This is a genomic window from Nocardioides sp. CCNWLW239, assembly GCF_037137035.1.
Classification (GTDB): domain Bacteria; phylum Actinomycetota; class Actinomycetes; order Propionibacteriales; family Nocardioidaceae; genus Nocardioides.
In genome coordinates this window covers 1-57,414 of record NZ_JBBBNW010000002.1, presented here as the reverse complement: position 1 = coordinate 57,414, position 57,414 = coordinate 1, and the positions used below count along the sequence as shown (strand labels likewise).

The window sequence follows — 57,414 nt, the reverse complement described above, 5'->3', positions numbered from 1 at the left end:
CCTTCAGACCCGAAGGTATGCGCGCGGTGTGGCCGATGCCCTCGGTCTCGCTGACAGTGACGCCATCGCGACGCGTCGTGTTGCTCGTCAAGATGCGTTCATCTCCGAGGGATCAGCACGCTACGAAGTGGTGCTTGATGCCCGCGCACTGATGCGTTGGCCGGGTGAGCCCGCCGTCATGGCGGAGCAACTGCAGCACCTGTCCGCCGTTGACCCTGAACGGGTGGACCTGAGGATTCTCCCGCCTGGCGGCGAGGCGGCAGCGTTCGCCGTTGCCGGGTTTCTCATCTACGACTTCACCGATGACAGGCCGTCGGTGGTGATGCTCGAATCGTTGACGGCGGACACGTACCTCTCTGATGAGGTCGACGTGTCGGCGTACGCCTCAACCTTCGAGCGGTTGCAGAAAGACGCCCTCGATGTCGAGGCGTCTCGGCAGTATCTGGAGACCACGCTTCGCAACCTGCGAGGCACAAAGGGATGAGGAGTGCTCGATGAATGACAAGTGGCAGAACGCGCGTTGGCGGAAGAGCACCGGCAGCGACTCGGGCGCGTGCGTCGAGGTGGCCGAGGTCGACGGCATCGTCGGCGTACGCGACACCAAGGCGAACGGCGCTGGCCCTGTCCTGGAGTTCAATCGCAAGGAGTGGGAGGCGTTCTTGCTGGGCGTCGGAAACGGTGAGTTCACGATGGAGGCACTGAGCAAGTGAGCGCACCAGTGGAGGTCAGACAGCCAGGAACCAGCCCGCGCGGGCTACGGCGTCTGCTGGCCTCCACTGGCGTCTCCATGATCGGGCAGGGGGCAGCGACGGCGGCCGTGCCACTGCTCGCCGCCTCTCTCACTCGGGACCCCCTTCTCGTGTCGCTCGTCGCGGCGGCGTCATACGCTGCATGGCTCGTCGTCGGTCTCCCGGCCGGCGCTCTGGTCGATCGGTGGCCACGGCGGCAGACGATGATCATCGCGGACCTGGTGCGCGTGGTTCTCCTGGCGCTCGTCGCGGTGGGTGTCCTCGTAGAATGGCTCCCGATCTGGGGCCTGATTGCCGTTGTCTTCACGATCGCGTGCGCCAGCTGCTTCTTCGATCCGGCCGCACAGGCCGCGATCCCGGTTCTCGCGACCCGTGAGCCTGCGGCACTTGCCAAGGCCAACGGGCATCTCTGGACGCTCGATATCTTCGGTCGCTCGCTGGTTGGTCCGCCACTGGGTGCGGCGCTCTTTGCATCGGCTGCGGTGCTTCCCTTCGCTCTGAACTCGGTGACGTTCCTCGTCTCCGCGCTCCTGTTGGTCGGCCTCTCGGGGCTCGGCCGCGCTGAACATCCTGATGGAGCCCAACCGGTCCATCACGCGGTGCGAGACGGCGTTCTCTACCTCGTGCGGCACCCGGGCCTGCGCTTGCTCACATTCGGAATAGGGACGTACAACTTCGGCTACAACATCGCCTTCGCAATCCTGGTGCTCTTTGCCCAAGACACTCTCGGCCTTCATGACCAAGGCTTCGGAATCTTGCTCGCGATGCTCGCGGTTGGCGGCGCGGTGGGTGGCTGGCTCGGACCCCGTGTGCATCGGGTCCTGTCGGCAGCCTCGACGTACTCGCTCGCCCTCGCGCTGCAAGGCATCGCCTGGCTGGTGATCGTCACCGCGCAGAACGTGTATGCATCGGGCGCTGCCCTGGTCGTTGTCGGCCTGGCGTCAACGGTAGTCAGCGTGGTCGGCGGGACGGCTCGTCAGACCCTGACCCCCGATCATCTGCTCGGTCGGATCACGGCAGGTACGCGAGTTGTGGGTGTCGGAGTTGCCGCACTTGGCGCGGTGGTCGGGGGAGCAGTGGCATCCGCTGTGAGCCTCGATGCCGCCCTCTTCCTGGCTTGCGCGGTCCTCGTAGCTGGTGCCGTGGCGTTCCTTCCCGCGGCACTCGCCCGCCGCGTCTGAGTCCCCTTCGAGCAAGTTCGGCGGAGCCGCTTGAGCTCATGCTATTCACTCGTGCATAGTCTTTGTTATGCAGTAGTGAATAGGTCGCTACGCAGAACCAAGGAGAACGAACAATGGCGATGAAGCAGCGTTTCGCAGTCCAGCACGGCGACGTGTTCCCGCAGGGAGCGTTCCTCAAGGGCGAGGTCGAGCCGGTCCTCGACTTCCAGGCCGGTAAGCGGGCCGATGGTTCGATGCCCCAGCAGACCGACAAGGAGACCGGCCTCCCGATCTGGCAGGTCATGGTCCTCGATGCTGACGACACGGCGGGGAAGAAGGACACCGCGATCACGGTCAAGTTCCTGGCCAAGCACCAGCCGGTGCCGCCGGCCAACGACACCCCGTTCCCGTGGACCCCTGTCGAGTTCGTCGGGCTCACCGCGCTTCCGTACGTGGAGTACACGAACGGCAAGAACCGTGAGGGTCAGGACCGGACCCGGATCACCTGGTCCTACCGCGCTGAGTCGATGGTGAAGCCCGGCGAGAACCCCGCTCGTAAGCCTGCTGCCGGTGGTGCTGCTGCTAGCTCGAAGGCGGCTGCGTGATGGAGGCCCCGGCGCTCCAGCGGGTCAAGGACGAGGCCGAGATGTGGGTCGACCTGATGACCTCGGAGCTGCACGCGAGGTCGGCGCAGCACAAGGTGACCAAGCGGGCTGACATGTACGTCCGGCTGGCTGGTCTTCCGGTCGAACGGGTCCTCGACGCGTTGAAGATCGACGCCGAGACCTGGGCCGCTCGTCTGGTCGACCTGGAGGCCTGGCACGACGAGAACCGACAGGCATACGACGAGACCCGAAGCGTCGCGTCGTGAGTCTCTATCTGGTGTGGATCGGCGATGGGTCCGACCCTGCGCACTTCGCCGGGCTCAACGCCGATCTCACCCTGTGCGGACAACCCAACGCCGGGTCTGCCTGGACGTGGGATTACCCCGACCTCTCCACCCCGGTGTGCTCGATCTGTCGCGGCAAGGCGGCGGGTCTGTGAGCACACCCCACATTCGCCCGCCGGTCGTCGCGGAAGGGAAGCCGTGGCGGTTGGCGGGTCTCCAACACTTCGGAACGGAGCACGTCATGAATGAAACTCTCGTCTACGCCGTGGGCGGCATCCTCGCCCTGGCGGTGGCGGTCCTGGTCGTGATCAAGCCGACCCGCCCCGCCACCTTGGCCGCCCTGGGATGGCTGGTCTCCCTCGGCCGCCGTGTCTGGTGGTGGCTGGTATTCCGGATCACCTGGAAGTCCATGGCCCGTGAGGCTGGTCTGTCGAAGCGCCGCACGAAGCGCGTCAAGAAGATGGGCGTAGGCGAAGAGTCCATCGAGAAGTGGCGCGACCCCCGCCTCAAGAGGGTCAAGACCTCCGCGCACTCGGTGACGCTGCGGGTCAAGACTCGCCGGGGGCAAGCCCTGGCCGACCTGGAGGCGTTCGCGCCGAAACTGGCCGCGACCTACTCCGCCGACGCCTACCGGGTCTACCCGCCAAAGCGCCGCACCGGCTCGACGGTGATGTTCGAGCTCGTGATGCGGGACCTGATCAACACACCTTCGGTCGCTGCGATGCCTGAGCCTCGGATGCAGACCGAATCGGTCCGGCTCGGCCGTCGCCAGTCCGGCAAGCCGTTCGACCTCCAGATCGAGCAGCGCCACACCCTCGTGGTGGGTGCTTCCGGGGCCGGTAAGGGCTCGTTCCTGTGGGGCATGGTCGGCTCCTTGGCTCCGGCTATCGCGGTCGATGCGGTGCGGGCTTACGGGATCGACCTCAAGGGCGGCATGGAGCTGACGATGGGCGCCCCGCTGTTCACCAAGATTGCCGTCAAGGGCGAGCAGGCCGTAGCGATGCTGGAGGAGTTCGTCTCCATCGCGGATGCACGCACCGAGGAAATGCGGGGCGTCTCACGCAACCACAAGCCCGGCCCGGGAGAACCGCTCTACCTGCTCGTCATCGATGAACTGGCCTCGCTCACGGCCTACGCCGATCAGAACGTGAAGAAGGAGGCCGAACGGCTGCTCAAGCGGCTTCTCTCCATCGGTCGCGCGGTCGGCGTCGTCGTCGTGGCCTTCGTGCAGGACCCCCGTAAGGAGGTCATCGACATGCGCGGTCTCTTCACCCAAACCATCGCGCTGCGGCTGCGCTCTGCGATGGAGACCAACATGGTCCTGGGTGACGGCATGGCCCCGTTCGCCCCGGCACACCGCATCCTCAAGGGAGCGCAGGGCACGGCCTGGATCATCGATGAGGACGGCTCCACCGATCGCGTCCGCGCTGACTACTGGCCCGATGAACTGATCCGCCGGATCGCCTCGCTCTACCCGGCGACCCCGGATCTGGTCACGATCTCGGATGCCGCACCTGGCGATCTGCCCGGGATGCAGCTCTCCCTGACCGATGGCGGTGCGCGATGACCCCGGCCTGGATGAATCACGCTGCGTGCACCCGCCCGGACGCTCGGGGGCTGCCCTGGACAACCGACGCGGTCGAGACCCCCACCGTCCTGGTTGACCTGATGCGGGAGACCTGCAACGGCTGCCCGGTCCGGCTCGCCTGCGAGTCCTACGCCCGTTCCTCCAAGGCCACGGGTGGATGGTGGGCTGGAGTCGACCGTGCTCCTGAGCCTGCTGACCTGCTCGACCTGATCGACACCCGCCCCGCGGTTTCCCTGCTGGACGGTGCGGCATGAAGACCACGGCCGGTGACCGCGTCGTCCTCGTACCTGGCCCCTACGACGAGGTTTGCAGCGCACGCTGTGAGGGTTGCGGCTGGATCGACCCGCCCGCTGGCTGGGTCGCGCTGGTGAGCGATGTTCGACGGGCCGCGCGACTGCACGCTGAGAGCTGCACGGGCAGCCAAGGAGCCCTGTGGTGACCACCTCGACCATGGATGCACCGGGCATCCACAGTGACGCATCGTCTCCGGCTCGGGGCTCGTTCCCTGGATTCGGGGAGGATGCGCCGCTGGATCTGTCCGGACTCACTTACGCCGGGTTCCAGGCTGTCACTGCTCGTCTGATCGACAAGACCTTCGACGCCTTCGCCGAGACTGCGGCAGCGGTGAAGAACTGCGCCCACCCCGTACGCCTGGTGGGCCGCTCCGAGACCTACGAGCTCGACCCCGCCACGGGTGAGGTTGGCGGGCTGCTGTCCTCGTTCGACTCCGGTGACGCACCGCTGGGGCTGCTGTACCGGGCCTGTGGCAACCGTCGCGCCGACGTCTGCCCCTCCTGCTCCCGGACCTACGCCCGGGACACGTTCGCGATGATCAACGCCGGTCTGGTCGGGGGAAAGACGGTGCCTGACACGGTGGTGGAGAACCCGCTGCTGTTCGCCACGTTCACGGCACCCTCGTTCGGCTACGTCCATGGATTCCGTGGAGGGAAGCCTTGTCGGCCACGGGCTCGTGACAAAGGCGAGCGCTGCCCCCATGGTCGACCGACGGCCTGTCACCAGCGCCACGACGAAGACGACGCGATGAACGGCGCACCGCTGTGCTTCGAGTGCTACGACTGGCAAAGCGCCATCATCTGGCAGTACTGCCTCCCAGAGCTGTGGCGCTACACCACCCAGGCGCTACGTCGTGCCCTTGCTCGACGCCTCGGAGTTCCGGACTCGCGCCTCGGCAAGACGGCGTCGCTGCAGTTCGTCAAGGTCGCCGAATACCAAGTGCGGGGTCTGGTCCACTTTCACGCCCTGATCCGGCTCGACGGCCCTGACGGCCCGGGATCTGCTGCGCCCCTGGATGGTCTCGACCTGGCCCAGATCCTCCAAGCCGCTGCCACTGAGATCTTCGTGGACGCTCTGCCGGCATACGCGGGTGATCCCTCGAGGCGGCTTCGCTGGGGCAAGCAACTCGATATCCGAGTCGTGCGTGAGGGTGACCGCCTCGAGGACCCGGACAGCGACCTAACCCCCGGCCAAGTCGCCGGATACCTGGCGAAGTACGCGACCAAAGACGCCAACTCGGTTCGAGGTGACGAGCCTCGGCCACACCTGGCCCGTATGGCTGCTGAATGTCGGGACCTGGGCGAGTCTGCTGCCGGTCACTATGGCTACGGGGTCGATGAGAAGGGCAAGCCCATCAACCCGTACCGCTACCTCGGCAAGTGGGCTCACATGCTCGGGTTCCGTGGCCACTTCTCGACCAAGTCCCGGCGCTACTCGATCACCCTGGGTCGCCTGCGTCGGGCTCGGGCGCGCTACCAAGCCCTGGTCGCTGCTTCTCACACCGACGAAGAAGCGCGTACGCAGCTCCTCGATCTCGGCCAACTGGAATCGCTCCTGCTGGCCGACGAAGAGGAAACAACCCTCGTGATCGGCGAATGGGCCTATCAGGGGTCCGGCTGGACGAACCCCGGCGACGAAGCCCTCGCCCTGGCGGCTGCTGCCCGTGCCCGGGAGTACGACCAGTGGAAGGCCCAGACCAAGAACACCAACCGATGAGAGGAACCGATGATGGTTGAGATCAAGGCCATTGAACCCCTGTGGTCCGTACACGACCTGAGTGACTACCTCGGGATTCCAGTGCACACGCTGTACGCCTGGCGGAGTGCTGGCACCGGTCCTCCAGGTCGTCGGCTGGGGAAGCGTCTCCGCTACCGGCCTGAGGATGTGCGTGCCTGGGTCGAGTCTCTTCCCACCGAGGTCGTGGCATGAAGCCGCTCGGCCTGGGGGAGCACGGCAAGGTGACCTATGGCACGGAACGGGGCAAGAAGTACGCCTATGTCCTCGTTCGGCTCTGGTCGGGTAAGACCGTTCAGCGGAAACGCTCCGGTGAGACCTACTCGAAGGCATCGCGCCGAGTTCTTGACGCGGTTGCTGAGGAACTGGAGCAGGGTTCTTCTGCCGTGATTACTAAGGCGGCGAGGTTCCGCGTCGCCTATGACGGGTGGCTGGAGTCCTTCAAGGCTCAAGTCGAGGCGGGCAAGCGTGCGGAGTCTTCGTTCGAGCTCTACACCGGCGAGGCCGAGCGGCTGGTCATTCCTCGGCTCGGTGACCTTCGGCTGGGTGAGATCAACACGCCTGTAGTCGAGCGCTTCGTCCAAGGTGTGCAGGCCGATAAGGGTCCGTCGACGGCGAAGGTGTGTAAGACGCTGGTTTCCAACGTCTGCTCCTGGGCGGTTCGACAGGGCGGGATGACGGCCAACCCGGTTCGTGAGCTGACGCCCATCGAGGCCAAACCTAAGCGGCAGCCTCGGGCGCTCGATGGTCACGAGATTCGTGCCTGGCTGGACGCGCTCGACGAGAGTGACTACGCCCGACGTCATGATCTGCCGGATCTGGCGCGCTTCATGCTGGCCACCGGAGTCCGGATCGGTGAAGCGCTCGGAGTGACTTGGGCAGATGTAGATCTGTCGGCGGGAGTGGTGAAGTTCGAGCGGACTGTCTACCGAGTCAAAGGCAAGGGCATGGTGGCTCGAAAGGTGAAGTCGGCAGCCTCAGATCGTCCGCTGCTGTTGCCGAGCTGGGCCGTCTCGCTGCTCAAGGATCGACGCGCGAAACTGCGGGCCTTCGATGGTCCGGTGTTTCCGAATGCTCGTGGTGGGTGGCGTGACCGGAACCTGGTGCAGCGCTCCATCCGTAAGGTTCGGGGTGGAACTGACTTCGAGTTCCTTTCGACCCACACCTACCGTAAGACGGTGGCAACGCTGCTCGATGAGAGCGGGATGACTGGACGTCAGATCGCGGACCAGCTCGGGCACTCGCGGGTGTCGATGACGCAGGACAAGTACCTGGGCCGTGGGGCCGTCAACACCGGGAACGTGCGGGCCCTGGAGGCGGTCAACCCGGACCGTGACCCGAACGCTGAGAACCCTGAAAGCGGCCAGATTGACGAGAACGAGGAGACGGGCTCGTGAACCGCATTCCTTACGCAATTCCTTACGCGCTCGGTATCGCGGGCTTGAAATGCAAGAAACTCCCGACCGTTTGTGCTGGTCAGGAGCCTTGTTTGGTACGCCATGTAGGACTTGAACCTACAACCCGCTGATTAAGAGTCAGCTGCTCTACCAATTGAGCTAATGGCGCATGTCCTCCGGCGCGTCAGGCGCGCTCGGCGACGAGAAGAACATTAGCAGCGGGCGCGGAGAGCGCCCAAATCGAGGATGAGGTCAGCGGAGCTCCAGGACGGCTTGGGCGGCGTTGTGGCCGCCGAGGCCGGATACGGCGCCGCCGCGCACGGCACCCGAGCCGCACAGCAGGACGCTGCCGACGTCGGTGGCGACGCCCCAGCGGGCGGCAGGGGTGGTCAGGTCGGCGGCGTCGGGGGCCCAGGGCCAGGCCAGGTCGCCGTGGAAGATGTGGCCGCCGGGCATGGCCAGGTCGGCCTCGATCTCCTGGGGGATCTTGGCCTCGATGCACGGCTCTCCGTCCGCCGACCGGGCGACGACGGAGGCGATCGGGTCGAGCAGGTGGCGGTCCAGGGAGGCGATCGCCCGCTCGACTGCCTGCGCCTTGCGTTCCTCCCGGGTTATCGGGTCCTCGAAGAGGGTGGCCGGGGTGTGCAGGCCGAAGTAGGTGAGGGTCTGGGTGCCCGGCGGTACGTCGCCGAGGATCGACGGGTCGGTGAGCGAGTGGCAGTAGACCTCGCCTGGCATCTCGGTCGGCACCGAACCGGCGGCTGCCTCGGCGTACGCCCTCTCGAGCTCGGAGTAGGACTCGCCGAGGTGGAGGGTGCCGGCGAAGGCGACCGTCGGGTCCTCGCCGGAGCGCAGCCGGGGAAGGCGTTGGAGGAGCATGTTGATCTTGAGCTGGGCACCCACCGGCTTGGCTGCGGTCGAGGGGGTGCGGCCGAGGAGGTCGTCGAGGACGTACGGGGCCAGGCCGGAGAGCACGTAGTCGGCGGCCACCGTGTGGGACCCGGAGGCGTCCGTCCAAGCGACCTCGGCTCCCTCGCCGACGGCGCCGCCACGGATCGAGGTGACGGTCGCACCGGTGAGGACTTCGGCCCCGCCTGCGTACGCGGCCTTGGCGATCGCCCCGGTGACGGCGCCCATGCCACCGACCGGGACCCGCCACTCGCCGGTCCCGTTGCCGATCAGGTGGTAGAGGAAGCAGCGGTTCTGGATCAAGCTCTCCTCGCCGAGGCCGGCGAAGGTGCCGATCAGGGCATCGGTGGCGACCACGCCGCGCACCAGGTCGTTGCTGAACCGGCGCTCGATCGCTTCGCCCAGAGGGCGCTCGACGATGTCGCGCCAGATCGGGGCGCCGACCTGCGAGCGGATCGCATCGGCGATCGGCAGCGGCGACGTGAGGGTGGGCGCGACGACCCTGGCGAGGTCGCCGACCTCCTCGTAGAACGACTGCCACGCGGCGTACTCCTCGTCCGATCCGGTCACCGCACGGAAGCTCGCCGCGGTGGCCTCGCCCTCGGGCGTCTCCACGAGGAGGCCGGTGGCGCGGGGGCCGTCGAGGAAGGGGGAGTACGACGCGGTCTGCCGAGACGCGAGCTCGATGTCGAGGCCGAGGTCGGTGCGGATCTGCTCGGGAAGCAGCGAGACCAGATAGGAGTAGCGCGACAGCCGGGTCGGGAAGCCCTCGAACGCTTGCGCCGAGATCGCCGCGCCCCCGACGTGGTCGAGCCGTTCCAGCACCAGCACCGAGAGACCGGCCCTGCTCAGATAGGCCGCGGCGGTGAGGCCGTTGTGCCCGCCACCGGCCACCACCACGTCGTACGTGTCCTGCGTCATGGCCGGAAGCCTAGGACCTGTCGGGTCATCGTTCCCACCAGTCAGAGATAGTCCCAGACGTTCCGGCCCCTTACCGGTGGGTAGAGGGGCGCGTACGTCTGGGACTATCGGTCAGGCCGAGAGGGCGGCGTTGGCGCGGTCGGTGAGGGTGGCCAGGACTCGTGCGGTGACGGCCAGATCCTCGGCCGGGATGTCGGCGAAGAACGCCTTGGTCAGCGGCTGGACGCGCTCGGTGATCTCCTGCTGGACCCGGACTCCCTCTGCGGTCAGGGTCAGGCCGTCCGCGATCAGGCCGCGGGTGATGGCCGCGTCGAGGTGGGACTCGACCTCGGCCGCGGAGACCTTGATGTTGTCGGCGGTCGCGGCGACCAGATCGGCCCTCGCCACCGAGCCCTGCCGCAGATAGTTGAGCAGGAGCGACTGCTCGAAGGTGAGGTCGTAGTCGGCGAGAACGTCGAGGAGATTCTTGCGGATGGCGAAGTAGGCGACGCCGAGGTTGGCGCCGGTCAGCGGGGGAATGGCGGTGGTCATGATGGTTCTCCAGGTATGGGATCGGTGTCGAGAGGGGCCGCGAGCATCGCCTCGAGCGCGGCCTGCGCCTCGGCGGCACCGCGGCTGTCGCGGCCACCGAGGGGTTCGGTGAGCTGGTCGAGCAGCCTGCTGGTCACCGCGATGGCTTCGCGCGTGACCTCGGTGCCCTCGGGCGTGATGGCGAGGCGTACGGCCCGGGTGTCCTGGGTGTCGCGGACGCGCTCGACCCAGCCCTTGGCCTCGAGCTGGCGGGCGAGCTTGGAGACGTACATCGGCTCCAGTCCGGTGAGGTCGGCCAGCTGCTTCTGGGTCGGGGCCTCCGAGGCGCGGAGACCGTAGAGGGAGGCGATGAGCGAGTACTGCGCGTGGGTGAGGCCCAGGGGCGCGAGCGCTCGATCCATCGACACCCGCAGACGCATGGCGAGGCGCCATACGACGTGTCCGATCGTCTGCTTCTTCATGCAGGAAAGGCTACATGTTGATCATAAACATGTATAGCAATTAACCCTTGTCGGTGGTCCCTGGCAGGATCGAGGCATGGCTGAGCGTCCTGAGGTTCCCGAGGCGATGGTGGTGCGGCTGAGGGAGATCCTGGCCGCCTTCCCGGAGTGCCTCGAGGACGATGCCTGGGTCGGGCTCCGCTGGCGGGTCGGTCAGGCGACGGTCGCGCACGTCTTCGGTGGCGAGGATCAGCTCTTCCGGATCATGTTCCGCGCCGAGCCCGACGAGGTGGTGGCTTTCGAGCACCTCGGCCATCCTTACTTCAAGGCCGGCTGGGGTGGCAACGTCGTCGGCGTGATCCTCGACGACGACACCGACTGGGGCGAGATCGCCGAGCTCCTGACCGACTCCTACTGCATCCAGGCGCCCGCGAAGCTGGCCGCCCTGGTCGAGCGTCCGACCGTGGGGTCGGAGTGAGCCCGGTCGAAGAGTTACGCCGCGATTGGGACCTTGGCCCCTAGGCCAGTCGCGTGGACTCGGGCATGTTGCCATGGTAAATCAGTGGGAACAATTTCCTTTCCGTGGCAACAAATTTCATAAGGAGTGCGTGTGCGTCGCTTGGCCATGCTGGTCCTCGGGGGAGCCGTCGCGGCGGCCGGGGTCGGTTGCGGTTCGGACAGTTCCATCGACAACGGGTTCTACAGCAACAACCACGATGAGAATCCCGCGATGGAGAAGAAGGTGATCACCGTCGACAGCACCGAGAGGATCGAGCAGAACCAGCAGCTCGGGTTGACGGGTGAGGGAACCATCAAGGGCAAGGCGCCCGGCATCCTGCTGAGGGTGGTCGTGCACGACGTCTTCGAGACGTCGTTCACCGACGGCACCGAGACCCCGCCGGGGTCGCGGGTGATGGCCGTCGAGATGCAGATCGTCAACGCCGGACCACGAGTCCTCAACGACTCTCCGGCTGCCGGTACGACGGTCATCGATGACTCGGGCAAGAAGTACCGGAGCACACCGGGCCCGGTGGAGGTCGACGGCGGAGAGGTGTTCCCGAATCCGTTCGGGCTGCAGCCGCGGGACCAGCGGACCGCCTTGGTGCCGTTCATCGTCCCGGCCGGGGTGGACATCGAGCAGGTCGGGTTCCAGATCGACAAGGGCGGCGAGAGCGGCCTGTGGCGGGTCCCGTAGGCCGCAGACCCGCGATCTGAACTCCGCGCCAACCTCTCGGCAACCTTCTGGCGGCATTACGCGTCACCATCTGTGTGGTGATGAGACGATGGAGAACGTCTCGGACGTAATGCTGCGTGGTCAACAGGAGGTGTGGTGCGGGTCCGGGTCCTGGGTGCCGTCGAGCTGATCTGTGACGACGGCACGGTGCAGAGGCTGTCGCGTACGCGGCGGACGCTGCTTGCGCTCCTCGCCTCTGCGCGTGGAGCGCCGGTCTCCTCCGACCTGCTGGTCGACGAGCTGTGGCACGGTTCACCCCCGGTGACGGGGGTGAACCTGCTTCACCAACGAGTCCGCGATCTGCGCCGGGCGCTCGGTGAGCACCGCCACCGTCTGGAGAGCCGCGCGAACGGCTATGCGCTGGTCGGTGCGGACATCGACCAGGCCCGCTTCGAGGACCTGGTCGAGCAGGGACAGGCCGCGGTCGAGGCCGGCAACCACGAGCGGGCCAGCATGCTCTTCGACGCCGCCCTCGGACTCTGGACCGGGAACGCGTACGACGCGGTCACCGAGTCGCCGATGATCGCGACCGAGGCTGCCCGCCTGGAGGAGCTGCGCCTGGTCGCGGTCGAGTCCCGGGCCGCCGCTGACCTCGCGCTGGGCCGACAGGCCGCGGTCGTGGGTGACCTGCAGACCGCCGTCGAGGCCAATCCGCTCCGGGAGGGCCTGTGGCTGCTGCTGATGACGGCCTTGTGGCACTCCGGCCGCACGGCCGAGGCCCTGGAGGCCTACCAGCGACTCTTCCGCACCCTCCAGGACGAGCTCGGGGTCGAGCCGTCCAAGGACGTACGCGACCTGCAGCTGCGGATCCTCGACGGAGACGGTCCAGCGCCCCCGCCGACGCGGGCTCACGAGCAGGTCGTGCCGCGCCAGCTGCCGCCGGTGGTCGCGGCTTTCGCCGGCCGTGAGGACCATCTGACGACGCTGGACCAGCTGGTCGACGAGCAGATGGTCGAGGGCGGCCGCCGGGCGGTCGTGATCTCGGCGATCGCGGGCACCGCGGGGATCGGCAAGACGACGTTGGCGCTCTACTGGGCTCACCGGACCGCTCCCCGGTTTCCGGACGGGCAGGTGTTCGTGAACCTGCGCGGTTTCGACCCCGGCGCCGCGCTGGACCCGCTGGACGCGCTCGGCGTGGTGCTGGAGGCGTTCGGGGTGGAGCGCTCGCGCCAGCCGCAGGACATCGACGGCCGTGCCGGGCTGCTGCGCAGCAGGCTCGCCGGCAAGCGGGTGCTGCTGGTGCTCGACAACGCTCGTGACAGCGAGCAGGTCCGCAGCCTGCTCCCCGGCAGCCCCGGGTGCGTGACCCTGGTGACCAGCCGCAACAGACTCTCCGGTCTGGTCGCCGAGGCCGGGGCGCGCCCGATGGAGCTGGGCCTGCTCGACCACACCGAGGCCTATGAGCTGCTTGCCGGACGGCTCGGCGAGGACCGTCTTCTGGCCGAGCCGGAGGCCGTGGACCGGATCATCGCGCTGTGTGCCTCCCTGCCGCTGACGCTGTCCGTCGTCGCCGCTCGTGCGGCGACCCGGCCCGCCTATGCCCTGACCGACCTCGCCGACGAGCTCGGTGAGTCCCGTCTGGACGGGTTCGGCGCCGGTCGTGGTGACCTCCGGGCGACCTTCTCATGGTCCGTACGACATCTGCCCGAGCCGGCTGCACGCCTCTTCCGGTTGATCGGCCTGCATCCCGGTCCGACGCTCACGGTCCCGGCTGCCGCCAGCCTGGCGGGGATCCCGCGCGTGCGTGCCCGCCACCTGCTCGACGAGCTCACCGAGGCCAACCTGCTGACCGAGGTCGCTCCCGGCCGGTTCGTGCTGCACGACCTCCTCCGGGAGTACGCCGCCGACCTCGCCACCCACGAACCGGACCCGGTGCGGGCCGCGGCCCAGCTGCGGATGATCGACCACTACGTGTTCAGTGCGCGGTCGGTGCACAGCGTCTACGACCCCCACCAGAGCCACCTCGACACCACCGAGCCGATGCGCGACGGCGTCACGATCGAGATCGTCGGAGACGGCGGCGAGGCCCTGGCCTGGATCGCCGGCCAGCTGCCGGTGATCTCGCGGGTGATCGATACCGCGGTCGCCCAGGGCCTGGCGCCCGATCGGATCGTCCTGCTCGTCGGCGCCCTCGAGCGCCTGCTCGACCTCCAGGGTCGTTGGATCGAGCTCGCCGCGTTGGCCGAGGCAGCGCTCCCGGGCGTACGTCGCCGCGTCTCCCAAGGCGGCGCCCCGGCGGGGCTCGGCGTCATGCACCGCGCGGCCGGGGCGGCCTGCGGGCGTCTCGGCCGGGTCGAGGACGCGCTCGAGCACCTCGGCCGGGCGCTCGAGCTGGCGACGGAGTCGGGCGACCTGGTGGCGGAGGGGAAGACCCTGCACCGGCTGGCCACCGTGGCCACGGCGTCGGGCGATCACGCCGGGGCGGCGGCGTACGCGGCGCGGGCGGCGGATGTCTTCGCGCGCGGGGGAGACCTCATCCGGGCGGCCTGGACGACCGGGCGGCTGGGCCTCTACGAGGCGCTCGACGGGTCCTACGAGTCCGGGCTGCGTCACTGCGAGGCGGCTCTCGCGGAGCTGCGCCGGGTGGCACCCGGCTATCGCAGCGAGGGCAACGTCGTCGCCACCATCGGCTGGATCCACCAGCAGCGCGGCGACGTCGACGAGGCGGCCGGCCACTTCGAGGAAGCGGTGACCAAGCTGCGTGCCGCGGGTGACCTCCCCGGTCTCGCCGACGCGCTCGGGCATCTTGCCGAGACCCGCGCGGCCCTGGGCAAGCACGAGGACGCCCGCTGCGCGAGGGACGAGTGCGACTCGATCCTCGCGCAGCTGGGCTGAGGCGCGGTCTCGCCTACGCCGTGGGCAGCTTGTAGTCGGCGTACTCCTCGCGCAGGGTCTTCTTCGAGAACTTTCCGACCGAGGTCTTCGGCACCTCGTCGATGAAGACCACGTCGTCGGGCACCTGCCACTTGCCCAGGTTGTCGGCGAGGTAGCCGAGCAGCTCCTCCTTGGTCACCGACTCACCGTCCTTGACCACGGCGAACGCCAGCGGCCGCTCACCCCACTTGGGGTGCGGCACCGCGACGACGGCGGCCTCGGCGATGCTCGGGTGGCCCATGATGAGGTTCTCGATCGCGACGGTCGAGATCCACTCGCCACCGGACTTCACCAGGTCCTTGGTGCGGTCCACGATGCGTACGTAACCCAGCGGGTCGATCGCGGCGATGTCGCCGGTGCGCAGCCAGCCGTCCGGCGAGAAGGAGCTGGGGGCGTCCACCTTGTAGTAGCCCGACGCGATCCACGGGCCGCGGCACTCGAGCTCGCCGGTCGTCTCGCCGTCCCAGGGGAGCTCGTCGGTCGTGCCGGGTTCCACGATGCGGAGCTCGACGCCGACGGCGGGGATGCCTGGCGACGTACGGTAGTCGGCCTTCTCCTCCTCGGAGAGGTCGGCGATCTCGGCGCGCTCGTTGAAGACACTGCCGAGCGGCGACATCTCGGTCATGCCCCAGGCCTGGGTGATCGGCAGGCCGATCGCCTCGCGCCAGGCCTCCGAGAGCGACTTCGGCACCGCCGAGCCACCGCAGATGACCACCCGCAGAGAGGAGAGGTCGGCGTCCTTCAGGAGCGGGACCATGCCCATCCAGATGGTGGGTACGCCGGCAGCGATCGTCACCTTCTCGGCCTCGAGGAGCTTGATGATGCCGCCGGGCGAGAGGTCGGGGCCGGGCAGGATCAGGTTGGCGCCGGCCAGCAGCGAGGAGTGGGCGAAACCCCAGCCGTTGGCGTGGAAGAACGGCACCACGGGCAGCACCCGGTCCCGGTCGTTGGTGCCGAAGAGGGTGCCGGCCAGCGAGGCCAGCGCGTGCAGGTACTGAGAGCGGTGGGAGTAGACGACCCCCTTCGGGTTGCCGGTGGTGCCGGAGGTGTAGCAGATGCCTGCGGCGGCGCGCTCGTCGGTGACCCGCCCCTCGATCGTCGCCTCCTCGGCGTCGGCCATCAGCTCCTCGTAGGAGACGACCCGCGGGTCCTCGGGCAGCGGTGTCGGAGCCCCGTCGTCCATCACGATGACGTGCTTGAGCGTGGTCAGCTGGGGCAGGAGCGGAGCCAGCAGGCCGAGCAGCGACCGGTCCACGAAGACCGCCTCGTCCTCGGCGTGGTTGAACGTGTAGACGAGCTGCTCGGGGAAGTAGCGGATGTTGCCCGTGTGCAGCACCCGGCCGGTGCACGGGACGGAGTAGTAGAGCGCCAGGTGGCGCAGAGTGTTCCACGCGAAGCTCGCCACTCGGCCGTCCTCGGAGATGCCGAGCCGGTCGAGCACGGCGGCCTGCTTGCGTACCTCCACCGCCAGGTCCTTGAACGTGTTGCGTTCCAGCCCGGTGGCGGTCTTGGTGACGATCTCCCGCGTCGGGAAGACGCGCTCGGCGCGCCGGATGATCGTCTCGATGGTCAGCGGTGCGTCCTGGATCAGTCCTTGCATGCTGCACATCGTGACCCAACGTGGCGCAGGTCACAACGAGTTCGGGCGAACTTCTTGAGGCTCAGACGACCGCTTCCGAGGTGGTGAGTGCCAGGGCGGGGGTGGAGGCGGCGTGGGGCCAGACCTCGGCGAGGATCTCGACACCACGGCGGACGAGCTCGGGGCGGGGCGTGATCGCCAACCTCAGATGACGCTCGTACGCCCCGTCGACCCCGAACCGCGGTCCGGCGGTGACGAGCAGGCCGAGAGGCCTGGCGGCGAGGGTGAGCTGCGAGCTCACCGGGGCGGGCAGCCCGACCCAGGCGGAGAGGCCGCCGTCGATCCGCGGCGGCAGCTCCCAGTCGGGGAGGTGCTCGCGCATCGCGTGGTAGAGCGCGGCGCGACCGGCGGCGAGCTGCGCGGCGCGCTCGCCGAGGATCTCGGGGAGGTGCTGGAACAGGATCGAGGTGACCAGCTGCTCCCAGATCGGGGTGCCGAGATCGGTCGCAGAGCGCCCGCTGGCGATCTGGGTCAGCAGCACCGGGTCCGCCCGGATCCAGCCGACCCGCAGCCCGCCCCACAGCATCTTGCTCGCCGAGCCGATGTGGACGACCCGGGCCTGGTGCTCGTCGGCCATCGCGGCCAGCGGCGGGAAGGTGCGGCTGCGGTCGATGTCCAGCTCGGCGGTGGTGTCGTCGACGACCACGAGGGTGTCGACCTTGGCCGCCGCGTGCAGCAGACGGAGCCGGTCCTCGGTCGACATCGAGCGGGACGTCGGGTTGTGGAAGTCGGGCATGACGTACGCCATCACCGGCGTCGTCCGGGCGATGGCCGCCTCCATCGCGGGCATGTCCCAGCCGGCGTCGGTGGTGACCGGGCTGGTGATGATCCGTGCTCCGGCAAGACTCAGGGCGTCGTAGGCGTTGGGGTAGGACGGACTCTCGGCGTAGGCACGGTCGCCGCGGCTGATCACGGTGCGGGCGAGCAGGGCGATCGCGCTCTGCCCGCCGGTGGTCACCATGATCTGGTCGGGGTCGGTCGGCAGGCCACGGGCGGTGTAGCGCGCCGCGATCTGGGAGCGGAGCTCCTCGATGCCCCACAGCGTGTAGCCGGGGCCGGTCATGTGGTCGGCCAGGCGTCGGGTCGCCTCGACGGCTGCCTCGGGGAGCCGTCGGGTGGCCGGCAGCGTGGCCCGGACCAGGTCGATCTCCCCGCCTTCGGTGAACGAGTCGGGCGCCGTGGGCGGAAGCTTCGTCGTTGTGCCCGACCCCTGGATGCTCTGGGCGTAGCCGCGCTCGCGGAGCCGGCGGTAGGCGGCGGTGATGGTGGTCCGGCTCAGCATCAGCCGCTCGGAGAGCTCACGCTCGGAGGGGAGACGTACGTCGGCGGAGAGCCGTCCGTCGATCAGCAGCAGCTGGATCCGTTCGGCGAGGTTCTCGTAGGCAGGGCCCTCCCCGTGCCATTGACCGAGCAGGCCAGCGAGCGCAGTGGCTCCGATTCTTCCGCGAGGCATGAGTCCACCTTACGCTGATTGGCTTCTTTACCTTGGATTGGACCTGTGATTGGCTTTGTCATCGTGAAGGATCTCTCCGTAAAGTCGCTCTCCTGGTTGATAACTGGACTCTTCCTCTATGGCATCGCAGTGGCCATGCTCGTGCAGGGATCGCTCGGCCTGGCTCCCTGGAACGCACTGACCTCCGGTCTCGTCGCGATCACCGGGGTCTCGTTCGGGATGATGACCAACCTGATCGGTGTCGTCGTCCTGCTGCTCTGGATCCCGCTGCGACAGCGCCCGGGTGTCGGCACGGTGCTGAACGTCCTGCTCGTCGGCACCTCCGCGGAGATCGGTCTTCGGGTGCTCCCGCAGCCGTCGGACCTGCTGGCCCAGGTCGCGCTGTTCAGTGCGGGGCTGGTCCTGCTCGCCGTGGCGACGGGTATCTACATCGCCCCGGGCCTCGGGCCGGGGCCTCGTGACGGGCTGATGACCGGTCTGCACGAGCGGACCGGCGCGCCGGTCTGGCTCTGCCGCGCCGGGGTCGAGATCACGGTGCTTGCGATCGGGTGGCTCCTCGGCGGGCTCGTCGGGATCGGCACCGTCGCCGAGGCGCTCCTCATCGGTCCGATGGTGCATCGGACCCTGACGTACTTCCGGAGCTTGTACGCCGGAAGGCCGGCCGCGGCTGCCGTCGCCGCCGAAACACGCGCGGGCGCATGATTTAACCCACACAGATTCCTGTGGCGCCCCCGACAGGATTCGAACCTGTGACCGTCGGATTAGAAGGCCGATGCTCTATCCAGCTGAGCTACGGAGGCGTGACCCGCTCGAGCATCCCGCCGGAAGGGGGTTTGCGCAGGCCGCGCCCGATCTTACCGGTGCCCGTATCCCTTGTGTGCATCGGAATCCGAAACGCTGGCCGGAGTGTTACCAAGGTGTGGGGGGTATTTGGGTGCACTGTCCCCACACTGTCGACCTAGGTGTCCAGTTGTCGGACCACGAGGGTTCGAGACTGGACCGGATCATCGGTAAGGTCCCCGGACATGACTATGGAGTCCATGTGCACCTCGTGCGGTGCAGCCGTCACCGGTATGCGCTTCTGCACAGGTTGTGGGACCCCCGTCAGAAGCGCTCATCAGCCGCCGTCGCAGGGTGCACCGGAGCCGGTCGCACCCCCGCGTCTGCCGCAGCGGGGTGCCGATCCTGAGCAGGGTGGTCTGTCGTTGCCGAGGCGTGGGCAGGAAGCCGCCACGCCCGAGGCCGACGTCGAGCCGGAGCCGTTGCCGCTCGAGCAGGTCCGGCGTACGCCGGGGGCGTCGATGGCGCCCCAGCTGAGCATGACCGCGCCGAGCGGCGAGCAGCCGGCCTTCGGTGGTGGCGTCGCCCCGCCGCCGGCAGGGTCCGACGGTGGCGGCCTGTTCGGGCTGGCGGCGCGTACGCCGAAGTTCGAGCCGGAGCTCGCCTCCGAGTCGCAGTCGCTCTTCCTGCCGAAGCGCAAGCGCGTCGCGGAACAGCCCGAGCCTGCTCCGGAGGAGCCTGAGGCACCGGCAGCCGCACCGGAAGCCGCACAGGCGGCGGCGCCGGCCGCCGCGTCCGCACCGGTCCACGAGATGCCGCCGGCGGACGGGCGCCTTCCGCAGCGGCCTGCACCCGAGCCGACGCCGATGCCCGAGCGATCCGCGCCGGAGCCGGCGGCGCCCGCGCCGGCGCTCCCCGTCCGGCCGGCCGCCGCGCACCACCAGAGCGCCGAGCACCCGACCTTCGTCGAGCCCGCGCCGCAGATGCACGACCGGGCCCCCGACGCGACCCACGAGGCGATGCCGCCGGTCGAGCGCCGCGAGCCCGAGACGATCCGCCCTGACGAGACCCTTCGACAGGCTCAGGACAACGCCCACGTCGCGATGAGCCCTCGTTTCGACGCCGGCGACGAGGCTCCTGGAGGCACCCGTCCGCGCGACGAGCTCGAGCAGTTCGCACCGCCGCAGCAGGAGTTCGACGCTCCGGAGCCCCACGGACGCTACGACGATGCTCAGTCCGACCAGGGCCAGCAGCCTCAGACCTACGGTGACCCGGCCTACGCCCCGCTCGCGCCGCAGCTCGAGCCGGACCAGGGCCAGTGGTCCCAGCCCTCCCAGGGCTACGACCAGCCTTACGACCAGGCTTACGAGCAGCCATACGACCAGGGCTACGAGCAGGGATTCGGACAACCGCAGGACCGGTCCGAGGACCAGTTCGGCCAGGCGTACGCGGACCCCTACGGCCAGAACGCCTACGCCGACGCCACCTTGGTCGGGCAGCCGCCGGTCGGCGGCGGGCCCACCACTCCGGCGCCGCCTCCGATGGCGCCGCAGGGCTACGACCCCTACGGGAACGCCTTCGATGCCCGTTACGAGCCGCAGCGCGGTCAGGGCGGTCCCGGCAAGGGTCTGGGTGGACTTGGCCGTAAGCGCTGGATCCTGATCGCGGTGGCGATCGCCGTGGTGGTCGCGATCATCGCGTTCGTCATCGGGCTGAACAACAGCGGTGACGCCAACGCGGAGACCGGCGACACCCAGGGCGCCACCACGACCGAGGGTGGCGCGGCGGCCGAGGCGAAGAAGATCAACGACCTCATCCAGACCTCCGCCAAGGACAAGGCGGCCATCGGCGCCGCGCAGGCAGACCTCGAGGCGTGCGAGAACATCGACGAGGCGATCAAGACCTTCGAGGACGCAGCGGCGTCCCGCAAGGAGCTGGCGTCGAAGGTCGCCACGATCGACACCGCGGTCCTCCCGGGGTCGCGCAAGCTCGTCAAGAACCTCGAGTCGGCGTGGCTGACCGCCCAGAACGCAGACCTCGCCTTCGCCGCCTGGGGCGAGAAGCGCAAGGTCAACGCCGAGGGCAAGTGCGTCGGCGGCAAGGGCAAGCTGGCGAAGGCGACCACGCTCAGCCTGGCCAGCCACGACCCGAAGAAGGCGGCCGCGAAGGCGTGGGGGCCGATCGCGGAGGAGTACGGCTTCGAGTCGATCGAGTGGCGAAAGCTCTGACGCGAAGCCGGGACCTGAGCCCGAGCGGAGGAGTGACCGCGCGACGCGCGGAGATCAACGTGAACGGAGGTACGCCGCCATCGCCTGTTTGATGGCGGCGGCCGTCCGTTCCTGGAACCGTTCGGACTTCAGCAGGCGCGCGTCCCGCGGATTGCGCATGTTGCCCGTCTCGAGCAGCACCTGCGGGACCGTGGTGAGGTTGAGGCCGGCCAGGTCGTCGCGCGGGACGAAGCCGCCCTTTCCCAGGTAGGAGGCCAGCGGCATCCCGGTCTTCCGCATCTCGGTACGCAGCATCGCGGCGTAGCGGCGCGAGGGCTGGACGACCTCGTCGTTGACGCCCGAGGGCACCGGGATCAGCAGCGAGAAGCCGCGCTCGGCCGGGGCGGCGCCGTCGGCGTGGATGTCGATCGCGACATCGGCCTTCGCGTCGTTGATGATCGTCGCCCGCTCGTCGATGCACGGCCCGACGCCGTCGTTGCTGTCCCGCGTCATCACGACCTTCGCGCCGTCCTCGCGCAGATCGGCGGCCAGCCTGGTCGCCACGGCCCAGGTGAAGTCGGTCTCCGGGTAGCCGTCGTCGGTCGCGGTGCCGGTCGTGTTGCACGGGCTCTGCGAGCGTCCGTTCCAGACCGGCTTGTTGATCACCTCGGGCGCGCCCGCATTGCCGCCGTTGTGGCCCGGGTCGATCCCGACCACGGCTCCCTCGAACACGCCGTCCGTCCCGCTCGACGCAGAGGCGGACGGGGAGACAGAGGGGGAGGTGGACGGGGAGGCGGCTGCTGACGTGGCGGGCTGCTGCCGCGGCGTACTTCCGGGGCTGCAGGCCGCCAGCGCGGATGCCAGGGCGAGGCAGCCGGCCAGAGCGGTTGCCGACCGAGTCACCTCGGTGAGCGGTCGCTGCCTTCGTGGAGTTCCACGAAGGAAGTGCGGCTCGACTGAGGTGACTCGGTCAGCGTTCACGGTCAGATGTACTGGCCCATCCACGCCTCGACGTCGTCGGCCGTACGCGGCAGGCCCTTGGACAGGTTCACCGAGCCGTCCTTGGTGACGACGATGTCGTCCTCGATGCGGATGCCGATGCCGCGCAGCTCCTCGGGGACGAGCTTGTCCTCCTTCTGGAAGTAGAGGCCCGGCTCGACGGTGAGGACCATGCCCTCCTGCAGCGGACCCTCGATGTAGGTCTCCTTCGACGCGGAGGCGCAGTCGTGGACGTCGAGGCCGAGCATGTGGGACACGCCGTGGAGGGTCCAGCGGGAGTAGGTCTTGTTGTCCTCGGAGAGTGCCTCGTCGACGGAGACGGGGAGCAGGCCCAGGTCGTCCAGCCCGTGCGCGAGGATCTCCATCGCCGCGAAGTGTCCGGCCCGGAAGGTGACGCCGGGGCGGATCGCCTCGATGCCGGCCTGCTGCGCCTTGTAGACGAGCTCGTAGAGGTTGCGCTGCAGCGGCGTGAACTTCCCGGAGATCGGGAGTGTGCGGGTGATGTCGGCGGTGTAGAGGTTGCGGCCCTCGACGCCCATGTCGAGCAGGACGAGCTCGCCGGGGACGATCGGGCCGTCGTTGTCGATCCAGTGCAGCGTGGTGGCGTGGGACCCCCCGCCGACGATCGAGTCGTAGCCGAGGTCGTTGCCCTCCGCGCGGGCGCGGCGGAAGAACGTGCCCTCGATCCAGCGCTCGCCGTGCTTCAGCACCTGGTCCCACTCGCTGACCGCGTCGGTGAAGCCGCGTACGGTGATGTCGCAGGCCTCCTGCAGCTCGCCGAGCTCCCACTCGTCCTTGATCAGACGCAGCTCGGAGAGGGCCTTGGTGAGCTCCTCGTCGCGGCCACCCTCGGCCGGGGCGACCAGCTTGTCGACGTCGGCGGCGATGCCGCGGTGGACGCGGGTCGGGGTGCTTCCGGAGAGTGCGGACTCGAGCTGGTCGACGTGGCGTACCTCGATCCCCAGCGAGTCGGAGAGCTCGCGGGCCGAGGGGCGCGCGCCGGCCCAGAGGGCACCGTACTGACGGTCGCGGAAGAACTCGTCGGTGTCGCGGCCGCTGCGCGGGCGGGCGTACAGGACCGAGGAGCCGTCGGGCTCGATCACCACGACGGCGTCGGAGGTCTGGTTGCCGGTCAGGTGGACGTGCGCGGTGTCGGCGCGGAATCGGTAGTCGGTGTCGTTCGCGCGGACCTTGTAGGTGCCGGCCGGGACGACCAGGCGCTCGCCCGGGAAGATGCCCGCGAGCCGCTCCCGACGCGCCGCCGCCCACGGGGTGATCGGGTGCTCGGGAACCTCGACCTCGCGGTCGTCCCAGCCCTCCCTCATGAAGTTGGACCACGCCTCCGGAACCGTCTGGTCGTGGCTCTCGGTGTGGTCGTCTGCAGGAGCGGGGGCGCCATTTTCGGTCATACCGGAATCGTACGCCGCGCCATCGCGCAGACGCGCATGAGTTCCCAGGCCACAGGGGTTGTGGGGTGTCTCGATCGGTGTCTGGTCGCACGTCCGGTCTGCTCGCCCGATAGTCTGGCGCGCATGGGGGCGATCCCGAAGGATCCGACGCGAAGCAACCGCACGTTCACCATCGCGGTGGGCGTGCTGGTTCTGCTGACCTCGCTGCCCGTGCTCGCCATCGTCCTGCTGAGCACCAGCGTCGTCGACGACCATCTTGCTCCCACCGGAGCGATCCTGGGCGTCCTGTTCGCGGCCATCCCGGTGGTCCCGCTGGTCTATGCGTTCCTGTGGCTCGACCGCTACGAGCCCGAGCCGAAGTCGCTGCTGGCCCTCGGTCTGGGGTGGGGAGCCTTCGTCGCCGTCGCTGCCGCGCTGATCGTGCAGAGCGTCGGGGCCCTGCTCGCCGGGTGGAGCGAGCCGACGCAGCTCGCGATCGTGGCGCCGGTCACCGAGGAGGCGGCCAAGGGGCTGTTCCTGCTCGTGCTGCTGGTCTGGCGCCGCCATCTGCTCGACGGCGTACTCGACGGGATCGTCTACGCCGGCATGGTCGGCATCGGCTTCGCCTTCACCGAGAACATCCTCTATCTCGGCGGCACCTACAACGGCACGCCCGGCATGGGCGACGGCTCCGAGGGACACCTCGGTGAGTTCACCGCCGTCTTCGTGATGCGCTGCCTGTTCAGCCCCTTCGCCCACCCGCTCTTCACCGCGTTCACCGGCATCGGCATCGGCATCGCGGTGGTGACCCGCAAGCGCTGGCTGAAGGTCGTGGCGCCGCTGCTGGGCTTCGCCGTCGGGGTGCTCGCCCACGGCACCTGGAACGGTTCCACACTGCTCTATGACGGTGCCGGCTTCCTGCTGGCCTACGTCGTGGTGATGGTGCCCGCGTTCGTCGCGATGGTGGTCTTCTCGGTCTGGCGGCGGAAGTCGGAGCGGATCGTGCTGACGCGGTCGCTGACCGACGCCGCCCAGCGGGGGCTGATTCCCTACACCGACATCGACTGGGTGGTCGATCTACGTCGTCGGGAGCAGGCGCGGAAGTTCGCGGCCGCTCATGGAGGCGCTCAGGGGGTTGCGGTCATGCGGGAATACCAGCAGGCTGCGATCGAGCTCGGATACTTGCACTGGCGATTTCTGCGCGGCAACCCGCCGCCGGACTTCGCCGCCCGGGGGAGGGCATACGTTGATCGAATCAGTGAGGTACGTCCACACATCGCGTTTCCGAGCGGGAGGGTGATGACCGGATGACCGAGGAACAGGCACACGACGAGCTGGGGCCGGAGAACGGCCCGGAGAAGGGTCCGGAGAACGGTCCGGACGCGGGGCCGAAGGCCTTCGAGGCGCAGACGGCGGGGATGCTCGCCGAGCGTCCGACGACCGAGTTCGAGGTCGCCAAGGCCGAGGTGCTGACCTCCGGTGGCGAGAGCAACCGGATGGTGACCGCGCTCGTCCAGCTCCACCAGGCGTTGACCGAGGTCACCCTGCCGCTGGACCTGCCCGGCGCCGACGAGCAGCGCGCCGCCCGACAGAACATGGTCGAGCAGCTCGAGAACTACGTGATCCCGCGGATGATGACCATCGACGCGCCGCTGCTCGCGGTCGTCGGCGGTTCGACTGGTGCCGGCAAGTCGACGCTGGTGAACTCCCTGGTCGGCACCAAGGTGACCACGCCCGGGCTGCTGCGGCCGACGACCCGTTCGCCCGTCCTGGTGCACCACCCCGACGATGCCCGCTGGTTCGGGCAGGACCGGCTGCTGCCCGAGCTGGAGCGGGTCGACCACCCGACCAACGACCCCGGCGCGCTGCAGCTGGTCGCCAGCGACCGGCTCCACCCGGGCCTGGCGGTCCTGGACGCGCCCGACGTCGACTCCGTCGAAGAGGCCAACCGGGTGCTTGCGGCCGAGCTCCTCGCCGCAGCCGATCTCTGGGTGTTCGTCACCTCGGCTGCGCGCTACGCCGACCAGGTGCCGTGGGAGTTCCTGCAGCTCGCCGCCAACCGCTCCACCGCGGTGGCCGTGGTGCTCGACCGCACCCCGACGGATGCGGTGCAGACCGTTGCCGGCCATCTGGCCCGGATGCTCGCCTCCCGCGGGCTCAAGGACTCTCCGCTCTTCATCGTCCACGAGGGCGAGGTCTCCGATGACGGGCTGCTGCCGGCCGAGCACGTCGCCGAGGTGCGCGCCTGGCTCGACATGCTCGCCGACGACGCCAGCGCCCGCCACCAGGTCGTCACCCAGACCCTCGACGGTGCGGTGCGGGCGCTGACCCTCGAGGTCCACCCGATCGCCGACACCGCGGACGGTCAGGGAGAGGCCGCTCAGCGGCTGCGTACGGACGCCGACATGGCCTACGACAACGCGCTCGCCTCGATCATGGAGGCGACCGCCGACGGGACCCTGCTGCGCGGCGAGGTGCTCGCGCGCTGGCAGGAGTTCGTCGGCACCGGCGAGATCCTCAAGGCGCTGGAGACCCGGGTCGGGATGATTCGCGACAAGATCCTCGGCTCGATCAAGGGCAAGCCACAGCAGGCCGAGCGGGTGACCGCGGCTGTGCAGGGCGGCCTGGAGATGCTGATCCTGGAGCAGTGCGAGGCGGCCGCCGAGAAGGCCGAGGCGGCCTGGCAGATGAGCCCCGCCGGGCGAGGGCTGCTCGCGACGGGTCCTGCCGATCTCGGCAGAGCCTCGCGTGCGCTGAGGCCCAAGGCCGAGCGTGCGGTGCGCGACTGGCAGCAGGACGTGCTCGACATGGTGCGGAGCGAGGGACAGGACAAGCGTACGACCGCGAAGTTCCTCTCCTACGGCGTCAACGGCCTCGGGGTCGCGCTGATGGTGGTCGTCTTCGCCTCCACCGGAGGGGCGCTCGTCGGTGCCGAGGTGGGCATCGCCGGCGGCACCCTCGTGATCGGCCAGAAGCTGCTGGAAGCGGTCTTCGGCGACCAGGCCGTGCGCGGGCTGGCGTCCAGAGCGCGCAAGGCGCTGGAGGTACGCATCGTGGGCCTCGTCGACGAGGAACGCGCCCGCTACACGGGCCAGGTCGACGCGCTGCAGATCGACCAGAGTGCGCCGGAGCGGCTGCGGCACGCCGCGCGGAAGGTCGGCGATGCGCGGTTCGCCAGCCAGCGTGGCGTTGACTGAGACTTGTCAGACTTGTCGGACTGAGATTCTTCAGGGATGGAAGGGGGATCATTGAGCGGCCTGCTCGAAGGTGCAAAGAACCTGGTCGGCCGGGGTGGAGACCTCGGCGATCGGCTGGACGGACTGACTGCTGCGACCAATGCCGCCACGGGGCGTCTCGACGATGGGATCGTCGAGGACGCACGCACCGTGGTCAACAAGGCGCAGGGGCGGCTCAAGCTCTCCGCCGACCACACCGTCGTCGGGGTCGCCGGGGCGACCGGGTCCGGCAAGTCGTCCACGTTCAACGCCCTGACCGGGCTGGAGCTCTCCGCCGTCGGCGTCCGCCGGCCGACCACGTCGTGGGCCACCGCCTGCGTGTGGGGCTCCGAGGGCGCCCAGGAGCTGCTCGAGTGGCTGGGCATCCCCGAGCGGCACCAGACGACCCGCGACTCGATGCTCGACACCCGCCGTGAGGGGCACGAGCTCGACGGCGTGGTGCTCCTGGACCTGCCCGACCACGACTCCACCGAGGTCTCCCACCATCTCGAGGTCGACCGGCTGGTCGAGCTCGCCGACATGCTGGTGTGGGTGCTCGACCCGCAGAAGTACGCCGACGCGGCCATCCACGACCGCTACCTGCAGCCGCTCCGGACCCACTCCGAGATCATGGTCGTGGTGCTCAACCACATCGACCGCGTGCCGGAGGACCGTCGCGAGGCGATGCTGGGTGACGTACGCCGACTGCTCGACCAGGACGGTCTGCGCAACGTCCCGGTGATCCCGGTCTCGGCCAAGCTCGGCTGGGGGATCCCGCAGCTCAAGACCGAGATCGCTCAGCGGGCGGCGGCGAAGCGGGCCAACAAGTCGCGGCTCTCGGCCGACATCAAGACCGCTGCCGTCAAGCTCGCCAAGGCGTCCGGCGACGCCAAGCCGCGCTCGCTGGCCAAGCCGCGCGTGGAGGCGCTCGAGGACGCCATCGCCGAGGCCGCCGGCGTGCCGACGGTGGTGGACGCGGTCGAACGATCCGTACGCACCCGGGCCCGGGCGGCGACCGGCTGGCCGTTGGTCTCCTGGGTCTCGCGGCTGAAGCCGGACCCGTTGAAGCGGCTCCATCTGGCCCTGGGTGAGGAGGCGACCCAGCTGGCCGGACGTGCTCGGACGTCGCTGCCGCAGACCACCGCCGTCGAGCGGGCACGGGTCGACACCGAGGTGCGCCAGCTGGCCGACGAGGCCGGCGCCGGGCTCGCCTCGCCGTGGCGCGACGCGATCCGGCGTGCTTCGGTCTCGCGGATGGACGATCTCGCCGACAGTCTCGACGCCTCGGTCGGCGGTGTCGACCTGAACGCGGAGCGGCTGCCGATGTGGACCGGGCTGGTGAAGGTGCTCCAGTGGCTTCTGATCATCGTCGCGGCCGTCGGGCTGGTGTGGTCGGTGGCGCTGCTTCTCTCCGGAGCCGCCCAGGTCGGTGAGGTGACGCCGTCGGTCGGTGGCGTCGAGCTGCCCTACGTACTGCTCCTCGGAGGTGTCGGACTCGGCCTGGTGCTGTGGGGTGTGTGCCACCTGCTGGTGATCAGCACCGCCCGGCGGCGGGCTCGGGCGGCCGATGCGCGGCTGCGCGCGGCGGTCGGCGATGTCTCACGTGAGCTCGTCGTCGATCCGATCGAGACCGAGCTCGCGGCCTACACCGCGCTCCGGCACGGGGTGGCCAAGGCGCTGCGCTGATCGCTCGTCGGGCCGATCACTGTCCACAGGGACGGTTCGATCCGGGGTTGTCCACAGGCAGGCGTACGTCGCCGGAAACTGTCGGTGGTCGAGCGCAGGGTTGTCTCCGAGGCCCGCACCGAGCGGGCGCGAACAGCTGAGGAGACAACGATGAACGAATCGACCATCACCCTGCGCGGCAACGTCGGTGCCGATCCTGTCGTGCGGACCGTCGGTGACGCGTCGGTGGTGAACTTCCGGATGGCGTGCACGCCGCGCAAGCTCAACCGGTCGACCGGGGAGTGGAGCGACGGCGTGACGCAGTGGTTCTCGGTGAGCGCCTGGCGCCAGCTGGGCGAGAATGTCGGGCGCTCGTTGCGCAAGGGCGATCCCGTGGTCGTCCACGGGCGGCTGACCGCCCGGAGCTACGTCAACAAGGACGGGCTCGAGGTGAACACGTTCGAGGTCGAGGCGAACGCCGTCGGCCATGACCTCAGCCGCGGCATGAGCAGCTTCTCGCGCAGCCCGCGGTCGCTGGCCGCGGCCGCCGCTCCGGCGCGCGAGCCTCTCGACGGCGACGCCGAGCGCGACCCGCTCGCCGACTGGCGGGCTCCCGGGGCAGATCCGTGGGACCAGAAGCCCACGACGCCGGACGATGGCGAATCGGCCGAGGAGGTGGACGCCTCCGTGGCGGCGTGAGGTGAGCCGGGGTGCGCCGGTTGTACCGGCGTGCCTCTCCCTCATTAGGGTGGGCCCCATGGCCGACTACATCCTCTCCCTGCGCAATGTGCGCAAGGCCCACGGCGACAAGGTCGTCCTCGACAATGTCACCCTCTCGTTCCTGCACGGTGCCAAGATCGGCGTCGTCGGCCCGAACGGCATGGGTAAGTCCTCGCTGCTCAAGCTGATGGCCGGGCTCGACCACCCCAACAACGGCGACATCGTCCGCGACCAGGACGCGACGGTCGGGATGCTCCAGCAGGAGCCGCCGCTGACCGAGGGCAAGACCGTCCTCGAGAACGTCGAGGAGGCGGTCGGCGAGATCAAGTCGAAGATGAAGCGCCTCGAGGACGCCTACATGGAGATGGGCGACCCCGACGCCGACCAGGACGCCCTGATGGCCGAGACGGGTGAGCTGCAGACCTACCTGGACAACATCAACGCCTGGGACATCGACTCCAAGCTGGAGCAGGCGATGGACGCGCTGCGCTGCCCTCCGGGCGACGCGATCGTCGACAACCTCTCCGGTGGTGAGCGTCGCCGGGTCGCGCTGTGCAAACTACTCCTGCAGGAGCCCGACCTGCTGCTGCTCGACGAGCCCACCAACCACCTCGACGCCGAGTCGGTGCAGTGGCTGGAGGGTCACCTCAAGTCCTACAAGGGTGCCGTCCTGGCCGTCACCCACGACCGCTACTTCCTCGACAACGTTGCCGAGTGGATCGCCGAGGTCGACCGCGGCTCGATCCACGGCTACGAGGGCAACTACTCCACCTACCTCGAGACCAAGAAGGACCGTCTCAAGGTCGAGGGCCTCAAGGACGCCAAGCGCGCCAAGATGCTCGAGAAGGAGCTGGAGTGGGTCCGCTCCAACGCCAAGGCCCGCCAGACCAAGTCGAAGTCGCGTCTGGCCCGCTACGAGGAGCTCGCCGCCGAGGCCGACAAGGCCCGCAAGATCGACACCGCCGACATCAACATCCCGCCGGGCCCGCGCCTGGGCGACGTGGTGATGGAGGCCAAGGGTCTGACCAAGGGCTTCGAGGGCCGCACGCTGTGGGACGACATCTCCTTCTCGCTCCCGCGCGCCGGCATCGTCGGCATCGTCGGCCCCAACGGTGTCGGCAAGACCACGCTGTTCCGGATGATCACCGGCTCGGAGCAGCCCGACGCGGGTGAGCTCAACGTCGGCCAGACGGTGAAGATCTCCTACGTCGACCAGAGCCGTGGCGGCATCGACCCCAACAAGAACGTCTGGGAGGTCGTCTCCGACGGCCTCGACTTCATCAAGGTCGCCAACTTCGAGATGAACTCGCGGGCCTACGTCGCCTCCTTCGGCTTCAAGGGTCCCGACCAGCAGAAGAAGGCCGGCGTGCTGTCCGGCGGTGAGCGCAACCGCCTCAACCTCGCGCTCACGCTCAAGCAGGGCGGCAACATGCTGCTCCTCGACGAGCCGACCAACGACCTCGACGTCGAGACGCTGTCCTCGCTGGAGGACGCGCTGCTCGACTTCCCGGGCTGCGCCGTGGTCACCTCCCACGACCGCTGGTTCCTCGACCGCATCGCCACTCACATCCTCGCGTGGGAAGGCACCGAGGAGAAGGAGGGCGAGTGGTTCTGGTTCGAGGGCAACTTCGAGTCCTACGAGGCCAACAAGATCGAGCGACTCGGCCAGGAGGCTGCTCGCCCCCACCGCGTCACCCACCGTCGCCTCACCCGCGACTGACCACTTCGCGCCGAGTCGGCGCGTCTTGACCAGATCTCTCGCCGAGTCGGCCCGTCATGACGGGCCGACTCGGCGAGGTTTTACGCCAAGACGAGCCGACTCGGCGCGGGTCAGGCGTTGGTCTGGGCCGACTCGGGGAGCAGCGGGGGTCGCTGGCCGTTCACGGCCGGGGTGACGCGGCGCTCGAGCTGGATCGAGCCGGCGGCGATCCCGATGCAGCCGAACACCATCAACGCGATGAACAGCGTCGAGTGGCCGTGCTCGAGCAGGAACCCGGCCAGAACAGGGCCGATGATGGCGCCGGTCTGGAACGAGGCCGAGTTGATCGCGTTGTAGCGACCGCGCAGGTGGTCCGGGGCCATGTCGTTGGTCAGGGCGGGGTAGGCGGTCTGCATCAGGGTCTCGCCGAGCGCGAAGAAGACGCCCTGGAAGGCGACCACGCCGACGATGGCGGCGACGGAGCCCGGCACCAGCCCGGTGGCTCCGAAGACCACCCAGGCCAGGGCCCAGATCACGGCGGTGGCGATCAGCACCCGTGTGCGTCGGCGCCCGCTGACCTTGTTCATCACCCAGAACTGGGCGAGCACGATCACCGCGCAGTTCAGCACGAACGCGAACCCGACGACCCGAGTGGAGACCTCGGCGATCTGACGCGAGTAGGCCGGGAAGCCGCTCTCGATCTGGCCGTAGCCGAGGGTCGAGAGCAGGACCCCGACCACCACCAGCCAGATCACCTCGGGGCGCCGCAGGATCGTGGCGTACGAGGCGGAGGCGTGGGGCTCGTCAGCCGTGGGTCGCGCCGCGCGGCCGTGCAGATGACGCAGCGGGCCGAGCATGACGAGGGCCGGGATCGTGAAGGTGGCGGCGTTGCCGAGGAAGGCGTAGGTGAAGGTCTCGGGGCGGCTCACGTCGACGAAGAGGCCGCCGATGACGCCGCCGACGCCGATGCCGAGGTTGATCAGAGCGAAGTTCACCCCGTAGTAGCGCTGCCGGAGCTCGCCCTCGACCACGGTCGCGACCAGGGCGTTGGCGGCCGGCCAGGACACCCCGGCCTGGACGCCCAGCAGGCACAGCGCAGCGCCGGCGAGGACCGGGGTGTCGGCGAAGGCGAGCATGATGTTGCCGGCGATCGCGCAGACCAGCCCGCCGAGGATCACCGGGCGGGCTCCGTACCTGTCGATCAGGCTGCCCGCCGGGCCGGTGACCACGAAGCCGACGATGGCGATCAGACCCATCAAGGTGCCGGCGAGGCCCAGGTCGAAGCCGCGTACCTCATGCAGGTAGATGATCGTGAAGGGCAGCGTCATGCCGCGACCGAGGAGCTGGATCGCGACCGTCGACAGGAGCCAGCGGCCCTCGCGTGGGAGTGCGGCTATGAAGTCACGGAGGCCGAGGGCGGGGGGAGTCGACACGGCACAATCTTCGCTCTTTACCCAGGAAGGTGGCGAATTGTTTCTCCGTCGGTGGCCGCCGAATCGCGGGCTAAGGTCCCGCCCGCCCTCATTCGATGGTCCCGGGTGTTTCAGGACTGTCGTCCCGGGCGCAGATCGAGCCCCCGCTGGCGAATTCGTCGTCGTTTATGGGTGCCAGTGCGTGGAACTGCCCGTGGACAGGACTAACGTAATGCCCCGTGGGTGATGATCAGACGCGGTGGTTGGACGAAGATCAGCAGCGCTCGTGGCGTGCGCTGATGATGGGGATGACCCTTCTCGAGGACCGCCTGGACGCCGATCTGCGCGCGCGTTTCGACATCTCGCTCCCTGAGTACGAGATCCTCGTACGTCTCTCCGAGAACGACGGCGCCATGCGGATGGCGCAGCTCGCCGACTCGCTGGCGCACTCGCGCTCCCGGGTCACCCACACGATCACCCGGATGCAGCGGGCCGGGCTCGTCGATCGCCGCAACTCGGCCGAGGACGGCCGCGGTGTCGTCGCCGCGCTCAGCGACCGTGGTCTCGAGCTGCTGCGGGAAGCCGCGGTCGTTCACGTGAACGGCGTACGCGACTATCTCGTCGACCTGGTCAGCCCGGAGGACTTCGCTGCCCTGGGACGGGTGATGAACGCCGTCTCCGACCACCTCATCAGCGACCGCCCCGGCATCGAGATGCGCTGAACCCGCCGAGTCGGCCCGTCAAGACGGGCCGACTCGGCGGGTTCTGAGGTCGGTTCGCGCCGACTCGGCGGGTGTGTCAGATGCGCTCGAGGATCATCGCCATGCCCTGGCCGCCGCCGACGCACATGGTGATCAGACCGGTGGTCTTGTCGTGCCAGTCGAGGCTGTTGAGCATGGTGTTCTGCAGACGGGCGCCGGTCATGCCGAAGGGGTGGCCGACGGCGATGGCGCCACCGTTGATGTTGAGGCGGTCGATGTCGATGCCGAGGTCCTGGTAGGACGGGATCACCTGGGCCGCGAAGGCCTCGTTGATCTCGACCAGGTCGATGTCGCCGATCGACATGCCGGCGTACTTGAGGGCGTTGCGGGTCGCCTCGACCGGGCCGAGACCCATGATCTCGGGAGAGAGGCCGGAGACGCCGGTGGACACGATCCGCGCCAGCGGCGTGACGCCGAGCTCAGCGGCCTTGGTGTCGGACATGACCACGACGGCAGCGGCGCCGTCGTTGAGGGCGCAGCAGTTGCCGGCGGTGACGGTGCCGTCCTCGCGGAAGACCGGCTTGAGGCCGGAGATGGCCTCCAGGGTCACGCCCGCGCGGGGGCCGTCGTCGGCCGAGACGACCGTGCCGTCCGGGGTCGTGACGGGGGTGATCTCGCGGGCCCAGAAGCCGTCGGCGATGGCCTTCTCGGCGAGGTTCTGGGAGCGTACGCCGAACTCGTCCATCTCCTGGCGGGAGATGCCGCGCGAGGTGGCGAGGTTCTCCGCGGTCTGGCCCATCGCGATGTAGACGTCGGGCAGCAGGCCGTCCTCGCGCGGGTCGTGCCACTTCTCGTTGGAGGCGGCGGTCGCGGCGGTGCGCGACTGGGCGTCGTCGAAGAGGTGGTTGACGGTGTCGGGGAGGTGGTCGGAGGTGCCCTTGACGAAGCGCGAGACGGTCTCGACGCCGGCCGAGACGATGATGTCGGCCTCGCCGGCCTTGATCGCGTGCAGCGCCATCCGCGAGGTCTGCACCGAGGAGGAGCAGTAGCGGGTGATGGTCGCGCCGGGCACCTTGTCCCAGCCGTTCAGCACGGAGACCACGCGGCCCATGTTGTTGCCGGACTCGCCGCCGGGCAGGCCACAGCCCAGGAGCAGGTCGTCGATGTCGTTGGGGTCCAGACCCTCGACCTTACCGACGGCTTCCTTGGTGATGAGCGCGGCAAGGTCGTCGGGACGGAAGTCCTTCAGAGATCCCTTGTTGGCTCGCCCGATCGGAGTGCGGGCGGCGGCGACGATGACTGCCTCAGGCATGAAGACTCCCGGTTACTGATGAGTAATTAGAACTGTGGTCGACACCATACTCGCCCGGACAGCCTCTGGTCGCCAGGCCCAGTGCCCAAGATGATCTGGAAGGATCGGCCATGTGCGCCACCTCTACGAATGTCCTATGCGTTGGGCCGACCTCGACATGCTCGGCCACGTCAACAACGTCGTCTACGTCGACTACCTCCAAGAGGCGCGCGTGGACATGCTGCGCACGCACGCCCGGAGCCCGCAGACCCAGGGGCTGGCCGAGGGTGTCGTGGTGGTCAGCCACCAGGTCACGTACGTCGCGCCGCTGCTCTTCGACTTCACGCCGGTCTACGTCGAGTCGTGGGTGACCGACATCCGGGCGGCGAGCTTCACGATGGCCTACGAGATCTTCCGCGACCGGCCCGACGGCACCCGCAAGGTCTTCCTGCGGGCGACCACGGTCCTGGCACCGTACGTCTTCACCACCGAGTCGCCGCGCCGGCTCAGGCCGGAGGAGAAGGCCAACCTCGAGCCCTACCTCGAGAAGACTCCCTCGAAGCCGCTCGCGCTGGGCGAGCCGAAGCGGCTCGAGGACGGCCACTTCCCGCTCTTCGTCCGCTTCTCCGACGTCGATGCCTACGGTCACGTGAACAACGTGAAGTACTTCGAGTACTTCCAGGAGTCGCGCCTGGCGCTGATGAAGCGGCTCCGGTCCCACAACGACCTCCAGGACTGGCCCTCCGTCGTGGTCGCCCAGACCGACGTCACCTACCACGCGCCGGTGCTCGCCCGAGCGGAGCCGTACGACGTGTGGAGCTATGTCTCCCGGCTGGGCACCAAGTCGATGACGATCGAGTCCGAGATCGCCGACGGCGACGTCCGGCTCGCCCGTGGGCAGGTCACCCTGGTCTTCTACGACCTGGAGTCCGGTACGTCAGTCGAGCCCAGCCCGCAGGTCCGCGCGGCTGTCGAGAGCGTGCTGTAGGGCTCGGCTCAGTCGCGCCGGTCGCAGCTGTCGCGACGGTCGTAGCGGTAGTCGTAGCGATCGTCGCGGTGCTCGCGCCGGCAGTCGTCGCCGTCGCGGTCGAACTCGCTGTCGCCGTAGTGGTCGCCTTCGTCCCCGGCGATCCACTCCCAGCCGTCGCGGGTCATCGTGAAGCCCGGCATGGTCGGAACCTGACCGGAGTCGGCGGGCTTCTTGGCGTTGCGGGTCTTCCGGGCGCTCAGCGTCGCGCCGTCGGCCGGCTTCCCGGCCCGCGGCTTCCCCTGGGCTGAGGTGGGCGGCGCGAGCAGGTCGCTGGAGATGAGCTGGGTGGCGTCCGAGGCGTCCGAGGCATCCGGGGGCGGCGGCAGGGTGCCGACCGAGGTGTCCTCGGCTGCGTCGATGGGCTGGGGCGGTCCGGTCGGCCCGTCTCCAAGCCGGCTCGATGGCCCTGCCGCCTGCTGCGCCGACCGGTCAGCCGAGTCGGGTCCCAGCCACGATGAGCCGGCGATGAGCAGTGCCACCGCGACGACAGCGCCGAGAGCGATCCCCGATCCGGCGATGACCCGCTGAAATGCCCGCATGCGTCCTCCGAGAGCGCTCTGGTGCACAAATTGTTCTGCTTGAGCCCAGTAGCCTCCCAGTGCGTACGTCGGTTGTCGAGAAACGGGACCTTTGTCAGCGTTTCTCGACCCGCTCTCAGATCCAGTTGCGGCGGCGGAAGAGGATGTAGAGCACGACGTTGACGGTCAGCATGAGCCCGAGCGCCATGAAGTAGCCGTAGCGCCACTGCAGCTCGGGCATGAAGTCGAAGTTCATCCCGTAGACGGTGCCGACCAGGGTGGGCGCGAACAGGATCGCGGCCCAGCCGGAGATCTTCTTGACCTCGTCGTTCTGCTGCACGCTGAGCTCGCTGAGCGCCTTCATCTCCTCGTTCTGCTGCTGGGCGACGAGGGTGGCGTTGACGGTGAGGATGTCGCGCAGCAGGTTGCGGAACTCGTCGATCTGCTCGACCGTGCCGATCACGTGGTCCTCGACGTCGCGCAGGTAGCGCTGGAGCTCCTCGTCGGTGCGGTACTTGTCGAAGCCGGCGGCCAGGGAGCGTACGACGCCCAGCAGCGGGCGGGTCGCCCGCTGGAACTCCACCACCTCGCGGGAGAGCTCGTAGATGCGGCGCGAGACCTGGGTGTCGCCGCGGAACATCTCGGTCTCGATCTCGTCGATGTCGTTGGCGAGTCCGGCCACGACCGGCGCGTAGCCGTCGACGACGCGGTCGAGGATGGCGTACAGCACCGCCTCCGGGCCGAGGCGGAGCAGGTCGGGGTTGCTCTCCATCCGGCGGCGTACGGGGGAGAGGTCGGGCTGCGCGCCGTGGCGCACCGTGAGCACGAAGTCCGGGCCGACGAAGAGGTGCAGCTCGCCGAAGTCGATGTTCTCGGTCTCGTCGACGTACCAGGCCGCCCGCAGCACCACGAACAGGGTGTCGTCGTAGCGCTCGATCTTCGGCCGCTGGTGGGCGAGGATGGCGTCCTCCACGGCCAGCTCGTGCAGGCCGAACTCGTCGGCCAGCGAGGCCAGCTCGTGCTGGTTGGGCTGGTAGAGGCCGATCCAGGCCATCGCGTCGTCGTGCTCGTGGAGCGAGCGGTAGGTCTCGGCCAGCGTCGTGGGCGAGTCGACGCGGTCGCCGCCGACGTAGACGGCGCTGTCGATCATGCTGCCGCGCGTCAACGGTGTCGGCATCGAGGACCGACCGCCTCCGCCGTGCGACGAGGTCGTCGGCGGGATCTTCGGCGGGTCGGAGCGGCGCTGCCTGGTGAGGGCGCGCAGGGACTTGAACGGGCGCTCGGACATGGGTGGCCTCCTGGATGCTGCGAGCGAGCGGGACGGCGACGCGCAGACGCGTCGCGCCGGCCCGGGCACGTTCTCCAGATGGCCGGACCGGTCAGGGCGAGGTGGTACTCGGAGGTTGACCGTCCATTCCGGCCACCTCCTCTCGTCCTCGCTCGCGGGGCTTCAGCCCGGATGCTGTTCCTGCGGAGCCACCTCCGCACCAGGACAGGTTATGCCGTGCGGACGCGGCGTGAGAACTTTCCGAGGCATCAAGAAAACGTCAAGGTCGACCGGTGCCGCCGGCGTCGGCATCAGGGATCCGTCAAGGCCGGCAGAACCCGCCGGATCCGGGTCTGGAATGGAGGCGTGCCAGACCTCATCTACCTCCTCCTCACGCTCGCATGCTTCGCCGGGCTCGCCCTGCTGGTCGGTCTGATCGACCGCCGGCTGGGCGCAGCCGAGGCCACCGCGGACGTGCATGTCCCCCACGACGACAGGGTCTCCGGAGCCGCGCGATGAGCGCCACGCTCGCGGCGGTGCTGCAGATCCTGGCCCTGGTCGCGGCGCTGGCGCTCAGCGTTCCGCTCCTGGGCCGCCACCTCGCCCACATCTACACCAGCCCTCGGCACCTGCGCGCCGAGACCGCGGCCTACCGAGCGCTCCGGGTCGATCCCGATGCCGACCAGCACTGGCGGTCCTACGCGATGTCGGCGCTGGGCTTCTCGTTGGCCGGGATCCTGTTCCTCTTCGCCTTCGGCCGGCTGCAGCACCTGCTGCCGCTCGACGGCGGGTTCGACCCGCTGCCCAGCGACGGGGCGTGGAACACCGCGGTCTCGTTCGTGACCAACACCAACTGGCAGTGGTATTCCGGCGAGGCGGCCACCGGCCACCTCCTCCAGATGGCCGGTCTGGCGGTGCAGAACTTCGTCTCCGCCGCGGTCGGCCTCTCCGTCGCGGCCGCCTTCGCCCGCGGGCTGGCCCGCACACGCCGCCAGGGACGGATCGGAAACTTCTGGGTCGACCTGGTGCGTACGACGCTCCGGGTGCTCCTGCCGGTCGCGTTCGTCGTGGCGATCGTGCTGGTCGCGGCCGGGGCGGTGCAGAACCTGCACCCGGTGCACGAGATGACCACGCTGACCGGCGGCGGCCAGGCCCTCACCGGTGGCCCGGTCGCCAGCCAGGAGGCCATCAAGGAGCTCGGCACCAACGGTGGCGGGTTCTACAACGTCAACTCGGCCCACCCCTTCGAGAACCCCAACCCGTTCACCAACCTGCTCGAGATCTGGGCGATCCTCGTGCTGCCGTTCTCGATGGCCTGGGCCTTCGGGCTGATCGTCGATGACAAGCGCCAGGGCGGCGCGGTCCTGGCCACGATGGGCACGCTCCTCACCGTCGGCGTGACCCTGCTGACCTGGGCGGAGATGGCCGGACCCGGCACCGCCCCGCAGTTGGCCGGAGCCGCGATGGAGGGCAAGGAGACCCGCTTCGGCGAGGCCGCCACCGCGCTCTTCGCTGCGGCCACCACGGGCACCTCGACGGGTGCCGTCAACGGCATGCACGAGAGCCTGACCGCCCCCGGCGGCGGTGTCGCGCTGTTCGGGATGATGCTCGGCGAGATCGCGCCGGGCGGTGTCGGGTCCGGTCTCTACGGCATGCTCATGCTCGCCGTGGTCACGGTCTTCCTGTGCGGCCTGATGGTGGGACGTACGCCTGAATACCTGGGCAAGAAGATCAGCCGCGACGAGATGGTCCTGGTGGCCGGTTACATCCTGACCACCCCGATCCTGGTGCTCATCGGCGCGGCGATCGCGCTGAGCGTCCCGGCGGGGCTGGCGGGTCTCTCGACGGACGGTCCGCACGGCCTCTCCGAGGCGTTGTACGCGGTGACGAGCGCCGCCAACAACAACGGTTCTGCCTTCGCCGGGATCACCTCCGGCACCCCGTTCTGGAACACCCTGCTCGGGCTGCTGATGCTGCTGGGCCGGTTCGTGCCGATGGTCGTCGTGCTCGCCCTGGCGGGCCGGTTCGCCGCCGCCGGCCGGCTGCAGGACAACGCCGGCACCCTGCCCACCCACCGCCCGCTCTTCGTAGGCCTGCTGACCGGCGTCGCGCTGGTCGTGGTCGGCCTGACCTTCGTCCCGGCTCTCATGCTGGGCCCGATCGTGGAGTCCCTGTCATGACACAGACCCCTGTACGTACCCCAGATGAGCACGCCGAGCACCCCGCCACCGTCGAGGCGTCTCCGTCGGTGCTCACCACCAAGCAGATCGCCCAGGCGTTCCCGGGTGCGCTGCGCAAGCTCGATCCCCGCACGCTGGTCGCTACCCCCGTCATGCTGGTGGTCGAGATCGGCGCGGCCGCCACGACCATCCTGTCGATCCTCGACCCGTCGGTGATGGGCTGGCTGGTCACCGGGTGGCTGTGGCTCACCGTCGTCTTCGGCGCGTTGGCGGAGTCGGTCGCCGAAGGGCGCGGCAAGGCGCAGGCGGCCTCGCTCCGTGCGCTGCAGACCGAGACCACCGCGCGACGCCTGCGCGGCGGTGCCGGAGGGGCCGAGGAGCTCGTCGCCTCCACCGACCTGCGCACGGGTGACGTGGTCGTGGTCGAGGCCGGCGAGCGGATCCCGGGCGACGGCGACGTCATCGACGGCGTCGCCAGCGTCGATGAGTCGGCCGTGACCGGCGAGTCGGCTCCGGTGATCCGCGAGTCCGGTGGCGACCGGTCGGCGGTCACCGGCGGCACCCTGGTCCTCTCGGACCGGATCGTCGTCCGGATCACCTCCGACCCGGGCCACTCCTTCGTGGACCGGATGATCGCCCTGGTCGAGGGTTCGGAGCGGCAGCGTACGCCGAACGAGATCGCGCTCAACGTGCTCCTGACCAGCCTGACCGTCATCTTCGTCGTCGTCTGCGGGAGCCTCTACTACCTGGCCGGCTACTCCGGCGCCCACCAGTCCTGGCTGGTCCTGACCGCGCTGCTGGTCTGCCTGATCCCCACCACGATCGGCGCCCTGCTGAGCGCGATCGGCATCGCCGGCATGGACCGCCTCGTCCGCCGCAACGTCCTGGCGATGTCGGGGCGGGCCGTCGAGGCGGCCGGCGACGTCGACGTGCTCCTCCTCGACAAGACCGGCACGATCACGTACGGCAACCGGCAGGCCCACGAGATCGTCCCGGTCACCGGGGTCACCCTGATCGGCGCCGAGAACGCCGCGGTCCTGGCCAGTCTCTCCGATCAGACCCCCGAGGGCCGCAGCATCCTCACCCTCGTGGGCCGTTCCATGGGTGGGCCGGCGGAGGCCACGATGGTCGAGTTCTCGGCCATGACCCGGATGTCCGGCCTGGACAGCCCCGGCCTGAGCGTACGCAAGGGGGCGGCCTCCGCGGTGGCGGCCTGGGTCGAGGAGCACGGCGGTCAGGTGCCGCCGGAGACGGCGGAGATCGTCTCGGAGATCGCCGAGGGCGGTGGCACGCCGCTCGTGGTCGCCGAGAAGCGCACCAGCGACCCGGCACGGGTGCTGGGCGTCGTGCATCTCAAGGACGTCGTCAAGGACGGCATCCGCGAACGGTTCGACGAGCTGCGCGCGATGGGCATCAAGACGGTGATGATCACCGGCGACAACGCCGCCACCGCGGCCGCGATCGCCCAGGAGGCGGGCGTCGACGACGTCCTCGCCGAGGCGACCCCGGAGGACAAGCTCGCCCTGATCCGGCGCGAGCAACGCGGCGGCCGGATGGTCGCGATGTGCGGCGACGGCACCAACGACGCGCCGGCGCTCGCCCAGGCCGACGTCGGCGTCGCCATGAACACCGGGACGACCGCGGCCAAGGAGGCCGGCAACATGGTCGACCTCGACTCCGACCCGACCAAGCTCATCGACGTGGTCGAGGTCGGCAAGCAGCTGCTGATCACCCGGGGTGCGTTGACCACCTTCTCGGTGGCCAACGACGTCGCGAAGTACTTCGCGATCCTGCCGGCGATGTTCGTGACGGCCTTCCCGGCGTTGGACGTCCTCAACATCATGCGCCTGTCCTCGCCGGAGTCGGCCATCGTCTCCGCGGTCGTCTTCAACGCCCTGATCATCGTCGCGCTGATCCCGCTGGCGCTGCGCGGCGTCCGCTACCGGCCGTCCTCGGCCTCGGCGCTGCTGCGCCGCAACCTCCTGCTCTACGGCGTCGGCGGCCTGATCGTGCCGTTCGTCGGCATCAAGCTGCTCGACGTCGCCATCTCTCTCATCCCAGGACTGTGAGGACATGTCAGATCTCTTCGCGCTTCTCCGTCACTCCCTCGCCGGGCTCCGGGTGCTCCTCGCCGCGACCCTGGTGTGCGGTCTCCTCTATCCACTGGTGGTCACCGGGATCGCCCAGGCCGCCTTCGGCTGGCGTGCCGACGGCTCCCTGGTCACCGAGACCGGCGCGCGCACCGACGACCCCGCCGAGGCGGTCGGCTCGGCCCTGATCGGGCAGCGCAACGGCGACGAGGGCCTCTTCTACCCGCGTCCCAGCGCGGCCGGCGACGGCTGGGACACGCTGACCACCTACGGCTCCAACCTCGGCCCCGAGGATCCGGACCTGGTCACGGCGATCCGGGAGCGCCAGCGCGAGATCGCTGCGCGCGAGGGCGTCCCGGTCGGCCAGGTCCCCGCCGACGCCGTCACCACCTCCGCATCCGGCATCGACCCGGACATCTCGCCGGCTTACGCAGCCCTCCAGGTGTCCCGGGTGGCCCGCGCCAACGGGCTCTCGGAGGAGGAGGTGACGGCGTTGGTGGCCGAGCACACCGACGGCCGGACGTTCGGCGTCCTCGGGGCGCCGCGGGTCAACGTGCTCGAGCTCAACATCGCGGTGCGCGAGCAGAAGGTTGAATAGGGACGTGCAGACCACGCCAACGGACGGACGGTCCCCGCGCAAGCGGGGCCGTCTGACCGTCTATCTCGGAGCCGCGCCGGGCGTCGGCAAGACGTACGCCATGCTCGGCGAGGCGCAGCGGCGCCAGGCGCGGGGGACCGACGTGGTCGTCGGCTTCGTCGAGACCCACGACCGCAGCAACACCGCCCGCCAGATCGAGGGGCTCGAGGTGATCCCGCGCCGCGAGATCGACTATCGCGGGACGACCTTCACCGAGCTCGACGTGGAGGCCGTGATCGCCCGCGACCCGAAGGTGGTCTGCGTCGACGAGCTCGCGCACACCAACGTCCCCGGCAGCCGCCACACCAAACGGGCACAAGACGTCGAGCAGATCCGTGCGGCCGGGATCGACGTGATCACCACGGTCAACATCCAGCACCTGGAGTCGCTCAACGACGAGGTCGAGCGGATCACCGGCGTACGCCAGCGGGAGACCGTGCCGGACGAGGTGGTCCGCACCGCCGACCAGATCCAGCTGGTCGACATGGCGCCCGACGCGCTGCGGCGGAGGATGGCCCACGGCAACATCTACAAGCCCGAGAACATCGACGCGAGCCTGAGCTCCTACTTCCGGGTCGGCAACCTGACCGCGTTGCGTGAGCTGGCCCTGTTGTGGCTGGCAGACCGGGTCGACGACGCGCTCGGTGACTATCGCCGTGAGCACCGGATCGAGCACCCCTGGCCGACCAAGGAGCGGATCGTGGTCGCGGTCACCGGCGGCCCGGAGTCGGAGACGCTGCTGCGACGAGCCGCCCGGCTGTGCCAGCGGGCGAAGGGCTCGGAGCTGCTGGCGGTGCACGTGGTCACCGCGGACGGGCTCGCCAGACCGGAAGCAGGGTCCATGGAACGGGTCCAGGCGCTGACGGCCTCGCTGGACGGCACCTTCCACAGCGTGATCGGCGAGGACGCGGCGACCGCCGTCGTCGACTTCGCGACCGGCGCGAACGCCACCATGATCATCGTCGGCGTCTCCCGCCACGGGCGGCTGCGGCGGCTCTTCGCGGGCACCACCGGGGACCGGATCGCGACCGCGGCGGGCTCGATCGACGTACATCTGGTCACCCACGACGAGATCGCCCGCGGCGCGCGGATCCGCAGCGGCCTCGGGTCACCGCTCAGCCGGAGACGGCAGGCCCTCGGCTGGCTGTGCGCGCTCGTGGTGCCCGTCGCTCTGGTCTGGCTGCTGCACCACGACGGCATCGAGGGCGACATCTCCGGCCAGTTGCCGCTGGCCAGCATGCTGCTGCTGGCCGCGACCGTCCTGGTCGCGATGGTCGGAGGCCGCTGGCCCGCGGTGGTCGCGGCGCTGGCCGGGTTCGCCCACCTGAACTGGTGGTTCACCGCGCCGGTGCACCGCTTCACGATCGCCGAGCCCCGCAACCTGGTGATGCTGGTGATCTTCGTGGCCGTCGCGGTCGGTGTCGCCACCGTCGTCGACCACGCCTCCCGCCGCGCCGCGGACGCGCGCCAGGCCAAGGGCGAGGCAGCGACCATGGGGGCGTTGTCGCGCTCCGTGCTCACGGGCCAGGACACCGCCGAGGCGATCGTGAGCCGGGTGCGCGAGACCTTCGCCCAGCAGTCGGTGGTCCTGCTCGAGGAGACGCCGCAGGGCTGGGTGCGGCTGGCGGGGGCGGGGAACGGCTATCCGGCGGAGCCCGACCAGGGCGACGCTCTGGTCGCCGTCGACGACACCCACGTGATCGTCCTGTGCGGCACGCCGTTGCAGGCTCGCGACCGCCGGGTCCTGGAGGCCTTCGCGGTCCAGACGTCGCTGGTGCTGGAGCATCGCCGGCTGCGGGACCAGGCCGACCGCGCGCTCGCTCTGGAGCGGGCCGAGCAGACCTCGACCTCGCTGCTCCGCGCGGTCTCCCACGATCTGCGTACGCCGCTGGCCACGATGCGCGCCGCCCTCGACGGTCTGCTCGTGGGCCGGGTGCCGGAGGAGGACCGCAAGGAGCTCGTCGAGTCGGCGGCGACCTCGGCCGACCAGCTCGAGGCGCTCATCGACAACCTCCTCGATCTCTCCCGCGTCGAGGCCGGCCTGGTCCACCCCGCGATGCGGGACGTCAGCCTCGAGGAGTCGCTGCCACTGGCGGTCGCCGGCCTGCCGCCGGGATCGATCGCGTTCGACGTCGACGAGGACGCCCCGCTCGTACGCACGGACTCGGGGTTGCTGGAGCGGATCGTCGCCAATCTGGTGAGCAACGCCGTCCGGGCCAGCGGCCAGGGGCCCCGCCCCGGCGAGCCGGTGCGCGTCCTCGCCCACGAGACCCCGGAGACTGTGGAGGTGATGATCGTCGACCGCGGGCCAGGTGTTCCGGAGGAGCAGCGGGAGCGGATGTTCGAGCCCTTCCAGCGACTCGACGACACCTCCGCGGACGGGCTGGGCCTCGGTCTGGCGGTGGCCAAGGGGTTGAGCGAGGCGCTCGGGATCAGACTGTCTGCCGAGGACACCCCCGGCGGCGGTCTGACCATGGTCGTCGCGGTGCCGCGTGCGACGGGCGTGGTCCGATGAGCCGGGTCCTCGTCGTCGATGACGAGCCGGCGCTGTTGCGGGCCCTTGCCATCAACCTGCGCGCGGCCGGCTGGGAGGTCGAGACGGCGGTCGACGGGCGCTCGGCGCTCGCCGCCGCGGCGGCGACCCACCCCGACGTCGTCCTGCTCGACCTCGGCCTCCCCGACCTGGACGGCACCGAGGTGATCGAGGGGCTGCGGGGCTGGACCCAGGTGCCGGTGGTGGTGCTCTCCGCTCGCCAGCACGGCGACGACAAGGTCGAGGCGCTCGATCTCGGCGCCGACGACTACGTGACCAAGCCGTTCGCGATGAACGAGCTGATGGCTCGCCTCCGAGCCGCGGTCCGCCGGTCCCAGGACTCGGCGCCGCCCGCGGCCGCGGTCGTGCAGGTCGGGGACCTGGAGATCGACTTCGCGCGCAAGCGCGTCCACAAGGCCGGCTCGGACGTACGGCTGACCCCGACCGAGTGGGCGTTCCTCGAGCTGCTCGCCCGCAACCTCGGCCGGCTGGTCCCGCGAGAGCAGATCCTCACGGAGGTGTGGGGTCCGGCCTACGCCAAGGAGACCCACTACCTGCGGGTCTACGCCGCTCAGCTGCGCCGCAAGCTCGAGGACGACCCCGCCCGCCCCCGCCTCCTGGTGACCACCCCGGGCGTGGGATACACCCTCGAGCCAGGCTCCTAGAGGCGGGCGAACGCCTCCACCTTGTGCTGCGGACCGGAGACGACGATGTGGTCGTCGGGACGGATGACGGTCTCGGGCGTGGTATAGGTGAACGTGCCACCGGCGGGCTTCACCCCGACGACGGTCACCCCGTAGGTCTGCCGGACTCCGATGCCACTGAGACTGCGGTTGTGCAGCACGGCCGGCGGCCGGGTCTTGACGAAGACGTAGCCGTCGTCGAACTCGATGTAGTCGAGCATCCGTCCGCGTACGAGGTGAGCGACGCGCTGGCCCATGTCGTGCTCGGGGCGGACGACGTTGTGCACGCCGATCTGGCTGAGGATCCGGGCGTGCGGTGCGCTGATCGCCTTGGCCCAGACGTTCCGTACGCCGAGGTGGACGGCCACCGAGGCAGTGAGGATGCTCGCCTCGATGTCGGTGCCGATGGCGACGACGACGGTGCCGAAATCGCTCAGCCCGAGCTCGCGCATCGCATCCTCGCTGGTGGTGTCGGCCTCGACGACGTGGGTGAGCAGGCCGGCGTGCTCCTGCACGGTCCGTGGGTCGAGGTCGGCGGCGAGCACCTCCTCGCCCTCCTCGACCAGCTCCAGGGCGAGCGCGCTGCCGAACCGGCCGAGGCCGAGGACGGCCACGCCGCCGCGGGTGGCGCTGTTCTTGTCCGATCTGGTCCTAGCCAATGAGGGGCCGTCCTTCCGGGAAGCGGTGCAGGCGCTCGCGGTCGCGGAGCGCCAGGGCGGAGACGAGGGTGATCGGGCCGATCCTGCCGACGAACATCATCGCGATCAGGACGAGCTGTCCGCCCGCGGGCACGTCGTAGGTGAGGTTGGCCGACAGTCCGACGGTGGCGAAGGCCGAGACGGCCTCGAAGAGCACCCGATGGGTCGGGGCGTCGACCAGGTGCAGCAGGGCGATGGTGCCGGAGACCACGAAGCCGACCGAGAGCAGCGCGACCGTGAGGGCCTGGCGGATCGCGCGCGGGTCGATGCGCCGGTCGAAGGCCTCGACCTCGCGCTGACCGCGCACCTCGGCGACGATGACGAAGAAGAGCAGCATGAAGGTGGTGACCTTGAGGCCGCCCGCCGTGCCCGCGGAGCCACCGCCGATGAGCATCAGCACGTCGACCCCGAGCAGGGTGCCCTCGTGCATCTGCTCGTAGTCGAGGCTGTTGAACCCGGCCGTACGTGTCATGGTGCTCTGGAAGAAGCCGGCCAGCACCTTCCCCGGCGTGCTCAGTGCGCCCAGGGTGTCGGGGTTGCCCCACTCGACGGCGGTGAAGAACACCGTGCCGAGGAGCAGCAGTCCGACGGTGCCGGAGACGGTCATCTTCGTGTGCAGGCTCCACATCCGCACCTTCGTACGCTGCAGCAGCTCGAGCCACACCGGGAACCCGAGCCCGCCGGCGATCACCGCGACGGCGATCGGCAGGCAGATCCAGGGGTCGTCGACGTACCCCATCAGGTTGTCGGACCGCAGCGCGAAGCCGGCGTTGTTGAAGGCGGAGATCGAGTGGAAGACGCCGTCGTAGACGGCCCGGCCGAGCGTGGAGCCGTAGCCCAGCCAGAAGCGCAGGGTCAGCGGGATCGCGATGATCAGCTCGATGACCACGCTGATGCCGACCACGCCCAGGATGAGGCGGCGTACGTCTCCGAGCCCCGAGCTGGTGTGCTCGACGGCCGCGGTGAGCCGGAAGCGCAGCCCGAGCCGGCGGAAGACCACCAGCGCCAGCATCGAGGCGAGGGTCATGATCCCGATCCCGCCGACCTGGATCAGGCCGAGGATGGTGACCTCGCCGAACGTCGACCAGTAGGTCGGGGTGTCGACCACGACCAGGCCGGTGACGCAGACGGCGCTGGTCGCGGTGAACAGGGCCGTCAGGAACGGGGCGTGACCCGGCTCGGTGCGGGCCACCGGAAGCATCAGGAGCAGCGTGCCGATGAGGATCGTCGCGGCGAAGCCGACTGCCACGATCTGGCTCGGATGGCGTAGCACTCTTCGGCCACGACGCACGGGGGAGCTGATCGACACAGCCGCCACTCTAGGGGCACTGCCCCCGTGATCAGCTGGGGGTGTTGATCATGAAGTTGGCGGCGTGCTCGGCGTACGCCCAGAACTGCGCGTCCTGCTCGGGGGTGAGCCCCGCAGCGTCGAGGCCCTCACGGAAATGCTGGAGCCAGCGGTCACGAGCCTCCGAGGTGACCTCGAACGGGGCGTGCCGCATCCGCAGGCGCGGGTGGCCGCGCTGCTCGGAGTAGGTCGTCGGGCCGCCCCAGTACTGCGCGAGGAAGAGGGTCAGCCGCTCCTGAGCCGGACCGAGGTCCTCCTCGGGATACATCGGCCGCATCAGCTCGTCGGTCGCCACGCCCTCGTAGAACTTGGCCACGATCGTGCGGATGGTCTCCATCCCGCCGATCTCCTCATAAAACGTCACTGCGCCATTCTTCCACGCGGGTCCGCGCTCGCCGCCCGTGGCAGGATCGGGGACGTACGCACACACTCGATCTTTGGGAGATGAACGATGGCCACCACCCGCACTGCCACCACCGTCTGGGAGGGCACCCTCTTCGAGGGCGCCGGCAAGGTGACGCTGGACTCCTCGGGCCTGGGGACCTACGACGTGTCCTGGCCGGCGCGCTCCGCGGAGCCCGGCGGGAAGACCAGCCCCGAGGAGCTCATCGCCGCCGCCCACTCGTCCTGCTTCTCGATGGCCTTCTCCAACGGCCTGGCCGAGAACGGCACCCCGGCGACCAGCCTGGAGACCAGCGCCGAGGTCGAGTTCACCCCGGGCACGGGCATCACCGGCATCAAGCTCACCACCCGCGGCGTCGTCGAGGGGCTCGACAACGAGACCTTCGTACGCCTCGCCGAGGCCGCCAAGGCAGGCTGCCCGGTCAGCCAGGCGCTCGCCGGCACCACGATCACCCTCGACGCCGCGCTCGCCTGAGATCCCGCCTGAGAAACAGTGATGCCCCGGCCTCGGCCGGGGCATCACAGGCGGCGTACGTCAGGCGTTCGCGTTCTGCTCCTCGGCCGCGGCCGCCTTCTCCTCGCGGTGCCAGATGACCCGCTGCGGGAACGGCATCTCGATGCCCTCGTAGTCGAGACGAGCCTTGATCCGCTGGCGCATCTCGCGGGCGATCGCCCACTGCTTCAGCGGCAGGGTCTTGATGAGCACTCGCAGGGTGATCGAGTCGGCGGCCAGCGCCTCGACACCGGTGACCTCGGGCTCCTCGATGATCTGGCCCTTGAACTCCTCGTCGACCCACAGGTCGTGGGAGACCTCCCGGAGCACGCGCTGCACCTTGTTGAGGTCCTCGTTGTAGCCGACCCCGACGTCGATGACGGCGCGGGCCCAGTTCTGGCTGTGGTTGCCGACGGTGAGGATCTCGCCGTTGGGGATGTACCAGACCGTGCCGTCGAGCGAGCGCAGGCGGGTGATCCGCAGCGTCACCGCCTCGACGGTGCCGCTGATGTTGTTGACCTCGATGCTGTCACCGACGCCGTACTGGTCCTCGATGATCATGAAGACGCCGGACAGGTAGTCCCGCACCAGCGACTGGGCACCGAAACCGAGCGCCAGACCGACGATCCCGGCCGAGGCGATGATCGGCGCGATGTTGATGCCGAGCTCGTCCAGGATCATGGTGGCGAAGATCGCGACCAGGACACCGGTGACGACGCTCTTGAGCAGCGAGCCGATCGCCTGCGCGCGCTGGCTGCGACGCGACGAGGCGATGCTCGTCTCGCTCGCCTCGGCCGACCTGGTGATCTTGCCGGTGAGCGCGGGCGCCTCGACGGCGCGGAGGACGACCTTGTCGATGACCCGTTGCAGGATCCAGCGCAGCACGATGGCGAGCAGGATCAGCCCGGCGATACGCAAGGGGATGCCGATCACCCATTCGCCGAGCGTCGACCAGGAGACCGAGACCAGAGGGGGGTTCGGGGGGAAGGACATGATTTCCAGTATCCAGCGCGTTCAAGGTCGGCGGCCAATCCGCCGCGGTCGAGCACAGCCGGGTATCGCCCAGCGGCACGGGGATCCAGGGGCGTTGATGAGAACCAGGGTGTACGCCGGTTAGTATCTGCCCGTGAGCAACCAGATCCTGCGCCGCGCCGGCCTCATCGGCGCCTCTGCCACCGCCGCTGTCGTCGCCTCTGTTGCTACCGCCGGCCCCGCCAGCGCCGAGGTCCCCAACGGTTGGCCGGTCGCCGAGGAGATGACCGCCTCCGGGCTGCTCCTCCTCATCCTGCTCATCCCGGTGGTCCTGATGGTGATCATCTCCCTCGTGGTGCTCCTGCCCGGCGTGCTCCGCGGCGAGGGGCTGCTGCCGAAGCCCCACAAGGGCGACGACGACAACCTCCCCGCCGCGACCCACTGACGTCGGACGGGACCGACCTCTGGGTAACGGTCAGGTCGTGAGCACCATCAGCCGCTGAGTCGCCCGGGTCATCGCGACGTAGCGGTCCACCGCACCCTCGATCCCGGACCCGAAGCTATCCGGGTCGATCAGGATCACCAGATCGAACTCCAGGCCCTTGGCGTGCACGGGACTCAGGCGGCGTACCCGGCCTTCGGCGGCATCCGTCGAACCGGCGGCGATGACGCAGGCGATGCCTTCGTCGTGCTCGGCGAGCCAGGTGTGCAGGATCTCGTCGAGGTCCGCGACCGAGCCGTGGACGACGGGAAGACCGGAGGCACGGATCGACGTCGGCACGTTGGCGTCGGGCAGGGCGGCGCGGATGACGGGCTCGGCCTCGGCCATCACCTCCTCGGGCGTGCGGTAGTTGACGGTCAGGCCGGCCATCTCGATCCGGTCCAGACCGACCCGCTCGAGCCGCTCCTGCCACGACTCGGTGAAGCCGTGGCGGGCCTGCGCTCGGTCACCGACGATCGTGAAGCTGCGCGAGGGGCAGCGGCTGATCAGCATCTGCCACTCGGCGTCGGTGAGCTCCTGGGCCTCGTCGACGACGATGTGCGCGAAGGGGCCGGCGTAGGGGTCGAGCTCGTCGGGCTCGCGTACGGAGTCGTCCAGCAGCGCGGTGCGCAGGTCCTGGCCGCGGAGCATCGACATCACCTTCATGTCGGAGTCGTCATGGCTGATCAGGTCGGAGACGACCTCGGCCTTCGCCCTCCGGTCGGCGGCCGCGGCCGCCTTCTGGGCGCTCCGGCGGCGTGAGGCGTCGGGGTCGCCGAGGCGACGGTGAGCTGCATCGAGCAGCGGCAGGTCGGCCTCGGTCCAGGCCTGACTGTCCTGGCGCTGCAGCGCCTTCACCTCGTCGGGAGCGAGCCACGGCGCGCACATCCGCAGGAACGCCGGCACCTCCCACAGGTCGCCGACGAGGTCGGCGGGCTTCAGCCGCGGCCAGACCTGACCGAAGACGTCGAGCAGTGCGGCGTTGGTCTCGAGCGACGTGCGGAGGGCGTCGGTCGCATCCTCGTCGACCAGGCCGTACGCGTCGAACTCGTCCTCCACCTGGTCCTCATCGCCCCAGTCGTCGATATCGGCGTCATAGTCGCGGTCTGGGTCGGTGGCGCCGTTCTCCTGGATCCTGTCGGTCACGATCTTCAGCAGCGCGTCCCAGACCTGGTCGCGGGCGTCGTTGTGCGGCGTACCCTGCTCGGCCGCCGAGATCGCCTCGGCCCAGTCGCTGGTGCTGATCACCGCGTCTCCATAGGGGGTCTCGACCAGGGTCGGCTTCGCCGGCGGTCTCTCGTAGAGCGCCACCGCCGGCTCGATCGCCGCGACCATCCGGGCATCGGCCTTCAGCCGGGCCACCTCCGGGTCCGTCTCAGGCAGCAACGAGGCGCCCTCGGGCACCATCCGGCGCAGCGTCGTGGTGCGTACGCCCTCCTCACCGAGGCTGGGCAGCACGTCGGCGACATAGGAGAGGTAGGGCTCGTGCGGTCCCACGAACAGCACCCCGCCCTTCCCCTCGCCGAGGCGAGGGTCGGAGTAGAGGAGGTACGCCGTGCGGTGCAGCGCCACCACGGTCTTGCCCGTCCCGGGACCGCCGTCGACGACCAGGGAGCCGCGCGAGGACGCACGGATGATGGCGTCCTGGTCGGACTGGATCGTGCCGAGCACATCACGCATCCGCGGCGAGCGGCTGCTGCCGAGCGTGGCGATGAAGGCCGACTGGTCGTCGAGCGCGGCATGTCCCTCGAGCCCCTCGGCGGTGAAGACCTCGTCCCAGTAGTCGGTGATCCGTCCGTTGGTCCATCGGTAGCGACGCCGGCTCAGCAGGCCGTGCGGGTCGGCGTGCGTCGCGGCGAAGAACGGCTCGGCGGCCGGTGAGCGCCAGTCGACCAGCAGCCGGCGCCCGTCGCTGGCGGTCAGCCCGAGCCGACCGATGTAGACCGTGCCGCCCGACTCGGTGACGATCCGCCCCAGGCACAGGTCCAGACTGAACCTGCGCAGCATCCGCAGCTGCCCGCCGAGCCGGTGCACCTCCAGATCGCGGTCCATCGCCTCCTGTCCGTGTCCGCCCGGACGACGGCGTACCTCGTCCAGCCGCGAGGTCAGCTCGGCGATCTGCTCCTCGAGACTCCGACCGATGGCAGCGAAGTGCTGCTCGTCATCGGCGATCAGTGCCGGGTCCGCCTTGGCGTCGTGACGGCCCGCGAGATCGAATGCTTGCAACGTTGAATCCCCTGTCTGAACAGGTGATTTACCTGTTCGAGACCGAGATTCTGCACCAATCCGGGGGGCTTGTTTCAAGCCCCTGGGTGCGCTATAAAGTTGTTAGTGGAAGGGAGAGACTCCCTTCCATTCGTGGTTTTCGCCGCAGATGCGAAGGACCCCCGGACGGCGTACGTCGTCTGGGGGTCCTTCGTCGTGCGTGGGCTACTGCGCGTCGCGCTCCTGGGCGGCGAGGGCGCGGGCGACCTCGTCACGACCCTCGCGGACGTACCGCTTGGCGGCGGGCTCGGCGGGGGAGGTCTCCAGCCACTTGTCGGCCTTCTCGAGGAGCTCCGGGGAGGCGGCCGGCTTCGGGAAGATGAACTCCAGCACGGTCGAGGCGCGGTGCGTGCCGAGGTGCTCCCAGAGGGTGTCGGCGGCCTCGAAGTAGCGGTCGACGTAGGGTGCGAGCACCTCGTCCTGGCCACTGCGCTGGAACGAGAGCACGATCGATCGGGCGGTCTCGTTGGCGACGTCGGTGCGGACGACGACCGCGTCCCAGGCGGCCTCCTTGGCCTCGGCCGTCGGCTGGGCGGCACGGGCGGCGGCTGCCTTCTCCTGGCCAGAGATGGTGTTGTCGCGCTCGAGCTCGGCGGCGATCTCGGTCTCACCGAAGGTGCCCGAGGCGGCCAGGCCCGTGACCAGCGCCCAGCGCAGGTCCTGGTCGATGTCGAGGCCGTCGAAGGCGAGGTCGCCGGAGAGCAGGCCCTGGAGGTCGGCGATCGCGGCCTCGGAGCGGGCCGCCGCGGCGTACGTCCGGGCGAAGGTCAGCTGGTGGTCGCTGCCCGGGGCAGCGGCCTCCAGCAGGCTCCGCAACCCGGTCTCCCAGCGAGCCTTGAGGGCGTCGCGGTTGGCCGGGGCGGAGAACGAGTTGACCGCCTGGGCGGCGAAGACCGGGATCCGGGTGACGCCCCAGGCGTCGGTCTCCTGGCCGATGTTGGCGAGCACGAGCTCGACGAAGTCGGTCGCCTTCATCTCGGCGTCGCGGGTCATGTCCCAGGCCGCACCCCAGATCAGGGCGCGCGACAGCGAGTCGTCCAGCGCGGACAGCGACGACAGCGCGGTGGCCAGCGAGCGCTCGTCGAGCCGGATCTTGGCGTAGGTCAGGTCGCCCTCGTTGAGCAGCAGCAGGTCGGGCTGCTTGGCGCCCTCGAGCTGTGACACCGAGGTCAGCTCGCCGGTGACGTCGATCTCGAACGCGTCGCGGCGCACGAGCGAGCCGTCGACCAGGTCGTAGAGGCCGAGGCCGATGCGGTGGCGACGCAGGGTCGGGTGGTCGGCGGCCGCCGACTGGCGCACGGCGAAGGAGGCGTAGGAGCCGTCCTCGGCGAGGGTGAACTCGGGCGTGAGGGTGTTCACGCCGGCGGTCTGCAGCCACTCCTGGGCCCAGCCCTGGAGCTCGCGGCCGGAGGCGGCCTCGAGGTGGCGCAGCAGGTCCTTGAACTCGGAGTTCCCGTAGGCGAACTCCTTGAAGTAGGCCTTGAGGCCCTCCAGGAACGGCTCCAGGCCGACCCACGCCACCAGCTGCTTCAGGACAGAGGCGCCCTTGGCGTAGGTGATCATGTCGAAGTTGACCTCGACGGCCTGCAGGTCGTAGTTGTCCGCGGCGATCGGGTGGGTGGTGGGCAGCTGGTCCTGGCGGTAGCCGGTCTGCTTGCGGGCGTTGGTGAAGCCGGTCCAGGCGTCGGTGAACTCGGTCGCGTTGGCCTGGGCGTGGTAGCAGGCCCACTCGGCGAAGGACTCGTTGAGCCAGAGGTCGTCCCACCACTTCATCGTGACCAGGTCGCCGAACCACATGTGGGCCATCTCGTGCAGGATCACCGAGGCGCGGAAGTCGTAGAACGAGCGCGGCTGCTTGGAGCGCGGCAGGTATTCGTCGCGCAGCGTCACGGCGCCGGCGTTCTCCATCGCGCCCATGTTGTATTCCGGCACGTAGAGCTGGTCGTACTTGCCGAACGGGTAGGGGAAGTCGAAGGCGTCCTCGAAGAACTCGAAGCCCTGCTTGGTGATCTTCACGACCTCGTCGCGGTCGAGGTAGGGGACCAGCGACTGGCGGCAGTAGTGGCCCAGCGGGATGGTGCCGAACTTGCCCTCGTAGACGTCCTGGACCTCGTGGTATTCACCGGCGACCAGCGCGGTGATGTAGGTCGACATCTTCTTGGTGGGCTCGAAGTCCCAGGTCGCGCGACCGTCGCCCAGCGGCTTCGGCTCGGGCGTGGGGGAGTTGGAGACGACCTTCCAGCTCTCGGGGGCGGTGACGTGGAAGGTGAAGACGGACTTGAGGTCGGGCTGTTCGAAGGTGGTGTAGACGCGGCGGGCGTCGGGGACCTCGAACTGGGAGTAGAGGTAGACGCGGTCGTCGGCGGGGTCGACGAAGCGGTGCAGGCCCTCGCCGGTGTGGGAGTAGGTGCAGTCGGCCTTGACGACGAGCACGTTCTCGGCCGCGAGGCCGTCGAGCTGGATCCGAGAGTCCTGGTAGGCCACCGCAGGGTCGAGCGCCACGCCGTTGAGGGTGATCTCGTGGACGGTCGCGTCGACGAGATCGGCGAAGGTGGAGGCGCCGGCCTCGGCGGAGGTGAAGGTGATCGTCGTCGTCGAGCCGAAGGTCTCAGCACCCGTGGTGAGGTCGAGTTCGATGTCGTACGACAGGACGTCGAGGAGCGCGGCTCTAGCGGTGGCTTCGACGCGCGTGAGATTGGTTCCAGGCATGGCTGGATCCTCTCATTCTGCCCGGAATTCGAGACATTTATATCGCCCTTGTTGCCCGTTCTTTGGTGTCCTCACGCGGGGAAAGTAAAAATACAGCATTGTAATTCCGACACACCGGTATCAATGGTTGACAACTTTCTCTAGGGTGCTCATGTGCCCCTCAAGTCACAGAAACATCAGTATTCACAGGAGTCGCGCCAGGTGGGGAAGCCTGGCGGGGCGCTGCGCCGGACCTTGGTCACCGGCGCGGTTCTGCTGCTCGTGGGCCTCGGTGTACAAGTCATCCCCAAGCTGGCTTCACCGGCGCACGCGGGCTCCATCACGCTCTGCTCCGGCTTCTCGGACTGCCGCAGCAAGGGCTATTCCACCGGCGGTTACGAGAAAGCCTGGGGGAACATGTACTGGCGCATGTACGCCGGTCGAAACTGCACCAACTACGTCGCGTACAAGCTGATCAAGACCGGCCTGCCGAACGCTCGCCCGTGGTCGGGTGAGGGCAACGCCACCAACTGGGGTGTTGCGTTGAGCAGGTTGACGAACCGGACGCCGACGGTCGGCTCCGTCGCTTGGTGGCACTCCTCGCACCCGAGCGCGAGCCGCTTCGGGCACGTCGCGATCGTCGAGCGGGTCGGGTCGGACTCGATCACGATCTCGGAGTCCAACTACGGCAGCGATCTCAGCTGGCGCCGGATCGGCAAGGGGTCGGTGAACTACCCGACCGGGTTCATCCACATCAACGACAAGGGGACGCCGTCGTCGACGAAACGCCTCTCGGTCACCAAGCGACCGACGGTCGAGGGAACGGCGCAGGTCGGCAAGGCTGTCACGGTCAACACCGGCTCGTGGAGCCCGAACCCGAACAAGATCCGCTACCAGTGGATCGTGGACAAGAAGCCGATCCCGGGAGCGACCAACAAGACCTTCCGCATCCCGGGCAGCCTCGCGGGCAAGCAGATCGCCGCGGTGCTCACCGGCACCCGCGACGGCTACGCCTCGGCGAAGACGATGAGCGTGATCGTGCCGCCGATCAAGCAAGGCACGTTCAAGGTGCTGAGGCAGCCGACGATCAGCGGCACCCAGAAGGTCGGCTCGACGGTCTCCGTCGGCGGTGCGGACTACGAGCCGTCGGCCAAGATCGGCGAGATCAGGTGGTACGCCGACAAGACGCTGATCGCGCGCACCAAGTCCCGCTTCCTGAAGGTGCCGGCATCGGCCTCCGGGAAAAGGATCGGCGCCCTCGTCGTCGGTGTCCAGACGGGCTACAAGCCGAAGCACTCGTACGCCTTCGCCACCACTCTCGTCGGGGGCGGCAAGGCTCCGCAGCAACCCACGGAGCCCACCGAGCCGCCGAGCGGCACGTTGGCCCAGACCGGAGCCGGCTTCGTCAAGGGCGGCACGCGTCTCGGTGGCCTGATGCAGGTCGACCCGGGCACGTTCAGCGAGGCGGTGGACATCTCCTACCAGTGGACGCGTGAAGGTACGCCGATCTCTGGTGCGACGACCGAGAAGTACCGTCCGACGGCCTCCGACGTCGGCCACCGGCTGAGCGTCACCGTGGTCGCTCGCTCCCGCAGCGGCGAGACGCTGAGCAAGACGTACGGCCCCAGCGGCCGGGTGCGCGTCAAGCCCCGCGTCAACGTGGTCGCCGCGGACGGGTCGCGCCAGACCAAGGTCGACGTCCGCGTGACGGCCTCGGGCTACACCCCGACCGGCAGCGTCACGATCGTGACCAACGGCGACCGCAAGGTCACCCAGGCGCTCAGCGGAGGGTCCACGAGCGTCACCTTCGTCAAGCTCCCGCCGGACGAGTACGTCGTGAAGGTCTACTACCGCGGCGACGAGGTCGCCTACTGGGCGAGCGGGGGTGACTGGGCCACCGTCAGGTGACCGATCATCCGTCGAAATGGCCGTGGGCCGGAGCGATCATCGCTCCGGCCCACGGTGTTTCTTCGATCAGGCGCGTCAGGCTCCGATGGCGATGACGGGCTTCTTGGCGGGGTCGAGAAGGCTGAAGTACTCCTTCATCATCCAGCGCGGGACGCTGACGCATCCGCCGGTCGCGCCGGAGCCGTTGACGTGCAGGAAGATCCCCGCGCCGCGGTAGCGGACCGGGTTGTCGTAGTTGTACTTGACGACGACCGCGTACTCGTACTGCGTCGGGTAGGCCGCGAGCCGCTCGGAGCTGTTCACGTCGCTCGCCGGCAGCCACCAGCGGAAGCCGCCCTGGGACTTGAGGCGATAGCGGTTGTAGTAGGCAGACTTGTTGTCCTGGACCCAGTAGGCATCGCTGGTGATCTTGCGATGGCTCAGCTTCTGGGTGCTCGCCTTGGCGTGGGTGCCGAAGGTGGACATCAGGCTGAAGGTGCCCATCGGGGTCGTGCTGGTGCCCTGCTTGCGCTGGTCACGCGGCACCAGCCCACCCGAACCGATGCGGCCCTTGGTGGTCATGAACTTCTGCGTCCACTTCCCGTCGGTCTTCTGCCAGAACCGGACGTTCGCGTACGTCCCCGACGTGCGGTTCACGGTGACGGCCTGGGTGCCGCCGTAGGGCACGGCGACCGAGACGCCGTCGAGCACCACGGTGGTCGCAGCGCCGGCGTTGGAGGGCAACAGAGAGAACATGGCAGCAGCGGTCGCAACGACAGCGACGACACCACCGACCAGGCCCGTTCTCCGATCGATCGAGAGTCTCACGAGACTCCTCCTCGTTACATGGGGGATTGGTTCGATCCGAGTGATCGAACCGCGGGATTTTACTTGGACATGCCAGGGCGTACCGACAAGTAGCGGTAACGAGTCCGGAACAAACGCTCCGGCCGCCGCTGGTGGTCAGGCGGCCTGCCCGAGGTTGAGTACCTCGTCTGCGGCGTCGAGGATCTGGCGGAACTTCTGAATTCGCTTCTCGCCGGCCTTGGTGAGCGTCCCTCGAGCGTCGACGGCGAGGAGCTCGACTCCGGTCGCGATCTCGAGATTGGAGATCCGCTTGCGGAGCCCCTGTCGAGTCATGTTCTGGGCTCGCGCGGCGGCTTCGACGCTGCCGTATTCGACAGTGGCGACGAGCGCCTTGATCCAACTTGTGTGCATTGCTGCGGTCCTCCCTGAGTGGACTCCGAGAACCCCGCCGAGTGTGGGGCGCAGGTATGGGAGTGTCAGGAACTTTGTGTAACTGATCATCGGCTTGTTTGTGTTCAGTTCAGACCCAGGCGTTCTTCGCCGAAG

The 57,414-nt window shown here is 69.0% G+C and carries 51 protein-coding genes and 2 tRNA genes (1 of these 53 only partly in view); 32 read left to right on the top strand and 21 right to left on the bottom strand.

Features of this window, described 5'->3' with window-relative positions:
- The 11 genes from WBG06_RS06275 to WBG06_RS06225 form a co-directional block, all read left to right on the top strand.
- Positions 1–484, top strand: the 3' portion of a protein-coding gene (locus tag WBG06_RS06275; protein WP_336735699.1) for a helix-turn-helix domain-containing protein. Its footprint begins 356 nt before the window's first position; 484 of the gene's 840 nt are visible here — the last part of the coding sequence; its start codon lies off the left edge, out of view; its stop codon occupies positions 482–484.
- Between the two features lie 10 nt (positions 485–494).
- Complete coding sequence (locus tag WBG06_RS06270; RefSeq protein WP_336735698.1) at positions 495–710, top strand: DUF397 domain-containing protein; 216 nt, start codon at positions 495–497, stop codon at positions 708–710.
- Positions 707–1,930 (top strand): MFS transporter, encoded by a 1,224-nt coding sequence (locus tag WBG06_RS06265; protein ID WP_336735697.1) that lies wholly within the window; start codon positions 707–709, stop codon positions 1,928–1,930. The genes WBG06_RS06270 and WBG06_RS06265 overlap by 4 nt, the downstream gene beginning before the upstream one ends.
- A gap of 113 nt (positions 1,931–2,043) precedes the next feature.
- A complete protein-coding gene (locus WBG06_RS06260; RefSeq protein WP_336735696.1) occupies positions 2,044–2,514 on the top strand; it encodes a plasmid replication, integration and excision activator in 471 nt (156 codons plus the stop codon).
- Positions 2,511–2,780, top strand: a complete 270-nt coding sequence (locus WBG06_RS06255; RefSeq protein ID WP_336735695.1) for a hypothetical protein — start codon at positions 2,511–2,513, stop codon at positions 2,778–2,780. Before WBG06_RS06260 ends, WBG06_RS06255 begins: the two co-directional genes overlap by 4 nt.
- Positions 2,777–2,953, top strand: coding sequence for a hypothetical protein (locus WBG06_RS06250; protein WP_336735694.1), 177 nt, complete (start codon positions 2,777–2,779; stop codon positions 2,951–2,953). Before WBG06_RS06255 ends, WBG06_RS06250 begins: the two co-directional genes overlap by 4 nt.
- An 86-nt stretch (positions 2,954–3,039) precedes the next feature.
- The gene (locus WBG06_RS06245; protein ID WP_336735693.1) at positions 3,040–4,365 is read left to right on the top strand and encodes an FtsK/SpoIIIE domain-containing protein; all 1,326 of its coding nucleotides are present in this window, start codon (positions 3,040–3,042) and stop codon (positions 4,363–4,365) included.
- A gap of 11 nt (positions 4,366–4,376) precedes the next feature.
- Positions 4,377–4,640, top strand: a complete 264-nt coding sequence (locus tag WBG06_RS06240; RefSeq protein WP_336735692.1) for a WhiB family transcriptional regulator — start codon at positions 4,377–4,379, stop codon at positions 4,638–4,640.
- Between the two features lie 181 nt (positions 4,641–4,821).
- A complete protein-coding gene (locus tag WBG06_RS06235) occupies positions 4,822–6,396 on the top strand; it encodes a replication initiator (RefSeq protein WP_336735691.1) in 1,575 nt (524 codons plus the stop codon).
- Positions 6,397–6,405: 9 nt separating this feature from the next.
- Entirely contained in the window at positions 6,406–6,609 is a 204-nt protein-coding gene (locus WBG06_RS06230) for a helix-turn-helix transcriptional regulator (protein WP_336735690.1), read from the top strand.
- The gene (locus tag WBG06_RS06225; RefSeq protein ID WP_336735689.1) at positions 6,606–7,811 is read left to right on the top strand and encodes a tyrosine-type recombinase/integrase; all 1,206 of its coding nucleotides are present in this window, start codon (positions 6,606–6,608) and stop codon (positions 7,809–7,811) included. Before WBG06_RS06230 ends, WBG06_RS06225 begins: the two co-directional genes overlap by 4 nt.
- 93 nt (positions 7,812–7,904) lie before the next feature.
- On the opposite strand, the gene WBG06_RS06220 is transcribed toward WBG06_RS06225, so the two are convergent.
- From WBG06_RS06220 to WBG06_RS06205, 4 genes are all read right to left on the bottom strand, one after another.
- Positions 7,905–7,980, bottom strand: a tRNA-Lys gene (locus WBG06_RS06220).
- An 83-nt stretch (positions 7,981–8,063) separates the two neighbouring features.
- Positions 8,064–9,641: a phytoene desaturase family protein gene (locus WBG06_RS06215; RefSeq protein WP_336735688.1), complete on the bottom strand. Its 1,578-nt coding sequence runs from the start codon at positions 9,639–9,641 to the stop codon at positions 8,064–8,066.
- A 111-nt stretch (positions 9,642–9,752) separates the two neighbouring features.
- Positions 9,753–10,172: a hypothetical protein gene (locus tag WBG06_RS06210; RefSeq protein WP_336735687.1), complete on the bottom strand. Its 420-nt coding sequence runs from the start codon at positions 10,170–10,172 to the stop codon at positions 9,753–9,755.
- Positions 10,169–10,633, bottom strand: a complete 465-nt coding sequence (locus tag WBG06_RS06205; protein WP_336735686.1) for a MarR family winged helix-turn-helix transcriptional regulator — start codon at positions 10,631–10,633, stop codon at positions 10,169–10,171. The genes WBG06_RS06210 and WBG06_RS06205 overlap by 4 nt, the downstream gene beginning before the upstream one ends.
- Positions 10,634–10,709: 76 nt before the next feature.
- Here WBG06_RS06205 and WBG06_RS06200 point away from each other — a divergent pair, with 76 nt between their 5' ends.
- The 3 genes from WBG06_RS06200 to WBG06_RS06190 all read left to right on the top strand — a co-directional run bounded on the left by WBG06_RS06200 (position 10,710) and on the right by WBG06_RS06190 (position 14,681).
- The gene (locus WBG06_RS06200) at positions 10,710–11,090 is read left to right on the top strand and encodes an MmcQ/YjbR family DNA-binding protein (protein WP_336735685.1); all 381 of its coding nucleotides are present in this window, start codon (positions 10,710–10,712) and stop codon (positions 11,088–11,090) included.
- A 132-nt stretch (positions 11,091–11,222) separates the two neighbouring features.
- Positions 11,223–11,807 carry a hypothetical protein gene (locus WBG06_RS06195; protein WP_336735684.1) on the top strand — a complete coding sequence of 195 codons (585 nt, stop codon included), beginning with the start codon at positions 11,223–11,225 and terminating at the stop codon, positions 11,805–11,807.
- A gap of 135 nt (positions 11,808–11,942) precedes the next feature.
- Entirely contained in the window at positions 11,943–14,681 is a 2,739-nt protein-coding gene (locus WBG06_RS06190; protein ID WP_336735683.1) for an AfsR/SARP family transcriptional regulator, read from the top strand.
- A gap of 13 nt (positions 14,682–14,694) precedes the next feature.
- On the opposite strand, the gene WBG06_RS06185 is transcribed toward WBG06_RS06190, so the two are convergent.
- Positions 14,695–16,320, bottom strand: coding sequence for a long-chain fatty acid--CoA ligase (locus tag WBG06_RS06185; RefSeq protein WP_336735682.1), 1,626 nt, complete (start codon positions 16,318–16,320; stop codon positions 14,695–14,697).
- Positions 16,321–16,381: 61 nt separating this feature from the next.
- Entirely contained in the window at positions 16,382–17,812 is a 1,431-nt protein-coding gene (gene yczR, locus WBG06_RS06180; protein ID WP_336735681.1) for a MocR-like transcription factor YczR, read from the bottom strand.
- Between the two features lie 63 nt (positions 17,813–17,875).
- On the opposite strand from yczR, the gene yczE reads away from it, so the two are divergent.
- Positions 17,876–18,514 carry a membrane protein YczE gene (gene yczE, locus WBG06_RS06175; protein WP_336735680.1) on the top strand — a complete coding sequence of 213 codons (639 nt, stop codon included), beginning with the start codon at positions 17,876–17,878 and terminating at the stop codon, positions 18,512–18,514.
- Between the two features lie 21 nt (positions 18,515–18,535).
- Here yczE and WBG06_RS06170 read toward each other — a convergent pair.
- Positions 18,536–18,612: transfer RNA gene (locus tag WBG06_RS06170), tRNA-Arg, on the bottom strand.
- A gap of 405 nt (positions 18,613–19,017) precedes the next feature.
- Here WBG06_RS06170 and WBG06_RS06165 point away from each other — a divergent pair.
- Positions 19,018–20,820 carry a hypothetical protein gene (locus WBG06_RS06165; protein ID WP_336735679.1) on the top strand — a complete coding sequence of 601 codons (1,803 nt, stop codon included), beginning with the start codon at positions 19,018–19,020 and terminating at the stop codon, positions 20,818–20,820.
- 54 nt (positions 20,821–20,874) lie between these two features.
- Here WBG06_RS06165 and WBG06_RS06160 read toward each other — a convergent pair whose 3' ends face one another.
- The gene (locus WBG06_RS06160) at positions 20,875–21,531 is read right to left on the bottom strand and encodes an N-acetylmuramoyl-L-alanine amidase (RefSeq protein ID WP_336735678.1); all 657 of its coding nucleotides are present in this window, start codon (positions 21,529–21,531) and stop codon (positions 20,875–20,877) included.
- Between the two features lie 251 nt (positions 21,532–21,782).
- Positions 21,783–23,207 (bottom strand): aminopeptidase P family protein, encoded by a 1,425-nt coding sequence (locus tag WBG06_RS06155; protein ID WP_336735677.1) that lies wholly within the window; start codon positions 23,205–23,207, stop codon positions 21,783–21,785.
- 123 nt (positions 23,208–23,330) lie between these two features.
- On the opposite strand from WBG06_RS06155, the gene WBG06_RS06150 reads away from it, so the two are divergent.
- The 5 genes from WBG06_RS06150 (at position 23,331) to ettA (ending at position 30,506) form a co-directional block, all read left to right on the top strand.
- Entirely contained in the window at positions 23,331–24,497 is a 1,167-nt protein-coding gene (locus tag WBG06_RS06150) for a PrsW family intramembrane metalloprotease (protein ID WP_336735676.1), read from the top strand.
- Positions 24,494–26,383 (top strand): GTPase domain-containing protein, encoded by a 1,890-nt coding sequence (locus WBG06_RS06145; RefSeq protein WP_336735675.1) that lies wholly within the window; start codon positions 24,494–24,496, stop codon positions 26,381–26,383. Before WBG06_RS06150 ends, WBG06_RS06145 begins: the two co-directional genes overlap by 4 nt.
- Before the next feature lie 51 nt (positions 26,384–26,434).
- Positions 26,435–28,087: a YfjP family GTPase gene (locus WBG06_RS06140; protein WP_336735674.1), complete on the top strand. Its 1,653-nt coding sequence runs from the start codon at positions 26,435–26,437 to the stop codon at positions 28,085–28,087.
- A gap of 150 nt (positions 28,088–28,237) precedes the next feature.
- On the top strand, positions 28,238–28,765 hold the full coding sequence (locus WBG06_RS06135; protein ID WP_336735672.1) for a single-stranded DNA-binding protein: 528 nt from the start codon (positions 28,238–28,240) through the stop codon (positions 28,763–28,765).
- A gap of 58 nt (positions 28,766–28,823) precedes the next feature.
- Complete coding sequence (ettA, locus tag WBG06_RS06130; protein WP_336735671.1) at positions 28,824–30,506, top strand: energy-dependent translational throttle protein EttA; 1,683 nt, start codon at positions 28,824–28,826, stop codon at positions 30,504–30,506.
- A gap of 110 nt (positions 30,507–30,616) precedes the next feature.
- On the opposite strand, the gene WBG06_RS06125 is transcribed toward ettA, so the two are convergent.
- Positions 30,617–31,918, bottom strand: coding sequence for an MFS transporter (locus tag WBG06_RS06125; RefSeq protein ID WP_336735670.1), 1,302 nt, complete (start codon positions 31,916–31,918; stop codon positions 30,617–30,619).
- 278 nt (positions 31,919–32,196) lie between these two features.
- On the opposite strand from WBG06_RS06125, the gene WBG06_RS06120 reads away from it, so the two are divergent.
- Entirely contained in the window at positions 32,197–32,619 is a 423-nt protein-coding gene (locus tag WBG06_RS06120; protein ID WP_336736923.1) for a MarR family winged helix-turn-helix transcriptional regulator, read from the top strand.
- A 76-nt stretch (positions 32,620–32,695) separates the two neighbouring features.
- On the opposite strand, the gene WBG06_RS06115 is transcribed toward WBG06_RS06120, so the two are convergent.
- The gene (locus WBG06_RS06115; protein ID WP_008363437.1) at positions 32,696–33,910 is read right to left on the bottom strand and encodes an acetyl-CoA C-acetyltransferase; all 1,215 of its coding nucleotides are present in this window, start codon (positions 33,908–33,910) and stop codon (positions 32,696–32,698) included.
- A gap of 136 nt (positions 33,911–34,046) precedes the next feature.
- Here WBG06_RS06115 and WBG06_RS06110 point away from each other — a divergent pair, with 136 nt between their 5' ends.
- Positions 34,047–34,877, top strand: coding sequence for an acyl-CoA thioesterase (locus tag WBG06_RS06110; RefSeq protein ID WP_336735669.1), 831 nt, complete (start codon positions 34,047–34,049; stop codon positions 34,875–34,877).
- Positions 34,878–34,885: 8 nt separating this feature from the next.
- On the opposite strand, the gene WBG06_RS06105 is transcribed toward WBG06_RS06110, so the two are convergent.
- Together WBG06_RS06105 and corA are read right to left on the bottom strand one after the other, a co-directional pair.
- Positions 34,886–35,458, bottom strand: a complete 573-nt coding sequence (locus tag WBG06_RS06105; protein ID WP_336735668.1) for a hypothetical protein — start codon at positions 35,456–35,458, stop codon at positions 34,886–34,888.
- A 115-nt stretch (positions 35,459–35,573) separates the two neighbouring features.
- On the bottom strand, positions 35,574–36,725 hold the full coding sequence (corA, locus tag WBG06_RS06100; protein ID WP_336735667.1) for a magnesium/cobalt transporter CorA: 1,152 nt from the start codon (positions 36,723–36,725) through the stop codon (positions 35,574–35,576).
- Positions 36,726–37,070: 345 nt separating this feature from the next.
- Between corA and WBG06_RS06095 the strand changes: the two genes are divergently transcribed.
- From WBG06_RS06095 to WBG06_RS06070, 6 genes are read left to right on the top strand one after another with little or no spacing between them, the layout of a single operon-like run.
- Positions 37,071–37,223, top strand: coding sequence for a hypothetical protein (locus WBG06_RS06095; protein WP_336735666.1), 153 nt, complete (start codon positions 37,071–37,073; stop codon positions 37,221–37,223).
- Positions 37,220–38,884 (top strand): potassium-transporting ATPase subunit KdpA, encoded by a 1,665-nt coding sequence (kdpA, locus tag WBG06_RS06090; protein ID WP_336735665.1) that lies wholly within the window; start codon positions 37,220–37,222, stop codon positions 38,882–38,884. The genes WBG06_RS06095 and kdpA overlap by 4 nt, the downstream gene beginning before the upstream one ends.
- On the top strand, positions 38,881–40,953 hold the full coding sequence (gene kdpB, locus WBG06_RS06085; protein WP_336735664.1) for a potassium-transporting ATPase subunit KdpB: 2,073 nt from the start codon (positions 38,881–38,883) through the stop codon (positions 40,951–40,953). The genes kdpA and kdpB overlap by 4 nt, the downstream gene beginning before the upstream one ends.
- Before the next feature lie 4 nt (positions 40,954–40,957).
- Positions 40,958–41,572 carry a potassium-transporting ATPase subunit KdpC gene (gene kdpC, locus WBG06_RS06080; protein WP_336735663.1) on the top strand — a complete coding sequence of 205 codons (615 nt, stop codon included), beginning with the start codon at positions 40,958–40,960 and terminating at the stop codon, positions 41,570–41,572.
- 4 nt (positions 41,573–41,576) lie between these two features.
- A complete protein-coding gene (locus tag WBG06_RS06075) occupies positions 41,577–44,126 on the top strand; it encodes a DUF4118 domain-containing protein (protein WP_336735662.1) in 2,550 nt (849 codons plus the stop codon).
- Complete coding sequence (locus WBG06_RS06070; RefSeq protein ID WP_336735661.1) at positions 44,123–44,809, top strand: response regulator transcription factor; 687 nt, start codon at positions 44,123–44,125, stop codon at positions 44,807–44,809. The genes WBG06_RS06075 and WBG06_RS06070 overlap by 4 nt, the downstream gene beginning before the upstream one ends.
- Here the strand turns inward: WBG06_RS06070 and WBG06_RS06065 are convergent.
- Genes WBG06_RS06065 through WBG06_RS06055 form a run of 3 tightly spaced genes read right to left on the bottom strand, consistent with a single transcriptional unit; the run spans position 44,806 to position 47,237 of the window.
- Positions 44,806–45,486, bottom strand: a complete 681-nt coding sequence (locus WBG06_RS06065) for a potassium channel family protein (protein WP_336735659.1) — start codon at positions 45,484–45,486, stop codon at positions 44,806–44,808. The two genes, WBG06_RS06070 and WBG06_RS06065, sit on opposite strands and share 4 nt — an antisense overlap.
- The gene (locus WBG06_RS06060) at positions 45,479–46,834 is read right to left on the bottom strand and encodes a TrkH family potassium uptake protein (RefSeq protein WP_336735658.1); all 1,356 of its coding nucleotides are present in this window, start codon (positions 46,832–46,834) and stop codon (positions 45,479–45,481) included. Before WBG06_RS06060 ends, WBG06_RS06065 begins: the two co-directional genes overlap by 8 nt.
- Positions 46,835–46,865: 31 nt before the next feature.
- Positions 46,866–47,237 (bottom strand): globin, encoded by a 372-nt coding sequence (locus tag WBG06_RS06055; RefSeq protein WP_336735657.1) that lies wholly within the window; start codon positions 47,235–47,237, stop codon positions 46,866–46,868.
- A gap of 87 nt (positions 47,238–47,324) precedes the next feature.
- Between WBG06_RS06055 and WBG06_RS06050 the strand changes: the two genes are divergently transcribed.
- Complete coding sequence (locus WBG06_RS06050) at positions 47,325–47,750, top strand: OsmC family peroxiredoxin (RefSeq protein ID WP_336735656.1); 426 nt, start codon at positions 47,325–47,327, stop codon at positions 47,748–47,750.
- A 60-nt stretch (positions 47,751–47,810) separates the two neighbouring features.
- Here WBG06_RS06050 and WBG06_RS06045 read toward each other — a convergent pair whose 3' ends face one another.
- A complete protein-coding gene (locus tag WBG06_RS06045) occupies positions 47,811–48,761 on the bottom strand; it encodes a mechanosensitive ion channel family protein (protein WP_336735655.1) in 951 nt (316 codons plus the stop codon).
- 133 nt (positions 48,762–48,894) lie between these two features.
- Here WBG06_RS06045 and WBG06_RS06040 point away from each other — a divergent pair, with 133 nt between their 5' ends.
- Entirely contained in the window at positions 48,895–49,185 is a 291-nt protein-coding gene (locus WBG06_RS06040) for a hypothetical protein (RefSeq protein WP_336735654.1), read from the top strand.
- Between the two features lie 30 nt (positions 49,186–49,215).
- Here WBG06_RS06040 and helR read toward each other — a convergent pair whose 3' ends face one another.
- Positions 49,216–51,447, bottom strand: coding sequence for an RNA polymerase recycling motor ATPase HelR (gene helR / locus WBG06_RS06035; protein WP_336735653.1), 2,232 nt, complete (start codon positions 51,445–51,447; stop codon positions 49,216–49,218).
- Between the two features lie 204 nt (positions 51,448–51,651).
- The gene (gene pepN / locus WBG06_RS06030; RefSeq protein WP_336735652.1) at positions 51,652–54,195 is read right to left on the bottom strand and encodes an aminopeptidase N; all 2,544 of its coding nucleotides are present in this window, start codon (positions 54,193–54,195) and stop codon (positions 51,652–51,654) included.
- 201 nt (positions 54,196–54,396) lie between these two features.
- Here pepN and WBG06_RS06025 point away from each other — a divergent pair, with 201 nt between their 5' ends.
- The gene (locus WBG06_RS06025) at positions 54,397–56,082 is read left to right on the top strand and encodes a CHAP domain-containing protein (protein WP_336735651.1); all 1,686 of its coding nucleotides are present in this window, start codon (positions 54,397–54,399) and stop codon (positions 56,080–56,082) included.
- 75 nt (positions 56,083–56,157) lie between these two features.
- Here WBG06_RS06025 and WBG06_RS06020 read toward each other — a convergent pair whose 3' ends face one another.
- Both WBG06_RS06020 and WBG06_RS06015 read right to left on the bottom strand, forming a co-directional pair.
- The gene (locus WBG06_RS06020; RefSeq protein ID WP_336735650.1) at positions 56,158–56,889 is read right to left on the bottom strand and encodes a L,D-transpeptidase family protein; all 732 of its coding nucleotides are present in this window, start codon (positions 56,887–56,889) and stop codon (positions 56,158–56,160) included.
- Between the two features lie 135 nt (positions 56,890–57,024).
- Positions 57,025–57,279, bottom strand: coding sequence for a LysR family transcriptional regulator (locus WBG06_RS06015; RefSeq protein WP_336735649.1), 255 nt, complete (start codon positions 57,277–57,279; stop codon positions 57,025–57,027).
- Positions 57,280–57,414 lie beyond the last annotated feature (135 nt).

Excerpts from the sequence above, each read along its gene's own strand:
- WBG06_RS06270 (WP_336735698.1), top strand. The coding sequence starts at position 495 with ATGAATGACAAGTGGCAGAACGCGCGTTGGCGGAAGAGCACCGGCAGC.
- WBG06_RS06260 (WP_336735696.1), top strand. The coding sequence starts at position 2,044 with ATGGCGATGAAGCAGCGTTTCGCAGTCCAGCACGGCGACGTGTTCCCG.
- WBG06_RS06245 (WP_336735693.1), top strand. The coding sequence starts at position 3,040 with ATGAATGAAACTCTCGTCTACGCCGTGGGCGGCATCCTCGCCCTGGCG.
- WBG06_RS06240 (WP_336735692.1), top strand. The coding sequence starts at position 4,377 with ATGAATCACGCTGCGTGCACCCGCCCGGACGCTCGGGGGCTGCCCTGG.
- WBG06_RS06230 (WP_336735690.1), top strand. The coding sequence starts at position 6,406 with ATGATGGTTGAGATCAAGGCCATTGAACCCCTGTGGTCCGTACACGAC.
- WBG06_RS06225 (WP_336735689.1), top strand. The coding sequence starts at position 6,606 with ATGAAGCCGCTCGGCCTGGGGGAGCACGGCAAGGTGACCTATGGCACG.
- WBG06_RS06215 (WP_336735688.1), bottom strand. The coding sequence starts at position 9,641 with ATGACGCAGGACACGTACGACGTGGTGGTGGCCGGTGGCGGGCACAAC.
- WBG06_RS06210 (WP_336735687.1), bottom strand. The coding sequence starts at position 10,172 with ATGACCACCGCCATTCCCCCGCTGACCGGCGCCAACCTCGGCGTCGCC.
- WBG06_RS06205 (WP_336735686.1), bottom strand. The coding sequence starts at position 10,633 with ATGAAGAAGCAGACGATCGGACACGTCGTATGGCGCCTCGCCATGCGT.
- WBG06_RS06200 (WP_336735685.1), top strand. The coding sequence starts at position 10,710 with ATGGCTGAGCGTCCTGAGGTTCCCGAGGCGATGGTGGTGCGGCTGAGG.
- WBG06_RS06185 (WP_336735682.1), bottom strand. The coding sequence starts at position 16,320 with ATGCAAGGACTGATCCAGGACGCACCGCTGACCATCGAGACGATCATC.
- yczR (WP_336735681.1), bottom strand. The coding sequence starts at position 17,812 with ATGCCTCGCGGAAGAATCGGAGCCACTGCGCTCGCTGGCCTGCTCGGT.
- WBG06_RS06155 (WP_336735677.1), bottom strand. The coding sequence starts at position 23,207 with ATGACCGAAAATGGCGCCCCCGCTCCTGCAGACGACCACACCGAGAGC.
- WBG06_RS06150 (WP_336735676.1), top strand. The coding sequence starts at position 23,331 with ATGGGGGCGATCCCGAAGGATCCGACGCGAAGCAACCGCACGTTCACC.
- WBG06_RS06145 (WP_336735675.1), top strand. The coding sequence starts at position 24,494 with ATGACCGAGGAACAGGCACACGACGAGCTGGGGCCGGAGAACGGCCCG.
- WBG06_RS06135 (WP_336735672.1), top strand. The coding sequence starts at position 28,238 with ATGAACGAATCGACCATCACCCTGCGCGGCAACGTCGGTGCCGATCCT.
- ettA (WP_336735671.1), top strand. The coding sequence starts at position 28,824 with ATGGCCGACTACATCCTCTCCCTGCGCAATGTGCGCAAGGCCCACGGC.
- WBG06_RS06120 (WP_336736923.1), top strand. The coding sequence starts at position 32,197 with ATGATGGGGATGACCCTTCTCGAGGACCGCCTGGACGCCGATCTGCGC.
- WBG06_RS06115 (WP_008363437.1), bottom strand. The coding sequence starts at position 33,910 with ATGCCTGAGGCAGTCATCGTCGCCGCCGCCCGCACTCCGATCGGGCGA.
- WBG06_RS06110 (WP_336735669.1), top strand. The coding sequence starts at position 34,047 with ATGCGTTGGGCCGACCTCGACATGCTCGGCCACGTCAACAACGTCGTC.
- WBG06_RS06105 (WP_336735668.1), bottom strand. The coding sequence starts at position 35,458 with ATGCGGGCATTTCAGCGGGTCATCGCCGGATCGGGGATCGCTCTCGGC.
- corA (WP_336735667.1), bottom strand. The coding sequence starts at position 36,725 with ATGTCCGAGCGCCCGTTCAAGTCCCTGCGCGCCCTCACCAGGCAGCGC.
- kdpA (WP_336735665.1), top strand. The coding sequence starts at position 37,220 with ATGAGCGCCACGCTCGCGGCGGTGCTGCAGATCCTGGCCCTGGTCGCG.
- kdpB (WP_336735664.1), top strand. The coding sequence starts at position 38,881 with ATGACACAGACCCCTGTACGTACCCCAGATGAGCACGCCGAGCACCCC.
- kdpC (WP_336735663.1), top strand. The coding sequence starts at position 40,958 with ATGTCAGATCTCTTCGCGCTTCTCCGTCACTCCCTCGCCGGGCTCCGG.
- WBG06_RS06070 (WP_336735661.1), top strand. The coding sequence starts at position 44,123 with ATGAGCCGGGTCCTCGTCGTCGATGACGAGCCGGCGCTGTTGCGGGCC.
- WBG06_RS06050 (WP_336735656.1), top strand. The coding sequence starts at position 47,325 with ATGGCCACCACCCGCACTGCCACCACCGTCTGGGAGGGCACCCTCTTC.
- WBG06_RS06045 (WP_336735655.1), bottom strand. The coding sequence starts at position 48,761 with ATGTCCTTCCCCCCGAACCCCCCTCTGGTCTCGGTCTCCTGGTCGACG.
- pepN (WP_336735652.1), bottom strand. The coding sequence starts at position 54,195 with ATGCCTGGAACCAATCTCACGCGCGTCGAAGCCACCGCTAGAGCCGCG.
- WBG06_RS06015 (WP_336735649.1), bottom strand. The coding sequence starts at position 57,279 with ATGCACACAAGTTGGATCAAGGCGCTCGTCGCCACTGTCGAATACGGC.